The following is a 45,370-nucleotide window of genomic DNA, read 5'->3' as shown; positions in this document are numbered from 1 at the left end:
CTCGTTCTCCCGGCTACCGCCATCATAGAACGCCTATAAAAATAGGCCAACCAGAAATCTCTGGCTGACCTGATAATACGAAAAACGACCCCCTAAGGGTCGACGAGACGGTTGGTGAAGCCGAAACCGGGATTCTTAGATATTCATGGGTGCCCATTCCGGCATTCCAAAGATGAATCACATACCACCTGGAGCACATATTCATTCACCCGAATTGTGTAAAAAAGTTACATAAAAGCATCGCATTTTTGGGGTTTCGGCAGAGTTACATAAAAAAGTTACATAAAAGCATCGGGTTGACGGGATTTCGGCAGAGTTGTGTAAAAAAGTTACATAAAAGCATCGCGTTGACGGGATTTCGGCGAAGTTGTGTAAAAAAGTTACATAAAAGCGTCGCCTTGACGGGATATCGGCGGAGTTGTGTAAAAAAGTTACATAAAAGCATCGGGTTGACGGGATTTCGGTGGAGTTATGTAAAAAAGTTACATAAATGCATCGCGTCTATGGGATTTCGGTGGAGTTGTGTAAAAAAGTTACATAAAAGCATCGCGTTTACAGGATTTCGGCGGAGTTTTGTAAAAATGTTACAAAAAAGCGTCGCCGGATCATGATTCTGTTGGAAATCCCAAACCCATTCATTACGCCAGACGACCCCAAATTGGATTTAAGGATTTTCAACAAAAAACCGGCCCCAAAGGGCCGGCAACCAGTGCGAAATTGCTCTGCAGCATGTTCATTAGAAATCCGGGGTCCCCAAAAAAGAATCGGAATGCGCTTCGAAGGCACTCTAGACTTTCGGCGGTCTTAGTCCAGCTTGATCTTGAAATCGAGCAGTCCCGCCTTGCGGGCCGCCATGAACACGATAACGACGATCGGGCCGAGAAACACGCCGATCACGCCGACCAGCTCATAGCCCACGTAGAGGCTGACCAGCGCGGACAACGCGCCGATGCCGACGGCGTCGCCCAAAATTTTCGGCTCCACGATGCGCCGCACGACGGTAATGACGATGTACAGCAGCAAAAGGCCGATCCCTTCGACGATGCCTCCGGTCGCCATCTCGTAAGCGGCCCAAGGCACGATGACGGAGCCGGTGCCGAGGATCGGCAAAATGTCCACGGCGACGATCAGCAGCGAGATCGCCAGCGGATAGCCGGTTCCGATGATCATGAGGCCGAGGAAGCAGATGACGTAGGTAATGACGCTGAGCAGCAGCTGCGCCCGCAGGAAGCCGAAGACGGATTTGCGGAGGCTGACCAGCACCTGGTCCATCTGCCCGCGGGATTTCTCCTCGAACAGGGAAAGGAAAGACGATTTCATCTGCGGCAAGCTGAGCGAGAACAGATATACGGCGACGAGGAACACGATGAAGAAGACGAAAAAGTTCGGAATGCCTTTGGCGAAATTGAGCAAGGAGGAAGCCAGCGTATTGGACAGGTTGGACAGCGCGTCCGTCAGCTTGGAAACCCAGCTCTCCAACTGGCCGGGCACCGGGGCGGCCCCGCCGCTGGTATAGGACTGCGCGCGCTCCAGCAAAGTCTCCACGTAAGCGCTGGCGTCTTTCAGGTACCCCGGCACGTTCTGCATGAACGCCGTCAGTTCGGCGACCACTTTCATGCCGATAAGCGCGGCGGCTCCGAGCAGCAGCGCGGTGAAGATCGTGCTGGAAATGGTGGAGGCGGCGAGCCGGTTCATCCGGGCTTTGGACATGAGAAGCTGCGTCAGAGGCTCCAGGAAAATGGCGACGACGAGCGCCAACAGGAACGGAGCTCCGGCCGTGAACAGCAAATACAGAAATACGAGGGCAAAGACGATCAGCATGAATTGGCGCAGCGGCATGAACCAGCCCCCTTCCTTTTCGATCCGTTACTCTCCCGTCAATGGACGCCTTCGGGCGCGGCCTCGGACGCCTCGGCGGGCGTCTGGTCACGGTAAATATGCACCCTTTGAACGCGGAGCCTTTCGATTTGGGCAATCTCGAACACATAGCCGTACCGTGCGATTGTTTTGCCTTTGGCGATATTGCCTTCAAGCAGGTTGAACAGCCAGCCGCCGATCGTGTCGACTTCCTCGTCCTCGATCTCGAGACCGAACAGATCGTTGACGTCTTCGATCAGCATACGGCCTTCCACCGAGGTGATGTCGCCCTTCACCACGACGCTGGGCAGTTCGTCGTCGAACTCGTCCTGCATTTCCCCGACGAGCTCTTCCAGAATCGTCTCGGCCGTCATCATGCCGGCGGTGCCGCCGTATTCGTCGATGACGATCGCCAGCTGGGATTTGCGGCGCTGCATCAGCTTGAGCACCTTGCTGATTTCCATCGATTCCGGCACGCTTAAGATGGGACGCAGGAATTCCCGCAAATCGTGCTCTTTGTCCGGATCCGCGGTCAGCAAGTCGGTGATGTGCACGAACCCGATGATCTGGTCTTTGTCCTCCACGGCGACCGGGTATCGCGTATGCTTCGTCGCGTACACGACCTTCATGTTCTCCGCGAACGTCTCCGTCGTGAACAGGCAGTCCATGTCCGTGCGGGGCAGCATCACCTCGCGGGCGACGCGGTCCGCGAATTCGAACACGTTGTCGAACAGCGTCAGCTCGTCTTTGTCGATGATGCCGCTCTTGGCGCTCTCGTTCATGAGGATCCGGATTTCTTCTTCCGTGTGCGCCGCTTCGTGCTCGCCCGCCGGCTCGACGCCGATCAGCTTCAGGAACCCGTTCGCCGCCCCGTTCAGCGCCCAAATCACCGGGAGGAAAATGCGATGGAACAGCAGCAGCGGGCCGGAGAGCACCAGGGAAACGCCGACGGATTTCTGGATCGCCAAAGACTTTGGAGCAAGCTCTCCTAGTACGATATGCAGGAACGTGATCAAAGCGAACGCTACGATATACGAAATGGTGTGGATGACGGTTTCATCCGTGACGCCGAATTCGTGCAAGAGAGGAATAACGATCAAATCCGCGATCGCCGGCTCCCCGACCCAGCCGAGTCCCAGTGAGGCCAGCGTGATCCCGAGCTGCGTGGCGGACAGGTAGACGTCAAGCTGCGAGTTGACTTTCAGCGCGTACCGCGCCAATTTGTTCCCTTCGTGCTCCAGCTGGGTCAGCCTGGATTGGCGCACGCGCACCAGCGCGAATTCGGAAGCGACGAAAAAACCGTTTAATAATACGAGAACCAAGACCAGCAGCAGGTTGAGGACGATGCTGCCCCAATGGAAAGTTTCCAAGATGCTTTTCGCTCCTTCTCATGCCTTCCGCCCCCGATCCGGGGACGGAGGGCAATCGCCGGTCAGATCAAAGCCCGCCGGCTGGTGAAGTCTATGCTTGGATAGTACATGTCGGCAACGAGCAGATTGGGCCCGCAGCAAGCGGCTTCGGGACAATGGCATCCGACTCCTTGCTGAAGCGGATGCCGCTGCCAGCGCTCGAACACGTCGTCCAACTTCTCGGTCCGCACGTTGCCGAACGGGGGGATGGAGGCGAAATCCGTCACGTACACGTCTCCGCTGAACAAATTGACGTTGACCCGGTTGCGGCCGTCGGGGTCCCCGCGAACCGTCACCCCGGGCTCCGTCCGCAGCCGTTTCACGAGCCGCCGTTCTTCCGGATCGTCGCTGCAGGCGAAAAACGGCAGCGTCCCGAACAGCATCCAAACGCCGGGATCCCGGACGTCGAGCAGCGTTTCGATGGCTTCGCGCATTTGCTCTTTCGATAATCTAGGCAAATCCGAAGCGAAAGAGCTCGGATACATCGGATGCACCTCGTGGCGCCCGCAGCCCATTTCGACGATGAGCCGGTGGATTTCCCGCATTTTGCGCCAGGTCCGGAAGTTGATCATCGATTCGGCCGATACGAACAACCCGCCTTCGGACAGCCGGCGGGCGTTGTCCATCATCCTCCCGTACATTTTGCCGGCGGTCTCCGGAGAGACCTCGCGGCCCATACGGGCGAAGCCGACGCGGTGGAAATCCGACGCTTCCGTATAGTTGAACGAAATATGCATGACGTCCAGATAGGGAGCGATCCGCTCGTAGCGCCCGTAATCCAGCGTGACGTTGGAATTGAGCTGGGATCGGATCCCCCGGCTGCGGGCGTACTTCAGCAAGGGCAGCAAAACCCCGTTCACGGTTTCTTCCCGGAACGTAGGCTCTCCGCCCGTCAGGCTGATCGTTTCCAGGTGCTCCACTTCGTCGAGCCGGCGCAAAATAAGGTCGATCGGCAATTGCGGGGCTTCTTGCATCGTCAAGCTGTCTCCCACCGCGCAATGCTCGCATCTCATGTTGCACAGATGGGTAACGGTAAACTCCACGCTCGTCAGCCGGTGGCGACCCCAGCGGCGAAGCGAGCGGAGCGGATCCCATGGATCGTTGGAAGGGGATATAGGCGGAAAGTCCGCCGGCGGCGCGAAAGGAAGCCCGCCGGCGGACCGGAATGCGGCTTGCATGCGGCAATGCTCCTGTCTAGGCATGATTTTATTGTTAATTGTAATGTTCGGGCACGGACAAAGCAAACCCGGCAAGCAAACAGAAAGGGACCGTTTCCCGCCGGATGGTGCTGCGGCGGACGGTCCTCAATGACGCTTAGGCGAGCAGCACGCTGCCCTTGTTCTGTTCCTCGAAATCGATGCTGGTCACCATGACGGTCAAATTTTTGGACAAATCCATGTCGAAAGGCTCGCCCAAATCGCGGCCTTCTTCGTCCGTCAGCACGCGGACGACCGGGCGGTGGGCGCAGGCGGCGTTAATGTCCACGACGACGGCGCGGTGTCCGGTATTGAGCTTGACCCCGATCCCGATCGGATAGATCGCGACGCGATCCCGGAACAATTTGAGCATCGCCGTATCGTACAGCGTGCCGCTCCCGGAGTACAGCGCCTCCACCGCTTGATGCGGCAGCATCGCTTTGCGGTATACCCGATGGCTCGTCATCGCGTCATAGGAATCCACGATCCCGATCAGCTTGGCATAGTCGTGGATTTCGTCTCCTTTGAGTCCCCGAGGGTAACCGGTCCCGTTCAGCCGTTCATGATGCTGCAACGCGCAATGGGCGGCCAGCAGCGGAATGCCCGGTTCGTCCTTGAGCAAATAAAAGCCCCGCTCCGTGTGCCGTTTCATTTCGTCGAATTCGTACGAAGTCAGCATGCCCGGCTTGAGCAGCACCTGCATGGAAATTTGGGTTTTGCCGATATCGTGGAGCAGCGCTCCCAGCCCCAGGGTTAACAACTGGTCGGAATTGTATCCCATGGCGATGCCCAGCATGGTCGTGTAGACGCAGACGTTCAATGAATGCGCGAACAGATAATGGTCGACCGTCTGCATGTTCATGAGCATGATCATGGCGTCTTCGTTCCGGCCCAGATCTTCCATGATCATCTGGATGACCTGCCGGATGTTGCGCCCGATATAGGGGTACGTCGTCGATTTGCGCCTGCCGGGCTGTTCGGTGAACTCCCGGAACGCGTTGCGGATTTCCCCGATGGCCCGCCGTTGCGTCTCGTCGCTGAGCAGCTGGGGGATTTCGACGTCGCTCATTCTCGGATCCTGGATATACAGAAAACTGATTCCGCATTCTTCCAAACGGCGGATCAGGGTCGATGTCAATTCCACTCCTTCTGCGAGCAATACGATGCCGTCGTCTGAGAAGATCTTTTTGGCAAGCTTCATTCCCGGTTGACAGAGAGAAATCGGCATCATACGCATATCTTCAAGCACCCCTTTCCGGTTCCGAGCCGTCTGGCGGATCCTGATCTCGCTGCTTCGCAGCCATATTTTTAAATGTAAGAGATTTCCGTGATTCCGGCAATCTATTTTTCGATATTTTTCGGCAAAATCCTCCCTGGAAACGCAAAACCCCCGCTCCCTCCCCGCGTAAGCGGGAAGAGACGGGGGCGTTCGGATATAGGGAGCGGATTACCGCATGATGAACCAATAGAACAGCGCGGCCAGCACGAAGCGGTACCAGGCGAAGTATCTCAGTTTGATCTTCTGCAGCACCTTGAGGAATCCGACGACCACGATCCACGCGACCGCGAACGATACGATGAATCCCGTCACGAGGAATCCGACGTCTATGGCGCCGGAGCGGAATTGCTCGAGATTGTCGAGCAGCTCGTATCCGGTCGCGGCGGTCATGATCGGGATGGCGATGAAGAAGGAGAAGTCCGCGGATGCCCGGTAGCTCAGACCCGCCAGCATCCCCCCCGCGATCGTGGAGCCGGAACGGGAAAAGCCCGGCCATACCGACACGCATTGAATGAGGCCGATGATCAGCGCTTGCTTGTAGGTAATGTCGTCCAACGTCTCGGAGGTGCGTTTGATTTTGCCCGAATCGTACAGCGCTTCGGCGATCCACATGTAAATGCCGCCGACCACGAGCGCCCAGAGCACCGGCGCGGTCGAGAAGCCGAGGTCCTTGATCGGATGGCGGAACAGGAACGCCACCGCCAGCGGGGGAACGATGCCGAGCAGGACATGGATCAGATTCATTCTCCGTTTCGGCAGCGATTGGACGGAAAGCCCTTTGGCCGTTTCGATGCCCTTGAAACCGAGAACTTGGAGAATCCGCCGCCAGTATACGATGGCGATGGCCAGGATCGCGGCGAACTGGATGACCACTTCGAACGATTTCAGCTCGTCCGGCGTGCTTTGGCCGTATCCCAGAAGCTGATTCGTCAAAATCATGTGCCCCGTCGACGAGACGGGCAAAAACTCGGTTAATCCTTCTACAATCCCTAAAATGATGGAATCGTACCCGTGCAGCATGCCGTTACTCACTCTCCCGATAATTTCTTTACGACGGACGTTCGCCGGTCAGCCGAATCCGGCGCCAACGGGCGCCGCTCAGCAGTTCTTCGTCGCCCAGCCCTTCCCAAAGCAGCTCCCGGATGAATTCGGGCAGCACGTACTTCACGTTGCGTCCGTTCCGAAGCCCGGCGTAGCCCGCGCCGAAGGTGAACATGTCGAGCGTCCCGACCTTGTACGCCCGATCCGGATCCAGCCGTTCGCCGCCGACGCGGACTTCCAGCACCCGGTCATAGGGCATACGGGACAGATCCGCCGTTCCTTCCAAACCGTCGAAGCATAACGTCCCCAGCACGCGCCCCCGGAACCCGAACCCTTTGATTTCCAAGCCGGCGAATTCCGGCAGCAGGCTTTCTTCCATTGCCTGCAACAGCTCCCGGCCCGTCAACTCCATCAGGCAGCAGTTAATCGGGGAAGGACACAACGCGTGGACCCTCTCTTCGGTCACGGGGCCGGCCGGCAGCGCGCCCAGAAACTGACCCGCGTTGACCAGCCCGATCTCCGCGCCCGTCTTTCTGCGCACGATTTCCGCCAGCAGCACGGACAGCGGCGACTCCCGGTCCGGCGCCCAATCGAGCGGCTCCTTGAGCTCGGCGACGACCCGGCTCATCCGCCGTTTGGCCGATTCCCGCCCGGCCGCGATGATGGATTCCGCTTCCGCATCGCGGGGCCAGCCCTCCGTGGACAGGCACCCGCCCCGGATTTCCGCGCGGTCCCCGCCGGCGTCGCGGGAAATCTCCAAATGGCCGGCGTACATGCCGAATTTTCCGGCCGCGGACATCATCGTGCCGCCGACATCCAGCGGTTTCTCCAGCAAATGGTGCGTATGCGCCCCCAGGATCAGGTCGATTCCCCGAACGGACGCGGCCAGACGCTCGTCCTGGCGCAAGCCGAGATGGGACAGAACGATGACGATGTCGGCCTCGGAACGGATTTTGGCGACTTCGGCTTCCGCCGTCTCGATCGGATCGGCCGCGGACCAGCCGAGCAGGCGGTAATAATCGTTGAACGGCGCCGTAAGGCCGATCAGCCCGACGTTCCATCCCGCCTTGCGGATCAAAAGCGATGGCTGGAGCCACTGCACCTTCCGCTGAGGGTCCAGGGGACGGAAATTCGCGCAGACGACCGGGATCGGCAAGCCGCCGTAGAAGGCATCCAACTGCTCGAATGTCATCGTCAACCCTTCGTTGTTGCCCGGCAGCACCGCGTCGTATCCGATCGAGCAAAGCAAATTCCGGTTGACCTCGCCGCCGGTCCCTTCCGTCTCCGGGCGCGCGCGGTCCAGAAAATCGCCGCAGTCGACGACCAGAAGCTCGTCGGCCGGAACCCGGCTTCTCATCCGTTTGACGTATCCGGCGATCTGCGCGGCTTGTTCCAGATGACTATGGATGTCGTTCGTATGCAGCAACGTGAATCGGGCGCTCACTTCGGAATCCCTACCCTCGCCGGCGTTTCGGTCGCGCCGGATTTCTTTCCTAGCATAACACTTTCGGGGACGATATGGTATGCTTGCAAAAGGAAAAGCGGATCGATAGAAATCCGGATCGCGAAAGGAAGTGTCGACGTTGTCGAACGGTTGGAACCTCGCCTTGTTCGCCGGACTGGCAGAACGGTTCGGCTCCCGGTCCCTGCGGCTGGATTGGCCGGAGCGGGAACTGACGGCCGGCCGGCTCAAGGCGAAACTCATTGACTTATATCCCGAACACGCGGAGCTGATCGCCTCCTCGTTCGTAGCCCGGAACCAGGCGTATTCGCACGACGAAGAAACGATCGGCTGCGAGGACGAACTGGCGCTCCTTCCGCCGGTATCGGGCGGAATGGAAGACGCCGGGGGAACAGGCGGCGGCGTGACGCGGAACCGATTCGCCGTCGTGGAGCATGCGATCGACGTGAATGCCGTGGCGGCATCCGCTTCGCATCCCGATCACGGCGCCCTGATCGCTTTCGTCGGCACGACCCGGGAATGGACCGGCGGCAAACGCACGGTCACGCTGGAGTACGAGGCTTACGTCCCCATGGCGGAATCGGCGATGCGCGAGATCGGCGAAGAAATCGCCCGGCGATGGCCCGGCACCGTCACCGCCATCACCCACCGCATCGGCACCGTCGGCATCGGGGAGATCAGCGTCGTGATCGCGGTATCCTCCCCCCATCGGGCGGAAGCATATGAAGCGAGCCGATATGCCATCGAAAGCTTGAAACGCACGGTTCCCATCTGGAAGAAAGAAGTGTATGAAGACGGAACCGAATGGAAGGGGCACCAAATGGGGCCTTGGAATCCAATGAGCCGGGACGAATAACCGCAGCATCAGCCGATCGGCAGCTTGGAGCGGAGCGCTTCCAGGCTGCCGATTCTATTTTATGTTGCAAGACCTCCCAATCCTTGGTAGCATGAGGCTAGGAAATATTTCTCAAAAAAAGGCCGTCATTCGACCCATTTCGAGGTGTGAAATGAGAGTTCACATCAAAGACCTGCAGGCTGGAGACCGTTTGTCGGAGGACGTATTCACTCCGCACGGTCTGCACGTGCTGACTCAGGGAGCGACATTGGATGAGAGCGCTCTCACACGCCTACACCGGCATTCCATCGATTACGTGGAGATCGAAAGCAGGGTCCAAGCCGTTCCCGCACCCGTAGAAGACAACGCCGTCACGGCGCTTCAACTGCGGCCTCTGTATCAGGAAGCCGTGTCCGGATTCGAGTACATGTTCGAGAAGGCATTGGAAGAGGGGAAAGTCTACGAAGAGGATCTGAAAATGAGCTTTCAGCCTCTGGTCGACAATTGCAAGGCCGAAAAAGACGTCGTTTCCCTGCTTCTCCTGTTGAACAGCCAGGACGATTATACTTACCAGCATTCCGTCCAGGTCGGGATGCTCAGCTATTACATCGCCCGCTGGATGGGATGGGACGAGCCGGACGCCGTGCAAGCCGGGAAAGCCGGGTTCCTGCACGACATCGGCAAATGCCGGATCCCCGACGCCATTTTGAACAAACCGGCCCGATTGACCGACGAGGAATACGAGGAGATCAAGAAACATCCGGAATACGGCTACGAGATCCTGAGCGAATCCTACGTCGAGAACGAGCTGGCTTTGGCCGCCTTGCAGCACCACGAGAGGATCAACGGCACGGGCTACCCGAACCGCATCACGGGAGAGAGCATGCATCCCCTCTCCAAAATCGTGGCTGTCGCCGACACGTACAGCGCCATGATTTCGTCGCGGGTTTACCAAGAGAAGAGGGACTTGCTCGTCGTGCTGAAAGAGCTGTACCGGTGCAGCTTCGGCGAACTTGAACCCGAAGTGGTGCATACGTTCATCCGCCACATGCTGCCGAATTTCATCGGCAAAAAAGTGGAGTTGACCGGAGACGTCACGGGAACGATCGTTTTGAATCATCCGACCGACTTCTTCCATCCCTTGGTACAGACGGAGCAATCCTTTATCGACTTATCGACCAACCGAGACTACGAGATCTTGCGGATCTACTTGTAGAATCGCTGTCGAGATAAAAACGGTCCTTGCTCGCACCGAGCAGGGACCGTTTTGTTTAGATAACGCGTTTGGCGAACAGGAACGTTCTTTGGTAATACGGCTGGTTGATATTCGTGATTTGAACGCCCCGCCCGCCGGCCGGACTGGCATGCAGCATCTTCCCGCCGCCCATGTAAATGCCGACGTGGCCGACGGCCGTCTGGCTTTTGAACCTTCCCGGCACGTTGAAGAACAGCAAGTCGCCCGGCAGCAGCTCGTCGCGGGACACCGCGTCGCCTTCTCCGGACTGCTCGCCGGCCGAGCGGGGCATGTCGATCCCGACATGTCCCATGACCCGCTCTACGAACGAAGAACAGTCGAACGTTTTGCCCGTTTCGTACTTCGGCGCTCCGAATTGATAGGGAACACCCAAGTACCGTTTGCCATAAGCCAATAAATCCGCCGCTTTGGCGCCGGATGCCCCGGCGCTGCCGGCCGGCGCGTCGGCGAACGCTCCGCCCGCTGCGCTTGCCGCATGCAGGACCGGATGCGGAATGACGGTCATCCCGGCGGAGCTTGCGGAGAACGAAACTTCTTGTCCGAATACGCGTTCCAGCGCGGACGCGGGGATCCACAAACGCCCGCCTTCCCGCACGGCCGGGGCCGGGATGCGGTGGGTGCGGCCCGCCCGGATCACTTGGCTTTGCCCGGTCTTCCAGGTCCAAATCGGATCGTGATCGCCGATCGCGAACGTTTTGCCCTTATCCAGCCATTCCCCGTGGTACCCCATGGCCGTCGCTGCATCGGACAATGCCACGTACGGGGTGTTGTGGATCGTATGGAACGAAAGCGTTCGGCGGCCGTTCAAGCGGTTCGCGTCGGACTCCGCTTTCGTCCGGATGTTCGGTTCGTTCATCGATCCGTGTTGTTTGAGATTCCGGGTATCGCCGGGATTGAACACGGCGCAGCCCGCGAGCGCCGCGGCGATCGCGAAGACCGCTCCCCCTCGGATCATCGCTTTCCGGTATTCGGCGGTTATTAATTTTTCAATTGCCATTTCGGGGCCTCCGTATCGATCTTCGTTTTCCCGTAGTTTCCCCGGAAAACCAAAAAAAGAGTCACGCGAGGTGACTCTGAAGGAGGCAAAAAAAAAGGTTATGAAGAAAAGTTGCAAAAGACGATAGCGCCTCTTGCTATATTTCAGTATATCGGATTCTTGCCCTTTCTTCATTCGGAGGTTGTTGGAATCGCTGCCGCTTCCCCCCTTGCCTTAGTGGGGTTCAAGATTCCGCGACGGCGGACATTTTCCGGGACGTCGATAATAAGCTGGCCTTCTCCAGGACGTCCCGGAAAGAGAGCTTGGAAAAGTCCGATTCCCGGTGCACGTCGACATGGCCGACCGCCGACGAAACGGCGATGCCGCCCACGGCTACCGGCTGGGCGGCGTATCGGACCAGTTCCTCCGCTTCGGTCTCGTTCCCCAGCGTGATCATGACGAACTCGTCTCCCGCGTACCGGCTAAGGAAATCCCGTCCCTCCGCGACCGCCCCCGCCAGCCGGTCGGAAAATGCCCGTATGACGTCATCCCCGAAAGGATGGCCGTAACGTTTGTTGATGAGGCCGAATTCGTTCAGATCGATGAACAGCAGGTGGAACGGTTGTCCTCGCTTCAAAAACTTGGCCCCGATCGATTGGATATAGGGTGCGCGGTATAAACCGGTCAGCGGATCCGCGTATTGCGACAACTTTATCGCGATCTCTTCCCGGGTTACCAATCCGGCCAGTCGATCCCCGTCCATGACCACGACGCGTTCGATCCCATGCCGGTCCATGATCTTCACGGCATCCCACACGAATTGGTCGGAAGACACGGCAATCGGTTCCGGCGTCATCGCATCCGCGACGATCCGGTTGGGATGGGAAGCCCGGATATCGCGCGACGTGATGATCCCGCATACCGTTCCGTGGTCCATGACGACCAACGAACCGACTTTCCGCTCGTTCATTCGTTCCGACGCGTACGCGATGCTTTTGCCCGACGAAATGGTATGTACGGAAGTCGTCATCAACTCGGACACTTCCATTACAATTCGACCTCCCGCTCGACCGAAACCGTGATTTTCAATTCCGATCGCAGCACCATGGTGTCGTGGATCAAACGTTCCGCTTCTTCCAGCACGATTTTCATGAGAACGTCCCGGTCCAGCATTTGCAAAATCGAATTGCGGACGAGCACGGCTTCGATCCGCGGATGATCGAGTTTCAAAATCGTGAATTGCTCGGGAGACAGGGCTTCGGCCATCCGCCGGACGGCTTCGGGGCCGATCGGCGCCCTCTTTCCGATGATCAACAGGTCCTGCATGGGGGGAACTTCGAATTCGGAGATTTTCAGCGAGAGCGTCGCTCTTCGCGAATACAAACTTTTTTCACCCATCTTGCGTTCGGCCTCCAATATCAGTCCGCGGCGACGTTTTTTCCGAGTTGCGAAGGTTTCCCCAGCAAAAATCCTTGCCCCAAAGGCACGCCAAGGGAAGAGGAACAAATCAAATCCTCTTGCATTTCGATTCCTTCCAAAATCAGCAACGACTCATCCTTGCAGTATTCCGCGAAAAACCGGATCAGTTTTTGTTTGTTCGGATCATCGGATAATCCGCAAGCGAAAAACTTATCCAGCTTGATGAACTCCGGCAACAACTCCACGATTTTCCGGAAGGTCGTGGTCCCTTCCCCGACGTCGTCCAAGGCAATTCGGAACCCTTGCCGCCGCAGCTCCCGGATTCTGCGATAGAAGACGGGATCGCTCCAATAGCGCCCTTCCGCCACGGATTCGTTGAGCTCGAACACGATTCTGCGGCAGTAAGGCTTGAACTTGAGCATGAAGCCGTTCATGAATTCGGGGAAGGCGTTCCCGGTGACCGTCGAAGGATAAATGTTGACGAACAAAACCTCGTCTCCGAGCCGAATGTTCGGGTCGGCGAAAAAAACGGATGACGAGTGGTCGATCGACCACATATCCACTTTCGGCAACAAATTCCGATAACGGTATTGTTGCAGGATGAAGTCCGGACTTTCCCCCGTTTTACTGCGGATTAACGCCTCATATCCGAACGTTTTTCCGCCGGGGATTCGCTGAATCGGTTGGAATTCATGGTATAGGGAGTCGAATTCGATCTGTTCCGCAACGTTGTTCATCGGCTTTACCTTTCCGTTATTAGGCTAATGGAAAAAGCTACCCCGCAAAGGAGTAGCCCTGCAGCAACAATTTCGGTGACTAAGCCGCCATAGACGAAATGTCCTTAGGCCTTGAGTTTTGCGCCCCATCCTTTCGGATGGTTTGCCCTTTTCGATTGTTCGGTTTGCCCGCGTACCGCTAACGAAAAAGAAGAATCCGCGCCGACAGCGCCTCGCTCGTTTTGATTTAACCCTATCGTCCTATATATTCGGCAAAGTTCAACAAATTCCTTCCTGCAAGATGGATCAATTTACACATTACGACAATTCCCCCCGCCGGAAGTCCCGCGCACAGGGAACTACTCGGCTTCGTTTTTGGGTAAAAAGAAAGGAATCCGAAGATCGCTCTTCGGATTCCTCCGGGAGTAACGCGTTGGGGCATTAGCCGATGCTGCCTTCCATCTCGAGCTTGATGAGACGGTTCATTTCGACGGCGTACTCCATCGGCAGTTCCTTGGTGAACGGCTCGATGAAGCCCATGACGATCATCTGCGTCGCTTCCGCTTCCGAAAGGCCGCGGCTCATCAGGTAGAAGAGCTGATCCTCGGATACTTTGGAGACGGTCGCTTCATGCTCCAGCGTGATGTTGTCGTTCAGGATTTCATTGTACGGAATCGTATCGCTCGTCGACTGGTTGTCGAGGATGAGCGTATCGCATTTGATGTTCGCTTTGGCGCCTTCCGCGTTGCGTCCGAAAGAAGCGAGCCCGCGGTACGTCACTTTGCCGCCGTGCTTGGAAATCGATTTCGACACGATCGTCGAAGTCGTGTCCGGAGCCAGGTGCAGCATTTTGGCGCCCGCGTCCTGGTGCTGGCCTTTGCCGGCGACGGCGATGGAGAGTACCATGCCTTTGGCGCCGCGGCCCTTCAGGATGACGGCCGGGTATTTCATCGTCAGCTTGGAGCCGATGTTGCCGTCGACCCACTCCATCGTCGCGTTCTCTTCGGCAACCGCGCGTTTGGTGACGAGGTTGTAAATGTTCGGCGCCCAGTTCTGGATCGTCGTGTAGCGGACGCGAGCGTCCTTCTTCACGATGATCTCGACGACCGCGCTGTGCAGCGAGTTCGTGCTGTAGATCGGCGCCGTGCAGCCTTCGACGTAATGGACGAAGCTGCCTTCGTCGGCGATGATGAGCGTGCGCTCGAACTGGCCCATGTTCTCCGAGTTGATCCGGAAGTACGCCTGCAGCGGGATTTCGCATTTGACGCCTTTCGGAACGTAAATGAAGCTGCCGCCCGACCAAACCGCGCTGTTGAGCGCCGCGAACTTATTGTCCGCCGAGGGGACGACCGTGCCGAAATGCTCCTTGAAAATTTCCGGATGCTCGCGCAGGGCGCTGTCGGTATCCATGAAAATGACGCCTTGCTTCTCGAGGTCTTCCTGCATGTTGTGGTAGACGACCTCGGACTCGTACTGGGCGGAGACGCCGGCCAGGAACTTCTGCTCCGCTTCCGGAATGCCCAGCTTGTCGAACGTCGCCTTGATTTCTTCCGGCACTTCCTCCCACGTCTTGCCTTGCTTCTCGGAAGGCTTCACGTAGTACTGGATGTCGTTGAAATCCAGGTCGTCAAGGTTGCCGCCCCAACGCGGAAGCGCCATCTTGTTGAACTGCTCCAGAGATTTCAGGCGGAAGTTCAGCATCCACTCGGGCTCGCCCTTCATCTCGGAAATCGTGCGGACGATTTCCGGCGTCAGTCCCTTGCCGGATTGGAAGACCGCTTTGTGCTCGTCGCGGAACCCGTATTTGTACTCTTCGAATTCGATTTGCTTCGCCATGACGATATCCCTCCTCTTGTCCCCGTTTAATTTTCGGTGCCTTCGTGCTGCCCGTGTCCGTGCTCCACGCCTTTGCGCAAGGCGTTCCAGGCCAGCGTCGCGCACTTGATGCGGGCCGGGAACTTGTTCACGCCGGACAGGGCTTCGATATCTTCGTAATCGTCGAACGAAGCCTCTTCGCCCTTCATCAGGGACGAAAATTGGTCGGCCAGTTCGAGCGCTTGCTCCGTGCGTTTGCCTTTGACCGCTTCGGTCATCATCGAGGCCGAGGACATGCTGATGGAACAGCCTTCCCCGGTAAAGCGGGCGTCCTTCACGATGCCGTCCTCGATCTGCAGCTGCAGGCTGATGCGGTCGCCGCAAGTCGGGTTGTTGAGGTTGACCGTGACCGAGCCATCCTCCATCGTCCCGCGGTTGCGCGGATTTTTATAATGGTCCATGATGACGCGGCGGTACAAGTCGTCGAGATTACTCATGGCCGAAAAACTCCTTTGTTTTGACCAACGCGTCCGCGAGCCGGTCGACGTCCTGCTCCGTATTGTACAAATACATGCTGGCCCGGGCGGTCGAGCTTACTTGGAGCCACCGCATGAGCGGCTGGCAGCAATGGTGGCCGGCACGGACGGCGATGCCCTCGGTGTCGAGCACGGTCGCCACGTCGTGTGCATGGACGTCGCCGAGGTTGAAGGTGACGAGACCGGCGCGCTCTTGCTTCGGACCGTAGATCGTCAGTCCCTCGATGGCGCTGAGGCGCTCGATGGCGTAGGCGGCCAGCTTCTTTTCGTGGGCTTCGATCTGCGGCAAGCCGACCTGCTCGAGAAAATCGATCGCGGCCCCGAGTCCGACGGCGCCGGCAATGATCGGCGTTCCTCCTTCGAACTTCCACGGAAGTTCTTTCCAAGTCGATCCGTACAGCTCGACGAAATCGATCATCTCGCCGCCGAATTCGACCGGCTCCATCCTCTCCAGCAGCTGCGCTTTCCCGTACAGCACGCCGATGCCGGTCGGTCCGCACATTTTATGCCCCGAGAAGGCGTAAAAGTCGACATCCAGCGCGCGGACGTCGATTTTCATGTGCGGCGTGCTCTGCGCGCCGTCGACGACGAGAATCGCGCCGCTCTTGTGCGCGATCTTGGCCATCTCCGCGACCGGGTTGATCGTCCCGAGCACGTTCGATACATAGGCGACGGCGACGATTTTCGTCCGCTCCGTCACCGTGCTCTCGAAGTCGGCGAGGGAGATCGAACCGTCTTCCTGCAGCGGCAAATATTTCAGCGTCGCTCCGGTGGCTTTGGCGGCTTGCTGCCAAGGGATCAGGTTGCTGTGGTGCTCCGCCGGGGAGATGACGATTTCGTCGCCTTCCCGCAGCGTTTGGCGGGCGTAGCCGGAGGCGACGAGGTTCAGCGAAGCCGTCGTCCCCCGGGTAAACACGATTTCGCGCGTGCTCGCCGAGTTCAGGAACCTCGCCGCCTTCTCGCGGGCGCCCTCGTAGGCGTCCGTCGCCCGGGAGCCCAGCGTATGGACGCCCCGGTGGACGTTGGCGTTGTCCCATTCGTAATATTTGCGGATCGCCTCCAGCACGACCCTCGGTTTCTGGGTCGTCGCGGCGTTGTCCAGGTAAACGAGCGGGTGCCCGTTAACGTCTTGGTGCAAGATCGGAAACTCGGCTTTCAGCGCGATCGGGTCCATGTTACCCCAGCTTTCTCTCCAGAATTCGATGAAGTTGTTCGCGCAGGCCCGCGAGCGGAATTTCGGATACGACGGGATCCAGGAAGCCGTGGATGATCAGGCGCTCCGCTTCCTTGCGGCTGATGCCGCGGGACATCAGGTAGTGCACCTGGTCGGCATTCACTTGTCCGACGCTGGCGGCGTGGCCCGCCTTGACGTCGTCCTCGTCGATGAGCAGAATCGGGTTGGCGTCGCCCCGGGCTTTCGGGCTCAGCATCAGCACCTTCTCCGTCTGCTGTCCGTTCGCTTTGGTGGACCCGTGTTCGATTTTCGTAATGCCGTTGATGATGGACGTCGCTTCGTCTTTCATGACCGCGCGGGTCACCATGTCGCTCTCGGAAGATTTGCCGATGTGCTGGGCCCGCGTCGTCAGGCTGATCCGCTGGCTGCCCGTTCCGACGCAAATGATTTTCGAGTCGGAGGCGGAGCCGTTGCCTTGCAGCACCGAATTCGTGTCCGTCAGCGTATTGCCGTTATGCAGATCGCCGACGATCCATTCGACGCGGGCGTCATTGTCCAGTACCGCGCGGCGGTAAGAAACGTCGACGACGCCGGCATCCATATGATGCACGGCGGCATACCGCACATGCGCGCCGGATTTGGCGAAAATTTCTACGGCCGCGTTATGCAGCAGCGTCCGGCCTTCTCCGGCGTTCAGTTCGGCGGCTGCCTGCTCGACGAACGAGACGCGGCTGTTCGTGTCGGCGACGATCAGCACGTGCGGCATGAACGTCGCATCCGCGTCATCGGCGAACAGCAACGCTTGCACCGGGAATTCGATATCCACGTTGCGAGGCACGTACAGGAACACCCCGCCGTTCCACAGCGCCGCATGGACCGCGGCCAGCTTGTGCTCGTCTTTCTTGTATGCGGTCATGAGATGCTCGCGAACCAGCTTCTCGTGCGCGCGGGCCGCTTCTTCCAAGCTCGTCAGGACGACGCCTTTGGCTTTCAGTTCCTCGGACAGCCGCGTGAATACGACGGACGAGTTGTGCTGCACGATCAGCGCGCCCTGCGTGTCTTCGGGCAGCAGTTCCGCGATCGCGGCCGGCAGATCCGCCGCGGAGGAGACCGTCTTGCTCGGACGATCCGTTCCGTATTGGTCCAGCGTCCAACGGGTCAGCGGCATTTTCTCCGGTTTGGGCAATTCCAGCTTGGCGGCCAACTCTCCCGCTTCCTCCCGCCAGGCGATGAGCCATGCCGGCTCGTTCTTGCTGCGGGACAACGCGGCTGCTGCTTCCCGGCCGAAAGAGGTGGTCGGTGTGCTCATGTTCGTCTAACCTCCCTTGTCCTCTTACGCCTGCTGCACCGTCTCGTCGACGATGCCCAGCTCTTCTTTCACCCAATCGTAACCTTCGGCTTCGAGGCGCTCCGCCAGTTCCGGTCCGCCGGACTTGACGATGCGGCCTTGCATCATGACGTGCACGAAATCGGGCTTGATGTAGTTCAGCAAACGCTGGTAGTGCGTAATGACGAGGAATCCGCGTTCTTCGGAACGCATCGCGTTCACGCCGGCGGCCACGATCTTGAGCGCGTCGATGTCGAGGCCCGAGTCGATTTCGTCCAAAATGACGAGTTTCGGCTCCAGCATCATCATTTGCAGAATTTCGTTGCGTTTCTTCTCGCCGCCCGAGAATCCTTCGTTCAAATAACGGTGCATGAACTCGGGATCCATTTCAAGCTCCTTCATCTTGCCTTCCATCAGGCGGATGAACTTGATCAGCGAAATTTCGTTGCCTTCGCCGCGGCGGGCGTTGATGGCGCTGCGCAGGAAGTCCGCGTTCGTGACGCCCGTGATTTCGCTCGGATACTGCATGGCCAGGAACAGGCCGGCGCGGGCGCGCTCGTCGACTTCCATTTCCAGGACGTCTTCGCCGTTCAGCGTCACTTCTCCGTCGGTTACTTCATATTTGGGATGCCCCATCAGCGCGGAGGCCAAGGTGCTCTTGCCTGTGCCGTTCGGACCCATGATGGCGTGGATTTCTCCGCCTTGGATCTTCAGATCGATTCCTTTCAAGATTTCCTTGCCTTCGATGGTCGCTTTCAGACCGCGAATCTCGAATTCGGTGGACATTCTCTTAACCTCCATGTGTTCTCTCCGGTGCGCTTTCCGAAACTGAGGCAGCCTGCTTCGAAATTTGCCGAATAACCGGAACGGAATTGATCCTTATTTAGAATAATTATAAAGTGATTCTCACTGATTCTCAATCTAATTTTATGAAAACTCCTTGAAAAAAGCAAACCGGGCTTGGTTTCGCGGTTTTGCGCCTGCAAGCGGCGCGCGGCTTCTGTCCGTTCTTGCGGAAAACCCGTTCGAATCGGCGGTCAGTCCCGCGATTTCCGCGACGGATGACGGTGCGCGGATCGATTGATTTTTGTCCTTAGAATGCCGAATTTCCGGACGAAAAGCAATAACTCGTCCGGAAATTCATTGCGGCTATGCAATCGCCCGCCAAGTGCAAGAACACCATGGATGCGACTTAGTCAGCCGGAGATCCCCGGACGGCCCGAAACACCGCGTCCGTCAGTTCGGCGAACCGGCGGTCGTCCAGCACGGGAACCGGCAGGGGCGGCGGAAGCCCTTCCTCTACGCGCAGCCAGGACTTGCAGCCGGCATAAGCTTCGCGCAGCGGAACTTCAGCCGGCTCCGCCAAGCGGTACACCCGCAGCACGAGCACGTGCAGAGGTTTCGTCTTTTTCCATTTCAGCCGTTCCTCGGCATAGTCTTCCGTCCAGATATGCAGATCATTCAGCCGCCTGAGCGTCTCGGCGTCGGTGATTTCGATGTCTTCGGCGGCTTCCGCGAAGCACGTAATCCGCACCCGCCCCGGCAGGCTTTCCGCTTCCTGCCGCACCGCCTCCAAATCCCGCGCCGCTTCGGGCTTGATCAAATGCGGCTTCTGATGCTCATACGACGGGAACAAATAAAATCGGGGGCTTTCCAGCCGGAACTCCCGCGTCTCCTCCGCGATGCCGCCCTTGCGCAGCACGACCGCCTGCCGGCCTTGCTCCAGCGCCCGCACGGCGACCGCCCATTCCCGGAGCGCGATCGGGTTCTCGTTGTCCGTCATGCTCGTCGTTCCTTTCCTTTTCTCGTTGCTTCCATTATAACACGCGTTTCGAATCCGCCGCGCCGAATCTCATTCGGCCAACCGCCGTTCGCCCCCATCGTGCTGTCTTCTCCACAGCCGGGCATACAGACCTTCCGAAGCAAGCAATTCCTCATGGCGGCCTTGCTCCGCAATCCTCCCCTGATCCAGCACGACGATCTGGTCGGCATGCCGCACGGTCTTGAGCCGATGGGCGACGACGATGACGGTTCGGCCTCGGACGAGCCGGTCGATCGCTTGTTGAATTTCCGCTTCGTTCTCGGGATCGAGGGACGCCGTCGCTTCGTCGAGCAGGATGATCGGCGCGTTTTTCAGCATCGCCCTGGCGATGGAAATCCGCTGTTTCTCCCCGCCCGACAGCGTGTTGCCTCCTTCCCCGACCATGGTGTCGTACCCGTTCGGCAGCTTCATGATGAAATCGTGGCAGCAAGCCAGCTGCGCCGCCGCTTCGATTTCCTCGCGCGTGGCGCCTTCGCGTCCAAACCGGATATTGCCGGCGATCGTATCCTGAAAAAGGTACACGTCCTGAAACACCATCGATACGTTCTGCAGCAACGCTTCCGGGTCCATGGCGCGGAGATCCTCCCCGCCCATCGTAACCGTTCCCCGGTCCGGGTCGTAGAAACGGGCGATGAGCCGAAGGACGGTGCTTTTGCCGCTTCCCGACGGGCCGACCAAGGCGGTGAAGGTGCCCGCCGGCATGCGGAGGCTCACGTCCCGCAAGATCGGTTGATCCAGGTAGCCGAACGTCACGTGCTTAAGCTCGATATCGTGATGAGCGGGAGGCTTTCCCTCTCCTTGCATGACCGGCTCCCGCAACAGCTGCGCCATCCGTCCGCCCGCCTGCTCGATATAGCGAAACTCGGCGTAACCGGCAAGCGCGGTCGTCAGCGGATCGTAGATCCGGGTTCCGATGATGAGGAACGCCGCGAAGTCGACGAGATCCAGGCTTCCGCCGAGCAGCAGACGGACGCCGATCATGACCATCAAGGTCAGGCCGGCGCGGATCAACCCGATCGCGCTGAGCATGATCGGCCCCAGCATCCCTTCGAAGCGGATGCTCTGCCGCATCCATTCCCGCAATGACCGTTCCAGCCGGACAAAACGATCTCCGGTCATGTTATAGGCTTTGATGACCCGGATCCCGCTCAAGTATTCTTGCAGCCGGCCGCCGGCATCGATTTTGGCCCTCATATGCGACAAGCCGAGTTGGCGCTGGATTCCGGACGTCAGGGCCAGCAGCAGGATGGCCGCCGGCAGCGCCGCGAACAGGGACAGCCCCAGGCGCCAGTCGAATAAAGACAATCCGGCCAAGGCCAGTACCGGCATGACGACGCCCCCGATCATCTGGGGAATCACATGGGAGATCCCGTGTTCCACCATGGAAAAATCGCTCGTCATCATATGGGCCAGTTCGCCCGGATCGCGCTTATTCAGGTACCCCAGCGGCAGCTTGCGCAGGTGCTCGGCCAGCCGGGACCGTCCGTCTACCGCCGCGCCGTAAGCGTCGCGGTATTGGGCCCGGTAGGCAGGAACTTCGAAGGCGAACGAGAGCGCCATCGAAGCTGCCAGCTCGCCGCACACCCACCAGAGCCTTGCCGTATCGAGCGGAATTTCGGGATGGACGAACGGGGTGAAGATCAATCTCGCCGCCTCGACCAATAACGCGAATGGAATCATGCCTGCCAAATAGGCAACGGTCGTGAGGCATACCGGTTTGATCAACGAGCGCGGATTATCCGCCGTAACGTTGCGCAGCATGCGCATCATCCGCATCCGCCTCCCCTCTGATCGGAAGATTGACGGGGTCATGATCTCCCCGCTTGCCCATATGCCACTGAGCCGCCTGTCGGTAGGAATTCCACATGCGCCCGTACAAGCCTCCGGCCGAGAGGAGCGCTTCATGCTTGCCCCGCTCGACGATTCTGCCGCTCTCCATCACGAGAATCTGATCCGCGTCCCGGATGGTCGACAGGCGGTGCGCGATGACGAGAACCGTCTTGTTTTTCATCAAAGCTTTGAGCGCCTGCTGCATCTCGTGCTCGTTCTCCGGATCGGCGAATGCCGTCGCTTCGTCGAGCACGAGGATCGGGGCGTTTTTCAGGATCGCCCTGGCGACGTTGATTCGCTGTTCCTCCCCGCCGGACAAGTAGACGCCGCCTTCGCCGATGAGCGTGTCATATCCGAGCGGCAGGTTCTCGATGAACGCCTGGCACTGGGCCGCCCTCGCCGCGGCGTACACGGCTTCCGGCGGAGCGTCCGGCCGGCCGGCCGCGATATTGTTGTACACGGTATCGTGGAACAAAAACGAGTCTTGGAACACGAAAGCGACGGTGTCCATCAGATCGGCCGTCGACATCTCGCGGATATCCACGCCTCCGATGCGGATCGCTCCCATGTTCGCGTTCCAGAAACGGGGCACCAGATGGGCGACGGTCGATTTGCCGGCTCCAGACGGGCCGACGAGCGCCGTCACCTCCCCTTGGCGGGCGGTGAAGGAAACGTCCGCAAGCGCGTCGGTATCCGAAGGCTCCGTTCCGTAAGAGAAGAAAACCCGGTCGAACGCAATATCGAAAGAGGTCGGCTTCCTCGGCCGCTCGGGTTCCGGCAAAGGCTTCTCCTCCAAGATCCGGTCGAACCGCTCCACGCCCTCGCTAATGAATCGGATCGACTCCGCCAGGTACATGAATTTGAACATCGGCGCGGCGATGCCCGGCGCCATGACCAGGAAAAACAGCAAGGCGGACGCGGCGGTGACGCTGCCCGGATCGCGGTTCAACAAGAAAACGCCGACCGGCAAAATAAACGCGGCTAACGAGTTCAGAAGCACTTTGAAGGTCAAATTGCCGTTTTGGAACAGCTCCGTGATTTTCACGCCGTGGTCGCGGTAGCGAACCATGTCCTGATAAAACTGCCGGAACGATCGGACGGTTTGCCCGAACACTTTGACGGCCGGCATCCCCCGCACGTACTGGACGGCGGAAGCATTCATCCGCTCCAGCGCGTCGAAGGCTTTCCCCAGCGTTTCCTTCGTCTTGGACCCGACCATGAGCGAGGCCATTGCCGCGAGGCCGATGGCCATCGGCACGAGGCACGCGATCGCCAGCCAAACGTCGAACGCGAACATGACGGCGATCATCAGGATCGTCGTGACCGCCGCATGAACGAGATCGGGCAATTGGTGGGCAATGAACGTTTCCACTTTATCCACGTTTTCCACCAGCGTTTTCTTGACGGCTCCCGTCGACTGGCCGTTCAACCAGCCGAGCGGCAGCTTGCCGATATGGCCGGTAAGTTTGATCCGGAGTCCGTACAGGATCCGGAAAGCGGCGATATGCGCCGTGAGTCCCCCCGCGTACATCGCGACCAAGCCGGCAACGAACCCGACAAGGGCGGTAACGCCCCAACGGATCATCTTCGCTCCGTCGGCCGAAGCCGGGGACGCCGCATGCTCCAGCAGCTCTTTCAGAATGAAATAGACGGACACGTAGGGCACCAGCAAACAGACGGCGCTAAGCGCGGAGAACAGTCCGGATGCGATGAGCAGCTTGCGCCTCTCCCCGGCGATTTCCAGCAGCCGCGCGATCCCCTTTTTCCGAGTCATTCAACCTCTCCCCCAATCGCGTTCGGAGACGGAACGGCCGCCTTTTTCCCGTTGAACGCCATAAGAAAAGATAAACCGATGAGCACCGCGAAAACCGTATACGGAGCCGACATATGCGCCGTATAAAGCGCGGTCCCGGCAACCGGTCCCAGGAAGGCGCCGCTTCCCTGCAAAGCCGCGACGTATGCCGCGACACCCCGTTGTTCATGATCTTGCACCGCAACCGAAGCGCTCGCGCCATATCCGAGCAATGCAAACCCGAAGCCGATTCCCAGTACGACGAAATTCACGTAGGTCAACCGAAGGAAAACCAGCAGCCCCAACAGCCCCAAGGCGACGATCGACAATCCGAGACGCAGCATCCGCTCCGGGCGCCGCTTCCAATATTTGCTGGCGACGATTTGCGCGGCCACGACCGTGACGCCCGCTACGGCCAGTCCATACCCGATCAATTGCGTCGTGGCTTGGGCATCATATCCGAGCGAATCTTGCACGTAGAAACCGATGGTCACCTGAAGGATATTGAGCGTGACGGACAGAAGAAGCCCGACCCCTAAATAAAACCGGATTCGCGGATCGAGCGGCGACAGCGAAGCGGCCGGCCGTTCTGGCTTGCGACCCGCTTCTTCCGGAATCAAAACCCCCAGCACGAGGATCATGACGAAAAGCAGGGTGGCAGCGGCATACATCGGAGCGGTCAACCCCATCGCGGCCATGACGCCGCTCATGGCCGGACCCAAAACGAAGCCGAGCCCGTTGGCGGTGCTGAATAAAGCCATCCCCTGCGTCCTCGTCTCCGGCGTCGTCCAACTCATCACGTAAGCTTGCGCTTTGGCCGGGATGCCTCCGAAGAAAAATCCCGATACCGCGCGAAGCAGCAGAAAGATCCAAAAAAAGCCCGGAGAGGCAGGGGTTCGGTTCCCCGCAAAATCGGCAAGCCAAGCGAAAACGACCACCGTCGCCAAATAGACGAACATGACGAAAGCGAGCATCCGTTTGCTGCTCAGAAAGGTCATTTTTTCCCAAAAATAGCCGCCGAGCAGCCAGAATAGCCCCGTCACGGACACCAGGCATCCCGATTGAAACTCGCTCAGCCCCAGATGGCGGGAGAGCGGGCCGATGATCGGATTGAACACCGCGATCGAGATCGTGCCGCACAGGACGATCAAAAACATCGTAACGAACCTGGTTTTCAAAGTTGTCTCCCCCTATCGCAGATCGTTATCCTCACTCCGGCAGGTTGACGGTCGCGCTGCCGATTTCATACGGGGAATAGACGCCTTCGTAGACAAGGTGCGCGGACATCCCGACGGCGGCGTGGTCGAGGTTGTGGCAGTGATCCATCCAGATGCCGGGATTGTCGGCCGCGAAAGCCACCTCGTACGTGTCCCCGGGTCCTACGTTCAGCGTATCGGCGATCCATGGACTGCCGGCGACGGCCTTGCCGTTGCGGCTGAGCACTTGGACATGGTGGCCGTGCAAATGCATCGGATGATCTTCGAAGCCGCGGTTCGCGAACGTCATTTTGACAAGATCGCCTTCGCGGACCGTGAACATCGGCGCATCCGGGAACACGCGGCCGTTGATCGTCTGCACGAACGTAAACCGCCCGTTGTAAAAGCCGAGCCGATTATCGAAGACAAGCTTGTAACTCCGGTCATACCGCGTATCGGGACCGAACTCCGTCTTTGCGGGCGTTCCGTAAGAAGCGGGATCAAAGACGGGGACTTTAACGGCGTCCGGCGGCATCCCCTCGTTCGACGGGCTGATCACGAGAACGTTGCCTTCTTGGGAGAACGGCCCGGTCTGCCGCGAAATGCCGACCGCCGCATCCGGCATCATGAACGTTACGTCGTATCTTCCTCCGGCCGCCAAATCCAGACGGGTATTCGTGAGTTCCGCGGGGTCATGAATGTCGGTGCCGTCGATAGCCGCCACTTGAAACGGAGTGCCCGTGACGTAAATCGGGGCCGGAAGGTTACCCGCATTCACGAATCTCAGCCGCACGAGCGATCCGGGATCCGCCGTTTTGCGCTGCAGCCGGTTCAGTCCGCCCAACGTCACGGACGTTCCGTTCTCCGTCTGCCAGTCATGCAAGACGACCGCCAGATCCGCCGATTTCCGCGGCGGCGCCGCGTCCGGCTCCACGACGAAGACGCCGTACAATCCCATCCGCACTTGCTTGGACGACTGCTGATGGGAATGGTACCAATACGTTCCCGCTTGATCGGCGATGAAGCGGTAGACGTGCTTCTGCCGCGGCATGACGGCATCTTGCGTCAAACCCGCGACCCCGTCTTCGGCGTTCGGAACGTCCACGCCGTGCCAATGGACGGTGACACCGGCGTCGACGTCTTCGTTAATCAAGGTGACCTCGACCAAATCTCCTTGCTTCACGCGCAATTCCGGTCCCGGCAGTTGTCCGTTGAAGGTCCACGCTTCTTTCCTCTCCCCCGAGGGCAGCGTAACCGTCGTTTTTTTCGCTTCCAAGGTAAAAGACCGATCCGGCTTCCCGGTCCGGGGTCCGGTCAACCCGGCGAAGCTGACCGACGGCGTGGTCGCGGCGGCGTCGATCGCGTGCCCGTGCGCGTGCTCATGGCCGGCCATGCTCATCCGATCCGGCACGCGGCTCGCCTGCGCTCCGAGCATGAACCATAAGGCGGCAGCGAGCACGACCGCCAGGACGACCCCGCCTTTCCGGGACAGCCGCAAGGCCCGATTCCCTTGCGGCGTTCCGGTCTCGTTGAAGCGGCGGTAACGGCTTTTCGCGCGAATCCATAACAGATAGACGGCCGCCGCGTATACTAACCACACCTCGAGGACCGTTCCGATTCGGAGCGGCCATTCGGCGATGAAGAGCTGCTGGAGCACCGACAGCAGCGAGCCGGTGAACCATGCCTGGACCGGCCATACCCAGCGCGGCGCGGCCGCCGCCAGCCGATCCTGGGATGCCGTCGGTTCCTTCGACTTTACGGCCGCTGCCGCCCGAATCGCCCTGGCCGCCGGAACCGAGAACCAGACGATCGCCGCGGCGGGGATCGCCAGCATCGGCAGCTGCATCGTCCATTTGTCTTCGGTAAACACTTCATCGGAAGCCGTCAGGACGACAACCGCCGTCAGTTTCACGACGAAAACCAGTCCACCGATTCCCATCCAAACGAGCGACGACCGCAGACGGGAATACGATTTTCCTTTCGTTGGCGCATGGTAGACTCGACTTGCGCATAGGGCGGCGATTCCCGAAACGACGGCCAATGCGATCGTCGACGCAAACTGAACGAATACCCAGATCATATACCCTTTCCTCCTCGTGGAATTCCGATCTCGCAACCGATCCTAACCATGCTAAATGAACGTAATTTGAACTAATTGGAATTAAATGTAAAAAAGGCGGACGGATCGTCCACCTTTTCGTTCGATCGGATATTCGATTTGTTGGGGAATTACACGGCCGGCAGAAAGACGGTGACAGCCGTCCCTTTTCCGACGGCGCTGTCGATCTCGACCGAGCCGCTGTGCAATTCGACGACGAGTTTCACGATCGCGAGACCAAGCCCGCTCCCCCCGGCTTCGCGGTTGCGTGATTTATCGGCCATGTAAAACCGTTCGAAGACGCGTTTGCGGTCTTCTTCGGCGATGCCGATTCCCGTATCCCGGAAGACGACTCCGATTCGGCCGATTCCAGGCTGAAGCTCGATCGTAATGTCGCCGCCCTCCGGCGTGAATTTAATGCTGTTGCCGAAAATATTCAGCCATACCTGGCTCAGCAGGTCTTCGTCCGCATGAACCGACGTTTTGGGCAGCTCGAGGCGAATATTCAAGCGTTTGGCCGCCCATTGCGGCTCCGAGGCCACGACGATGCGGCGCAGCTGCCGGTCAAGCCGAACGGTCGACGGGTGGAAGGGATAACGGCTCGAATCGATCGAGGCCAGCCTGAGCATGTTCTCGCTGAGCCGGGACAGCCGGATGCTTTCCTGGCGGATAATGTCCAGGCAACGCAGCTGCTCCGCTTCATCGAGGCCTTCTTTTTGCAGGATGGAGACAAAGCCCGAGATGGACGCCAGCGGGGTTTGGATTTCGTGGGACACGTTGGATACGAACTCCTGCCGCATTCTTTCGACCTGGCTGATCTCGCGGGCCATTTGCTGAAATTGCTCCGACAAGATGCCCAGTTCATCCTTGCTTTTCGTCTGGAGAACGATATTATAGTCGCCTTTGGCCACTTTCCGGGTCGCGGCCGTCAAGGCTTTCAAGGGTTTCACCACGACTCTCGTAAAAATAATGAACTTGAAGCTGCCGATGACGAGCGCAATGAGAATGAACGCGCCGATAACGGCGAGTACGAGATCGGTATCGGAGCTCTCCGGATGGATGACGAGCGCCAGCTGCCCATCCGCCGTTCGTAAAGGAAATCCTAAGTCCAAGCTCGTCGGCAAGGGCAGGACGGAGGTTCGCTTCGCGACTTCGGTTCCCTGCTGAATGCGGTGGATATCCTCGTCGGTAAGGTTAGGCTTCGTTGCTCGGCCATACGCGTAGCGCAAACCGTTCCGATCGTAGATCCATAGGGAAACGTTCTGTTTCTCGGACCATTGTTTCAGATAGGGGCCGCGCTCCGTCGGCGACAACCGGGCATACACATCCTCCAACAACCCGCTTCGAATCCCGTACTCGTTCTGAATGGATTGCGTGATGGGGTTGTTGAACAAATACACGGTAATCGGAACGGAGATCGCGAACCCGATCGTTAAAGCTAGGATAAAGATCAGTAAAATTTTCAAATTCAAGCTTTTAATCATCGCATTCCATCTCCAATCGGTAACCGAGACCGCGAACCGTAACGATGCGAAACAGATGGGCATAGGCGGCGAACCGCTCCCGCAGCCGCTTGACATGCACGTCGACCGTCCGCTCGTCCCCTTCGTGATCGAACCCCCACACCGCTTCGATTAGCTGCTCCCGCAGGAAGATCTGCCCGGGATAACTCGCGAGCTGATAGAGCAGCTCGAATTCCTTGAGCGGTAAATTCCAATTGTCGCTCCCGACCGAGACGGTTCCCCGCAGCCGGTCCAGCTTGAGACTGCCCAAGTCGACTCTCTTGTCGGCCGCGATCCGGTACCGGCGCAGCACCGCTTTGATTCGGACCACCAGCTCCTGCGGATCGAATGGCTTGACCAGGTAATCGTCGGCGCCCAAGCCGAATCCTTTCACCTTCTGGCTCGTCTCGTGCTTGGCCGTGATCATGATGATCGGCAGCTCGGGGTTGAGGAGCCTCAGCTCGCGGCACAAATCCCACCCGTCCATCACGGGCATCATGACGTCCAGCACGACCAAGTCCGCAGGCGATCTTTCCATTTCTTCCAGCGCCTCTTGACCGTTCACGGCTCCGTTAACCCGATATCCTTCGCGGCTTAATACGAATAAAATCATTTCCAGCATATTCGCGTCATCTTCAACGACAAGCACGTTCGTCATGGCTATCCCTCCGCCCGCAAAACCCTGCATTGCCATAAGAATCGATCAATTATTGGCTTATTTTCCAACCCTATTATACGTCGAATGGGGGTGCAAACGCTAAGCCGGAATTCGCGATTTCCGCTTTTCTCCCAGACCCGAATCTAATATAATGAAAGTACAATTTGAAGGCCATGCTGTCCTGACCTTGAAGAAGGCAGGCACAACCTCGGAGCGTTTCGCGCGGGGTTGTGCCTTTTTTGCTGCCCGCGGCGCCTCCGTTCATACCGGAAAGGGGATTCGATGCATGTTCGAAGAAGCGGTATACCATCGTCCGAAAAACAATTGGTCTTACGCGTACGATCGGGAGACGGTGCACGTCCGGATCCGCACGAAACGGGACGACGTCGAACGCGTGGCATTGATCCACGGCGACAAGTACGAATGGCATGACAAAGGGCACGCCGTAACGGAGATGCGCGTTTTCGCGCGCGACGGGCTGTTCGATTATTGGCAGGCGGCCGTCCGGCCGAAATACCGCAGGCTCAAATACGGATTCCGCCTGATATCCGCCGGAGAGTCCTGCTGGCTGAACGAACAGGGGTTCCACGCCGCGGAGCCCGCGAGCCCCAACCTGTATTTCGAATTTCCGTTCCTCAATCCGGCCGACGTATTCGAGCCGCCCTCCTGGGTGAAGGACGCCGTGTTCTATCAAATTTTTCCCGAGCGTTTCGCCAACGGCGACCCTTCCAACGATCCGGAGGGCACGCTGCCTTGGGGCGGGGAGCCGACGCCGGCGAACTTTTTCGGCGGAGACCTGCAGGGCGTCATCGACCATCTCGACCATCTCGAACGGCTCGGTGTGAACGCGATTTATTTCAACCCGCTGTTCGAAGCGGAGACCAATCACAAATACGATACGCGCGATTATCTGAAGGTCGACCCTCAATTCGGGACGAACGAAAAGTTGAAAGAGCTGGTCGCCGCCTGCCACGCGCGCGGGATCCGCGTGCTGCTCGACGCCGTGTTCAACCACAGCGGGCGGACGTTCGCGCCGTTCTTGGACGTATTGGAAAAGGGGGCGGCGTCCGCGTACGCGGATTGGTTCCATGTGAAGTCGTTTCCGCTCGAAGTGAGGGATGGCGTCCCGACCTACGACGCCTTCGCCTTCGAGCCTCACATGCCGAAGCTGAATACGGAAAACCCCGACGTTCAGGCGTATTTGCTCGAAGTCGCGCGGTACTGGATCGAGGAGATCGGCGTGGACGGCTGGCGGCTGGACGTGGCCAACGAGGTGGATCACCTGTTCTGGCGGAAATTCCGCGACGTCGTGAAAGCCGCGAAGCCGGACGCCTACATCCTGGGGGAAATCTGGCACGATTCGCTGCCCTGGCTGGGCGGCGACCAATTCGACGCGGTCATGAATTATCCGCTGACGGAAGCGATTCTCGATTACGCGGTACGGGGGACCCGCGACAGCCGACGGTTCGCCGATCTGGCCGGCTCCTTGCTGGCGGCTTACCCTCAGCAGGCGACGGAAGTTTCGTTCAACCTGCTGGGCAGCCATGACACCCCCCGGTTGCTGACCCTGAGCCAGGGGGATAAGCGCAAAGTGCGGCTGGCATCCGTGATCCAGTTCACGATGCCGGGCGCCCCTTGCATCTACTACGGCGACGAAATCGGCATGGACGGCGGGCAGGATCCGGGCTGCCGCAAATGCATGGAGTGGGACGAGACGAAGCAGGATCGGGAGCTGTTCGGCTTCTTCGCGGGGTTGACGCGGCTGCGGCGCTCCCATCGGGCGCTGCGGGACGGAAGCTTCGAATGGCTGAGCGCCGAGGAAGGCCGGACCGCCGCCGCTTACCTTCGGGAAGCCGACGGCGAACGTTTCGTCATCGCTTTGAACGCGGGCAAACGGAAGGTTTCGCTGGAGTTGGCGTTGCCGGACGGCGGGAAGCCGGCGGAGGCACGCACGATTTTCGGCGACGGAGCCGCCGTTCAGCTTCGCGGGCGCAAGCTTCACGTTACGATGCCGCCGCTGGGGTATGCGATCGTGCGGCTTGGTTAAGACGGCTTTCCTTGTCCTACGACGCCATATGATCAAAGTGCACTTCATATCCCTCGGTAATCAAGAAAATGGGTTTTTCCCTTAAAATAAGGTGCATTATGGCACCTGAAGAGCCGGAAAGCCGGAGTTCGCAACATCTCAAGTGCACCTTGGTACCTCATCCAGCTGAAGAAGGTCGCCCGAGCCAGCAGGCAGCGCGCGCCGCGCGCAATCGAAAACCCCGCAAGCCGGAAACATTTCCGGTTTGCGGGGTTTTTCGCGGCGATAAAGTCGCTGCTTACGGCATTAGCACGACGCTTGTATATGGAGGGAGTTCAAGCATTCCGCCCTTGAGCCTGGCCGACTCGTCCGTCGTAAACAGAACTTTCGCGAACGCGGTCGGCTCCGCTTTCGTCGCGGCGATCTCCACCGATTGCGGCTTGCCCGAAAGGTTGTGCAGGACCAGCCGTTTTTCCTCGCCGGAGCCGCGCGTGTAAGCCATGACGGACTTGTTCCCGACTTCGTATTCGCCGATCGCGTTGCCGCGGAGCGCCGCGTCCTTCTGCCTCCAGCCGATCAGCGCCCGATATCGGTTCAGCAAGGAATCGGCAGCCCCGTCCTCCGCTTCCACCGAAACCGAGCCGTCTCCGCGCCCGGTCGCCGGCTCCCACGTCGTTTCCTCCGGAGCGCCGGGGGCCCGCTTCCAGGGGAACGGCTCGCGGATCCGCTCGTCCGGCTTCGCGCCGGTCATGCCGAGTTCCTCGCCGTAATACACGAACGCGTTGCCGGGCATCGTGAGCAGCAGGGACGCCGCCATTTTCGCATGGTCCGCGTTGCCTTGCAGCGCCGTCATCACCCGCGTCTGGTCATGGTTGGACAGGAACGGCGCTTCCACGAACTTGCCGTCCGAATGTTTCCCGTAAAACTCATGGATCCGCGACAGCGTGAAGCCCACGTTCGAAGCGCTCTCGTTCCGGGCCGCCCCGATCAGGTTCGCCGCCAGGTCGAAGTTGAAAGCCGAATCCATCCCTTTCAGGAACGGTCCCACCCGGGCGGTGGAATCCCAGACTTCGCCGACGATGTAGACGTCCGGCTTGACCTTCTGCATCGCCTGGCGGAACTCCTGCCACCATGCGACGTTCCGGTTCAGCGTCTTCTGGTTTTTGTCGGTGTTCAAGTTCTCGTAAACGTGCTTGGCGGCGTCGATGCGGAAGCCGTCGATGCCCGACTCCAGCCAGAACTTGCCTGCGTCGATCACGGCCTGCCGAACGGCGGGCTCGTCGAAGTTCAAATCCGGCATCCCGTCCCAGAAGATCCCGAGGTAATGGCTGCCTTTCTTCAGGTGCCACGCCTCGGAAGCCCCTGCGGCGCTCGACCCCGAAGGCTCCCGGCCGGCGTCTTCCGCCCAGACGTACCAGTTCCGAAACGCGCTATCCTTGCCGGAAGCCGAATCGACGAACCAAGGATGCTGCGAACTGGTATGGTTGACGACCAGGTCCATGATCACCTTGATCCCGCGTTTGTGCGCTTCCGATACCAGCTTCTTCAGATCCTCCATCGTGCCGTAATCCGGATTCACGTTCTCGTAATCCGTGACGTCGTAGCCATGGTAGGAAGGCGACGGGTTGATCGGCATCAGCCAAATGCCGTCCACGCCGAGGTCGTTGCCGGTACCCGGCTTGCCGTCGTTCAGGTAATCCAGCTTGGCCGTGATGCCGTTCAGATCGCCGATGCCGTCTCCGTTGGAGTCGGCGAAGGAACGCACGAAGATTTCATAGTATACGTGCGACTCGGAAGAAGCTTGCCCATCCCCGCCGTTCGCCCCCGAACAGGACGCCAGCGCCCCGCCCAGCAGCGCCGCCGCCAAACCAGCGGCCGCCCGTCTCCGCCGCGACCGGCTCATCCTTTGCTCGCGCCCGCCGTCAAACCGTCGACGAGGAACCGCTGCGTGTACATGAACAGGGTCGTGATCGGAATGGCGACCAGCACGCAGCCCGCGGCGAACAACGTGAATTCCGTGCTGTTATAGGCGTCGATGATGTTCCAAAGCCCGACCGCCAGCGTCCATTTTTCCGGCGTCCGCAGGATCATCCGGGCGAAAATGAAGTCCACCCACGCGCCGGCGAACGTCGTCAGCGAAATATAGGTAATGATCGGACGCGACAGCGGCAGGATGATGTTCGTGAAAATCCGCATATGGCTGGCCCCGTCGATCCGGGCCGCCTCTTCCAGGCTGCGCGGGATCGTGTCGAAGAAGCCTTTGGCCACGAACATGCCCAGCGCCGCGCCGGCGGAATACACGATGATCAGCGCCCATTGGGTGTCGAGCAGATTCAGCGTGTTGAAGATGACGAACAACGCCATGATGCTGAGGAACCCGGGAAACATGCCGAGAATCAGCGTCACCGTCATGAGCGATTTACGGCCATTGAAGCGGAAACGGGAGAACGCGTACGCGGTCAGCAGCTGGATCAGCGTTCCCAGCACCATGCTTACCGTCGACACCTTGAGCGTGTTCAGGTACCAGGTAGCGTACGGAATGCTGCGGGTATCGCGGTCCCGGAACAAGTCCCGGTAATGGTCCAGCGTCCACTTGGTCGGTATGAAATGGTCGCTGAACAGCGAGTTCCCGACCCGGAAGGAGGACAGCACCGTCCACAGCGCCGGATACAGGCAAGCGCATCCGATCAGAACGAGCAGCGCGTAGCTGAGCACCAACCTGGGCTTCATTGGATCATGTCCTCCTCTCGGAACGACCTTGTTCTCCGGTACATCACGATGGCCAGCGTAGCGATGAACAGGAAGATCAGGATCGAAACGGCCGCCGCGATGTTGTATTGGTTGAAGTCGAGCGTCAGCTTATACAGCCAGGTCACGAGCAGGTCCGTCTCTCCCGCGTTGTTGTAAGCCATCGTCGCGGGATTCCCGCCGGTCAGCAGGAAAATGACGTTGAAGTTGTTGATGTTGCCCGCGAACTGCGTGATCAGGATCGGCGCGGTCGCGAACAGCACGTACGGCAGGGTGATGTTGCGGAACTTCATCCAGGGAGACGCCCCGTCCACGTCCGCGGCTTCGTACAGATCCTTCGGGATGTTCGTCAGAATCCCCATGACGAGCACCATCGACACCGGGATCCCGATCCACATGTTGACCACGATAACCGAAACTTTGGCCCAGATCGGATCGTTCAGCCAAGGCAGCCCCTCGAGCCCGAACGCGCGGAAATATTGGTTGATCGGTCCGAACTTCTCGTTGAGCATGTTCCGCATGATCAAGAGGGACACGAATTGCGGAATCGCGTACGGGATAATGAACAGCATTCTCCAGAAGCCTTTGAAGCGGACTCCTTGCTGGTTGATCAGCAAGGCGACCAGGATGCCGCCGAAATAGCAAGTGACGGTCGCGAGCACCGCCCAAATGAAAGTCCAGGTCATCACGCCGAAAAACGTGTTGCTCCAGACGTTCAGGTTGAACAGCTTGTGGAACGTGGCGAAGCCGACCCAGTCGACCAGGTTTTTCGGCGGAATATGATTGGGCGAAGCGTAGTTGGTGAAGGCGATCAGCGACGTGAACACGATCGGCATGATCGTGAAAAACACGACGCCGATGATCGGCAGCGCGAGCAGCATCCAGGGAAACACGGAGCTGTTCAGGCTTCTCGGGTCCTTCTCCAGCTCGCGTCTGCGGCCGACCGCCACGGCATCGCGGATATTCAGAATGTAGATAACGACGAAAAGCACCGCCACGAGCGCCGCCATGACGCCGTGGATCATCATGAAAATGGAATGGTCCCCGGGAACCATCTTGCTGATTTTCCCGACCTTCTCCAGGTGCTGCCCCTTCGTCCCAAGCGTGTAGAGGCCTTTCAAATATGGGGACAGCTTGGCCGCGATCAGGTAAATGCCCGCCGCATGGATCAGGACCAGCAGCAATCCTTTGGCGTATTGCCGGTTGTACCATTGTCCCAAGCCCGCGCATAACGCCGATAGCCAACCTGCCGCCGCTGCGTGTCGCTTCAAGCGGACCCGTCTCCTTCCTGAAACCGTTCACCCGCCGTCGGCCGGCGGGTGAAGGTTGGGATTGCCGTATCGAAATCGATTATTTGCTGCTGGCGATGGCGTCGGACATTTTCTTCGCCCACTCGTCCATCGTCTTCTGCGGATCCGTTTGGTCGTTCCAGAGGGAGCTGAGCGCCGCTTCGTGCGTGGACCAGAAAGCGTTCATTTCCGCGATTTTCGGCATCGGGGTGGAATTGTCGAACTGCTTCAGGAATACGCTCGCGAACGGATCGCTCGTCACTTTGTCGCTTGCCGCCACGTTCTTGTTGGACGGCAGGCTTCCGAACAGCTCGAAGTTTTTCTGCTGGAATTGTTCGGACGATACCAGCTCGGCGAACAGTTTCGCCGCGATCGGGTATTTCGTGTAGGCGTTGACCAGGAAACCTTTCACGCCGGAGAACGGCATCATCGGCTTGCCGTTCGGCAGCGTCGGGTATTCCGCTACGCCGACTTTGTCGCCCATGGCTTTGATGAACTCTTGCGTCTGCCAAGGTCCGCTGACGTTCATGGCCAGTTTGCCTTCGGTGAACAGGCTCGTTTTGATGTCGGCTTTGATGTCCGCGGCCTTGATCGGCAGGATGTCGTGCAGGCTCTCGAAGAATTTGGCCGCTTCCACGCCTTCCGGCTTGTTCAGGCCGATGTCGGAACCGTCGCTGCCGTCTTTGCCGAATACGTAAGCGCCGTATCCTCCGAAATAGCCCCAGCTCCAGTAACCGTTGCCGACTTCCCACATGTAGGCGTATTTTTTCGCATTCGCGTCATTGTACGTTTTCGCGAAATGGATGACTTCGTCCCACGTTTTCGGGGCCGCGCCGTTCGGCACGAGGTCTTTGTTGTAGAAGACCGCCGTCGTCTCGACCGACATCGGGTAGCCGTACAGCTGGCCGTCGATCGTCCAAGCGTCTACCGCTTTTTGCGAGTTGTTCGCTTTCGATTCTTCTTCGTGCAGGTCGTTCGGGAGAACGACGCCTGCCTGAACGGCGGAGCCAAGCCGGTCGTGCACGGCCAGGAACACATCGGCGCCTACGCCCGCGGGGCCGTCCGTGATGATTTTTTCGATCGATTTGTCCGGACCTACGTCCTGGTATTCGACATCGATGCCGTACTTCTCTTTGAATGCTTTAGCGGCTTCGTCGATCAGCGCTTTCTCGCTGGCGGAGTACCATACGACCAGCTTCGCGCCCTCTTCCGGCTTCACTTCGTCTTCGGACGCCGCCGCTGTGGATGCCGGCGCGCTCTCGCTGGGCGCGGCAGCGCTGGCGCTCGGGGAAGCGGAAGCTCCCTCGTCGGATTTGTTGGATCCGCATGCCGACATCACCGACGCGAGCGCGAATACCAAGGTCACCGTAAGCCATTTCGATCTTTTCATAAAACTTGAGTACCCCTCTCCGGTTCCATAATGGTGTTTCCTCTCTTCCTAAGCGCATACGGCAACCTCCGCTTTTCCAAAACGGCTTCCCGGGTGATGCAAACGTTTGTACCAATTTCGCGAAAAACCTCGAAATCGTCCCGTTTTCCCCCGAATCCGCCGTTTCGAATCTGGAACAAGCCAATTGAAAGCGCTTTTGGATACAGCCATATCATACGCCATTTCGCCAAATAGTAAAACGTTTGCACTAACCTAAATTGATCATAAATCCCCCCTATATCACGCGAAATCTCTTCGTTTCTCGATTTTTCTAATGAATGATGAAGTTGTGGCGGTGTGCAACGTGTGGCACAATCAGGGAAACGTATGCGTTTACTTCCCATGCGGCTTGCGTTACGATGGCGATATCAATTGACAAAAAAAGGACGAATCCGCAGCATGCCGATCACCATTAAAGATGTGGCCAAAAAAGCGGGGGTCTCCCCCTCCACCGTGTCCCGCGTCTTATCGAACCACCCGAGGATCAGCAAGGAAACGGCCCGGAAGGTCAAGACCATCATGGAAGAACTCGGCTATCATCAGAACGTCATGGCCCGCAGTCTCGTATCCAACAAGACGTACACGCTCGGCATGGTGCTGCCGCGGCCGGCGGAAGAACTGTTCCAGAACCATTTTTTCGCCGAGAACATCCGCGGGATCACGACGCAAGCTTCCCGCAACGGTTACGATCTGCTCATGACCGCCGGGCATTCCGAAGCGGAAGAATTGACCGCGGTCACCCGCCTTGTAAAGGGAAGGCGCGTGGACGGCATCATCCTGCTGCAATCCCGGCGCAACGATCCGATCATCGCCTTCCTCCGGAACGAAGGTTTTCCGTTCGTCCTGATCGGCCATTCCGAAGAGGAGATATTGTGCGTCGACAATGACAACGTACAGGCGGCATTCGACGCGACCCAGCATTTGATCGCGCAAGGACACGAGCGCATCGGCTTCGTGAGCGGCCCTCCCCATTTGACGGTGTCGATCGACCGGCTGGAAGGATACCGCAAAGCGATGAACGGCCACTGGCTGCCGATGCAGCCGGAATGGATCGTGGAAGGCGAATTCCTGCAGGAAAGCGGCTATCGCGCGATGTCTTATCTGATGAACCTGCCTGAACGGCCAACCGCCCTCGTCGTCATCGACGACATCGTCACGTTCGGCATTTTGCGCGGTCTGAATGAGCTCGGTTACCGCGTGCCCGATGATCTCAGCCTTGTCAGCTTCAACAACATCGCGCTGGCCGAGCTTTCATCTCCGCCGCTCAGCAGCGTCGACATCGGCATTTACCAACTCGGTTACATGGCCTCCCAGCAGTTGATTCGGGCCATCCAGGACGATCATCCCCTGCCGCTCAGGACGATCGTGCCGCACCGGTTGATCGTTCGGGAATCTTCCCTTAATCTAAAACGCAATTGGAGCTGACAACATGAAACCAGACTTGGTCAACAAGCCTTACTTGGTCGACGCCGTGATCGGCAACTCCCGTTTTCTCGCATCCGTGCTGGACACGGGACGAATCGTCCGCTTCTGGTGGCCGCACGTCGATTACCCCCAGCATGCGGACCGGATCCGAAGCGGTCTGCGATTGGCCGGCGGTGACGGGCGCGCCACTTGGTTCGACGGCGCCGAGGACGGGTGGCGCCATGAATCTTCCTACGTGCCGGGAACGAATATATTCGCCGCGCGCGCGGAGTCCCCTCGCGTGCCGATCCGCGCGGAATGGGAACTGTACGCGGTTCCCGGCGAAGACGCGCTCGTATTCGATTACCGGTTTACGAACACGGGAACCGAGCCGGCGTCCTTTCAGTTCGTTTTTTATTCTTCGATCAAGGCCGCGGAAATGTCGACCTACCAAACGACCGAATTCCGACCGGCCGACGACGCCCTCGTCCATTTCCACCGGGATTATTTTTTTTCGGTCTCGAGTGCAAACGTATGCACTGCTTACCAATCCGGATACGCGTGGGAGCAGGCGAACGCCGGCGGCTTAAACGGATCCGACATCAACATGGCGCCTGACGGCGCGATGGAGTGGGCTTTCGAAGACGTGGCGCCCGGCGGTGCGGCGCGTTTGACCGTCTACCTGGCGGCGGGCCGGAGCCTGGAAGATTCGCTGGCCGCGTTGCGGAAAGCCAAATCGGCGGGCCCGGATACGCTCCGGGAACGCACGGCGGGCTATTGGAAGGCTTTCGTGGATTCGGCCGCTCCGTGCCCGTCCGACCGGGCCGACCTGCGCGAACTATACGAGCGTTCGCTGCTGGCGATCAAGCTGATGGCCGACGAGTTGACCGGCAGCATCATCGCCGCGCCGGAATTCGACGAATTCTACACCCGCTGCGGCGGGTACGGCTACTGCTGGGGGCGGGACGCCGCTTTCATCACGACGGCCCTGGACAAAGCGGGACTTCACGGGTTGTCCACCCGGTTCTACGAGTGGACGCTGACCGCTCAAGATGAAGACGGGGCCTGGCAGCAGCGCCACTACCACGACGGGCGGCTTGCGCCTTCCTGGGGGCTGCAGATCGACGAAGGCGCCTCCATCCTTTGGGGCATGCTCCAGCATTACCGGGCGCTTCCGGACGCGGGAGGGAAAGAGCGTTTTCTTCGCGCGGCGTGGCCGGCCGTCCGCAAAGGCGCGGATTATTTGACGCGCGAAATCGACGCCTCGAACGGGCTTCCGAACGCCAGCCGGGATTTATGGGAGGAACGGTTCGGCCAGCACACGTATTCTTCCGCAGCGGTCTACGCCGGATTGAAGGCGGCGACCGAGATGGCCGCGCTTGCGGGCGAACCTTCACTCGGCGAAGGTTGGAACCGCGCGGCGGATCGCATCGGGGAAACCGTGCGGACGCTCTGCTGGAACGAAGAGAACGGCGTCTACTACCGGGGCCTTCAGCTCGCCGTAGATAGGGACAGTTACGAACGGGCGAGGGCCGAAGGCAAGGAAGCGTCGGAGACCAGGGACGCCAAAGGGTACCCGCGTTTCCGGCTTGCCTTCGATCCGGTCGTGGACGTCAGCCTGCTCGGCGTATCCGTTCCGTTCGGGGTCGTCCCGCCCGATCATCCGCAAGCTTGGCGCACGGCGGACGCGGTCGAACGCGCGCTTACCGTTCCCGGCGTCGGCGGCATCAAGCGGTACGAGGACGATCCCTACATCGGCGGCAATCCATGGATTCTTACGACGCTATGGCTCGCCCAGTTCCGGGCGTTGGCTGGACAGCCGGAAGAAGCCGAGAAACTGGTCGATTGGGCGGCGAACCACCGCACCAAGACCGGCCTGCTGCCCGAACAGGTCGACAAGGCGAGCGGCGGCACCGCCTGGGTCGTTCCGCTCACTTGGTCGCACGCGATGTTCATTCTTGCCGTCCACCTGACGGCGGAAGCGCGCTCCGCGCCGACCGGCCGCCCGCGCGCGGCGAATGCCTGAAGTCTCCATCCAACGGCCCGCGCCACGCGCGGGCTTCTTTCCGATTCAGGGGGACTTGGGACGCGCCCCGCGCCCTTTCCACGTACCGGGAATTGCTTTATACTATCGGAAGAACAAAAACTTATCCGAGCGATAAGGTATGAATAAACGGGGATCCCCCGGCGAAAGGCGGTTGCATATGAGCCAGTATCATCCTCTAACGGTGGAGGAAGCGATCGAAATCGCCAAATCCGTGCCGAACGTCCTGCAAGCGGACAAGCCGGTCGAATGCCGGGAAATCGGCGACGGCAACCTGAACCTCGTGTTCCACGTCAAGCAGCCGGCGACGGGAGCCAGCCTCATTCTCAAGCAGGCGCTGCCCTACGCCAAGGTGGTCGGGGAGTCCTGGCCGCTCACGCTGGACCGTTCCCGGATCGAAAGCGAAGCGCTGATCCTCGAGGGGAAGCTGGCGCCGGGCTTGACGCCGACGGTCTACCGGTACGACGCCGATCTGGCGCTGACCGTCATGGAGGACCTGAGCGACCACGTCATCATGCGCAAAGGGCTGATCGAAGGCGGCGTTTATCCGAAATTCGCGGAGCACATTTCCGAGTTTCTGGCCCGCACGCTGTTCTTCACTTCCGACCTGGGCATGAACCAGCAGGAAAAGAAGAACCTCGTGAAATCCTTCATCAATCCGGAGCTGTGCAAAATCACCGAAGACCTCATTTTCGACGATCCGTACACGAACTCCCCGAACAACAGCTTCGACGCGCATTTGCAGGCGGACGCCGAAGCGCTGTGGAACGACGGGGAACTTCATTTGGAGGTCGCGCTGCTCCGCGAGAAGTTCCTGACGCACGCGCAGGCGCTGCTTCACGGGGATTTGCATACCGGAAGCATCTTCATTACCCCGGAATCGACGAAAGTCATCGACCCCGAATTCGCCTACTTCGGCCCGATGGGCTTCGATATCGGCGCGGTGATCGGCAACCTGCTGCTGAACTATTCCGCGCAAATCCATTGGTCCCAGGACGAATCGGCGCGCCGGCTGCGTCGGAAGTATTTGCTGGACACCGTCCGTGACGTCTTGACTTCGTTCGACCGCAAATTCCGCGAGCTGTGGGAGGCTCACGGCGTGGATCGCTTGGCGCGCACTCCCGGCTACCGAGACGACTACATGCGGCGGCTGCTTCAAGACACGTTCGGCTTCGCGGGCTGCAAAATGGTCCGCAGAATCGTGGGCTTGGCCCACGTGGCCGACATCGACACGATCCCGGATGCGCAAGTGCGCCATGTCGCGCAGAGAACGGCGCTGGCCATCGGCACGGGACTCATCAAGACAAACCGCCGGGCCGCCGGCATCGGCGAACTGATCGAGATCGCGGAATCCGCAGCGGCTCAAGGCTAAGGAAGGACAGGTGCAAGGCAACATGAACGAAACGCAGCCGCAGCAGCACGAAGTGCTGCAGCCCGTGATTTGGTCGGACGGAGCGGTGAAGCTGCTGGATCAAAGGCAGCTTCCCGAGCATATCGTCTACCTGACCCTGAACTCGCCGCAGGAGGTGTGGGAGGCGATCCGCGAATTGAAGGTTCGGGGAGCGCCCGCGATCGGCATCGCCGCCGCCTATGGCATCGTGCTCGGCATCCAGCATTTCGAGGGGAGCGCCGAGGAACTCGCGGAAGAGGTCCGGCGGCACGCCGAGTATCTGGCCACGTCCCGCCCCACCGCGGTGAACCTGTTCTGGGCGCTGGACCGGATGAAAGCGCTGGCCGCTTCGTTGGCCGAAGCGGGCAGGACCACGGACGAAGCCGCCGCCGCATTGCTGGCGGAAGCCCGCCGCATCCAGGCCGAAGACGAAGAAACGAATCGCCGGATCGGGGAACACGCGCTGAGCCTGTTCCAGGACGGCATGGGCGTGCTGACCCATTGCAACGCGGGCGGGCTGGCCACGTCCAAGTACGGGACCGCCCTTGCCCCCTTCTACCTGGCGCTCGAGAAAGGCATGCGGCTGAAAGTGTATGCGGACGAAACCCGTCCCGTGCTCCAGGGCGCGCGGTTGACGGCTTTCGAACTGCACCGCGCGGGAGTCGACGTCACCTTGATCACCGACAACATGGCCGGCCACGTCATGTCGAAGGGCTGGGTGCAAGCCGTCATCGTCGGAACGGACCGGGTCGCCGCCAACGGAGACGTCGCCAACAAAATCGGCACGTACAGCGTCGCCGTGCTGGCGAAAGCCCACGGGATCCCGTTCTACGTGGCTTGTCCGCTTTCCACCATCGACCTGTCGACGCCTTCCGGCGCCGACATTCCGATCGAGGAACGCCACCCGGACGAAGTGACCGCCGGCTTCGGCAAACGCACCGCCCCGCAAGGCGTCGCCGTCTATAACCCGGCGTTCGACGTAACGCCGCACGAGCTGGTCACGGCGATCGTCACGGAGAAAGGGATCGTCCGGGCTCCTTACGGCGAAAATCTTCGCCGGTTGTTCCAACCGGGCTGAGCCGGGAATCGAAACGGTTACGTGCCAGAAGCGGCAGCGGCCATTCTCCGCACCGCTTCTTCGCCTTTCATGCCCGCGTGGATGCCGATTTTTTCGGCCGATTCGGTCACCGATTCGAGCGGAGCCTCCAGCAGCTGCTCTAACGTACGCACGCCGACCGCCCGTCCTGCGACGATTTGGCGGTCCCGCAGCTGCGTGTTGAGCAGCCCGACGTCAAGCGCGCCGCACATGATATAGCCGCCGCCTGCCGTAACGGCAAGCAAAGTCGTCTTGGGAAGCTGGACTTCGACGCCAACCGCCGTCCACTCACCCAAGCGGATCGGTTCGATTCGCACCATCTTTACCACCTCCGGAGCGACACGTTGTGGACTTTAACAAGATATGCGCCGGGGGACTGCGTAATTTGGACGAATATCCTGGATTTCCTATTTTTCCAGCCCAAAAATCATGATATAGTAGGCATGAAGACACGGGAAATATGAACTATCGGAAGGAGCAAGACCGCATGACACGCGATAAATCCGAACGCCTCCCGCGCTCCTTCTTGTTTCAGGTCGACATTCTGATTCAAGCCGATTCGAACGGAGAGGCTTTGGAACGGTTGCTCCACGTCCTGAACGAAGGACATTTCGCCGACTATCGGATCGGTTCCGGGATACAGCTCGGACAAGCCATCGAGGAAGCCCTCCAAGCGAACAAGAAAAAAACGGAAGCCGCGCCCGCCGAAGCGGTGCCGGAGACGGACGCGTTGAAAGCCAAACACGCCTCGTCCCCGTCCAAACCCGGAACGACCGCGGCGCCCGCCGCGAAGACGCAAGCGGCATTGACTCCGTCCGGCGCACTGGATGACCGAATCCGGCAGTATATCGAAAGCAACAAGCTGATCCGGCTGAACGTCAACAAAGGAAGAGGCATCAAGCTCAGCATCCCTTGCCGGATCGTCGGCTATGACGCAGCCGTCCAAATGCTGACCGTGTACCATGTCGACGAGAAGCAGGTACACACCTTCAAGCTGAACGAGATCGACGATTTCCTTGATTGAAATGAAAGGCTAAAGAAGCCTCCGCCCGCATCGATCGCGGGCGGAGGCTTCTCCTATGTATGGACGGTCCTACTCTTCCGAACTCGCGGCCGCCGCTTCCGAAATCGAAGGCAGCGCGTAACGGTTCAACTTCTCCCCGAGCAGCCGGCAAGCCTCATGAGGCGGCAAAGGCGGACTTCCGAAAAATCCTTGCATCTCGTCGCAGCGGTGCCTGCGAAGAAACAGCATCTGCTCCTCGGTCTCCACGCCTTCCGCGATCACCTGAAGCTGCAGATTATGCGCCATGGCGATAATCGCCGCCACGATCGCGGCATCGCCGGGATCCTGCTGGATGTCCCGTACGAAAGACCGGTCGATCTTCAGCCGTCCGATCGGCAGCCGCTTCAAGTAATGGAACGAGCTGTAGCCCGTTCCGAAATCGTCGATGCTCACCTGAACCCCGAGTTCCATCAGTTCGCTCAGGCACTGGGAGGCTCGCTCGACGTCCATCGTCATGCTTTCGGTGATCTCGAGCTCCAAATACTGCGGTTCCAGCCCCGTCTGGGCGAGCACCTCCGTCACTTTGGCCGTCAGATCCCTCCGCAAAAACTGGCGCATCGACAAGTTGACGGAGACCGGGATTTTCGGCAAGCCTTCATCCTGCCATCGCTTGTTTTGCCGACAAGCCTCCTCCAGCACCCAATCGCCGAGCGGCACGATCAGCCCGCTCTCTTCCGCGGCCGGAATGAACGCCCCCGGGCTGATGAATCCGCGCTCGGGATGATTCCAGCGGATCAGCGCCTCCATGCCGACGATCTGTCCGCTGGCCAAATCGTACTGAGGCTGATAGTAAAGCTGGAATTCGCGCTGCGACAGCGCCTGGCGCATCTCATGCTGGAAGGTCAGCTTATGCATGGCGGCCGGGTCCATCTCTTCCTGGTGAAGCTGGTAATCGTTACGTCCGTTTTCCTTGGCCCTCTGCAGCGCCGTATCGGCTTTGCGGAGCAGCGCTCCGGCATCGTCTCCGGGCGTGCACACCGCCACGCCGATGCTCGCGGATAAATGGATCGGAACCCCGTTCAACTCGAACGGTTCCTCCAGCAGCTTCATCAAGGGCTCCACCCTGCCGAGCGCTTCTTCCGGTTCCGCCACTTCCCCCAGGTAACCCGCGAATTCGTCTCCTTCCATCCGGGCCAGATCGCCATGGAGGTTCAGTCTTCTGCTGAGGCGTTCCGCCACCTGAAGCAGCAGCATATCCCCGAAGTCGCGCCCGAAAGACGTGTTGACCAGCTTGAACCCGTCGAGGTCCAAATAGCAAATGGCGGGATTCAGCGAACCTCCGGCGAACTTTCCGATTTTCTCGTTCAGATGGTTCAAGAAATGGCGGCGGTTCGGCAAACCGGTCATGTCGTCGTAATACGCCATGTAATGGTTGCGTTCCAACGCCCGCTTGCGCTCGCTGATATCCTGGATGAACACGAGGATCGCTACGGTTTTGCCCCGCCGGATCAGCGGAGAAGTCGCGATGTTGAGGTCGATCGCGTGCCCGGCTTTGCTCCGGATCCGGATATCGCGGGAGCCCTTTTCCCCGTTCAGCGTCTTGCGGAAAACGTCCAGCGTACCGTCGCGCGAATCCTCATGCAGCAATCCTACGAAAGGCTGGCCCGCCATCTCTTCCTTGGAATAGCCGAACAGCTCGTCCGAGTTTTGGCGGTTGATGTCCAAAAAACGTCCTTGCCGGTCGAT

36 protein-coding genes and 1 riboswitch (1 of these 37 cut by a window edge) are annotated in these 45,370 nt (G+C 59.2%); of the genes, 8 read left to right on the top strand and 28 right to left on the bottom strand.

Annotation, left to right across the window (positions count from 1 at the left end; translation table 11 throughout):
• Positions 1–804: 804 nt before the first annotated feature.
• The 6 genes from ytvI to PTZ19_RS20980 form a co-directional block, all read right to left on the bottom strand.
• Positions 805–1,839: a sporulation integral membrane protein YtvI gene (gene ytvI / locus PTZ19_RS21005; RefSeq protein ID WP_276357560.1), complete on the bottom strand. Its 1,035-nt coding sequence runs from the start codon at positions 1,837–1,839 to the stop codon at positions 805–807.
• A 38-nt stretch (positions 1,840–1,877) separates the two neighbouring features.
• Positions 1,878–3,227, bottom strand: coding sequence for a hemolysin family protein (locus PTZ19_RS21000; RefSeq protein WP_276357555.1), 1,350 nt, complete (start codon positions 3,225–3,227; stop codon positions 1,878–1,880).
• A gap of 62 nt (positions 3,228–3,289) precedes the next feature.
• A complete protein-coding gene (yfkAB, locus tag PTZ19_RS20995) occupies positions 3,290–4,444 on the bottom strand; it encodes a radical SAM/CxCxxxxC motif protein YfkAB (protein WP_276357551.1) in 1,155 nt (384 codons plus the stop codon).
• A gap of 136 nt (positions 4,445–4,580) precedes the next feature.
• On the bottom strand, positions 4,581–5,606 hold the full coding sequence (locus PTZ19_RS20990) for an HD-GYP domain-containing protein (protein WP_339329348.1): 1,026 nt from the start codon (positions 5,604–5,606) through the stop codon (positions 4,581–4,583).
• Positions 5,607–5,909: 303 nt separating this feature from the next.
• Positions 5,910–6,761 (bottom strand): undecaprenyl-diphosphate phosphatase, encoded by an 852-nt coding sequence (locus PTZ19_RS20985; protein WP_276357546.1) that lies wholly within the window; start codon positions 6,759–6,761, stop codon positions 5,910–5,912.
• A 28-nt stretch (positions 6,762–6,789) separates the two neighbouring features.
• Positions 6,790–8,226 (bottom strand): bifunctional metallophosphatase/5'-nucleotidase, encoded by a 1,437-nt coding sequence (locus PTZ19_RS20980; protein ID WP_276357542.1) that lies wholly within the window; start codon positions 8,224–8,226, stop codon positions 6,790–6,792.
• A gap of 139 nt (positions 8,227–8,365) precedes the next feature.
• On the opposite strand from PTZ19_RS20980, the gene PTZ19_RS20975 reads away from it, so the two are divergent.
• Both PTZ19_RS20975 and PTZ19_RS20970 read left to right on the top strand, forming a co-directional pair.
• Positions 8,366–9,100: a molybdenum cofactor biosynthesis protein gene (locus PTZ19_RS20975; protein WP_276357538.1), complete on the top strand. Its 735-nt coding sequence runs from the start codon at positions 8,366–8,368 to the stop codon at positions 9,098–9,100.
• 151 nt (positions 9,101–9,251) lie between these two features.
• The gene (locus tag PTZ19_RS20970) at positions 9,252–10,295 is read left to right on the top strand and encodes an HD-GYP domain-containing protein (RefSeq protein ID WP_276357535.1); all 1,044 of its coding nucleotides are present in this window, start codon (positions 9,252–9,254) and stop codon (positions 10,293–10,295) included.
• Between the two features lie 55 nt (positions 10,296–10,350).
• Here PTZ19_RS20970 and PTZ19_RS20965 read toward each other — a convergent pair whose 3' ends face one another.
• The 16 genes from PTZ19_RS20965 to PTZ19_RS20890 form a co-directional block, all read right to left on the bottom strand.
• Complete coding sequence (locus PTZ19_RS20965) at positions 10,351–11,331, bottom strand: C40 family peptidase (RefSeq protein WP_276357532.1); 981 nt, start codon at positions 11,329–11,331, stop codon at positions 10,351–10,353.
• A gap of 223 nt (positions 11,332–11,554) precedes the next feature.
• Positions 11,555–12,358: a GGDEF domain-containing protein gene (locus tag PTZ19_RS20960; RefSeq protein WP_276357529.1), complete on the bottom strand. Its 804-nt coding sequence runs from the start codon at positions 12,356–12,358 to the stop codon at positions 11,555–11,557.
• Positions 12,358–12,708, bottom strand: coding sequence for a hypothetical protein (locus PTZ19_RS20955; RefSeq protein WP_276357525.1), 351 nt, complete (start codon positions 12,706–12,708; stop codon positions 12,358–12,360). The genes PTZ19_RS20960 and PTZ19_RS20955 overlap by 1 nt, the downstream gene beginning before the upstream one ends.
• 20 nt (positions 12,709–12,728) lie before the next feature.
• Complete coding sequence (locus tag PTZ19_RS20950; protein ID WP_276357523.1) at positions 12,729–13,466, bottom strand: EAL domain-containing protein; 738 nt, start codon at positions 13,464–13,466, stop codon at positions 12,729–12,731.
• 71 nt (positions 13,467–13,537) lie between these two features.
• A riboswitch (cyclic di-GMP riboswitch) is annotated at positions 13,538–13,623 on the bottom strand.
• Between the two features lie 263 nt (positions 13,624–13,886).
• Positions 13,887–15,281 (bottom strand): Fe-S cluster assembly protein SufB, encoded by a 1,395-nt coding sequence (gene sufB, locus PTZ19_RS20945; protein ID WP_276357521.1) that lies wholly within the window; start codon positions 15,279–15,281, stop codon positions 13,887–13,889.
• A 26-nt stretch (positions 15,282–15,307) separates the two neighbouring features.
• Complete coding sequence (sufU, locus tag PTZ19_RS20940; protein WP_276357518.1) at positions 15,308–15,757, bottom strand: Fe-S cluster assembly sulfur transfer protein SufU; 450 nt, start codon at positions 15,755–15,757, stop codon at positions 15,308–15,310.
• Positions 15,750–16,970, bottom strand: a complete 1,221-nt coding sequence (locus PTZ19_RS20935) for a cysteine desulfurase (RefSeq protein ID WP_276357516.1) — start codon at positions 16,968–16,970, stop codon at positions 15,750–15,752. Before PTZ19_RS20935 ends, sufU begins: the two co-directional genes overlap by 8 nt.
• A 1-nt stretch (position 16,971) precedes the next feature.
• Positions 16,972–18,279 (bottom strand): Fe-S cluster assembly protein SufD, encoded by a 1,308-nt coding sequence (sufD, locus tag PTZ19_RS20930; protein ID WP_276357513.1) that lies wholly within the window; start codon positions 18,277–18,279, stop codon positions 16,972–16,974.
• A 24-nt stretch (positions 18,280–18,303) separates the two neighbouring features.
• On the bottom strand, positions 18,304–19,083 hold the full coding sequence (sufC, locus tag PTZ19_RS20925) for a Fe-S cluster assembly ATPase SufC (protein ID WP_276357510.1): 780 nt from the start codon (positions 19,081–19,083) through the stop codon (positions 18,304–18,306).
• Positions 19,084–19,489: 406 nt separating this feature from the next.
• Complete coding sequence (locus PTZ19_RS20920) at positions 19,490–20,080, bottom strand: DUF1802 family protein (RefSeq protein ID WP_276357507.1); 591 nt, start codon at positions 20,078–20,080, stop codon at positions 19,490–19,492.
• 69 nt (positions 20,081–20,149) lie between these two features.
• Positions 20,150–21,886, bottom strand: coding sequence for an ABC transporter ATP-binding protein (locus tag PTZ19_RS20915; protein ID WP_276357581.1), 1,737 nt, complete (start codon positions 21,884–21,886; stop codon positions 20,150–20,152).
• On the bottom strand, positions 21,855–23,723 hold the full coding sequence (locus PTZ19_RS20910; protein WP_276357504.1) for an ABC transporter ATP-binding protein: 1,869 nt from the start codon (positions 23,721–23,723) through the stop codon (positions 21,855–21,857). The genes PTZ19_RS20915 and PTZ19_RS20910 overlap by 32 nt, the downstream gene beginning before the upstream one ends.
• Complete coding sequence (locus PTZ19_RS20905) at positions 23,720–24,919, bottom strand: MFS transporter (protein WP_276357501.1); 1,200 nt, start codon at positions 24,917–24,919, stop codon at positions 23,720–23,722. The genes PTZ19_RS20910 and PTZ19_RS20905 overlap by 4 nt, the downstream gene beginning before the upstream one ends.
• Before the next feature lie 31 nt (positions 24,920–24,950).
• Positions 24,951–27,017 (bottom strand): multicopper oxidase family protein, encoded by a 2,067-nt coding sequence (locus PTZ19_RS20900; protein WP_276357499.1) that lies wholly within the window; start codon positions 27,015–27,017, stop codon positions 24,951–24,953.
• A gap of 149 nt (positions 27,018–27,166) precedes the next feature.
• Positions 27,167–28,519: a sensor histidine kinase gene (locus PTZ19_RS20895; protein WP_276357495.1), complete on the bottom strand. Its 1,353-nt coding sequence runs from the start codon at positions 28,517–28,519 to the stop codon at positions 27,167–27,169.
• The gene (locus tag PTZ19_RS20890) at positions 28,512–29,195 is read right to left on the bottom strand and encodes a response regulator transcription factor (protein ID WP_276357492.1); all 684 of its coding nucleotides are present in this window, start codon (positions 29,193–29,195) and stop codon (positions 28,512–28,514) included. Before PTZ19_RS20890 ends, PTZ19_RS20895 begins: the two co-directional genes overlap by 8 nt.
• 286 nt (positions 29,196–29,481) lie before the next feature.
• On the opposite strand from PTZ19_RS20890, the gene PTZ19_RS20885 reads away from it, so the two are divergent.
• Positions 29,482–31,242 (top strand): alpha-glycosidase, encoded by a 1,761-nt coding sequence (locus PTZ19_RS20885; RefSeq protein WP_276357490.1) that lies wholly within the window; start codon positions 29,482–29,484, stop codon positions 31,240–31,242.
• Positions 31,243–31,519: 277 nt separating this feature from the next.
• On the opposite strand, the gene PTZ19_RS20880 is transcribed toward PTZ19_RS20885, so the two are convergent.
• The 4 genes from PTZ19_RS20880 to PTZ19_RS20865 all read right to left on the bottom strand — a co-directional run bounded on the left by PTZ19_RS20880 (position 31,520) and on the right by PTZ19_RS20865 (position 36,648).
• Complete coding sequence (locus tag PTZ19_RS20880; protein WP_276357487.1) at positions 31,520–33,124, bottom strand: alpha-amylase family glycosyl hydrolase; 1,605 nt, start codon at positions 33,122–33,124, stop codon at positions 31,520–31,522.
• Complete coding sequence (locus PTZ19_RS20875; protein WP_276357485.1) at positions 33,121–33,951, bottom strand: sugar ABC transporter permease; 831 nt, start codon at positions 33,949–33,951, stop codon at positions 33,121–33,123. Before PTZ19_RS20875 ends, PTZ19_RS20880 begins: the two co-directional genes overlap by 4 nt.
• Positions 33,948–35,240 (bottom strand): carbohydrate ABC transporter permease, encoded by a 1,293-nt coding sequence (locus tag PTZ19_RS20870; protein WP_276357483.1) that lies wholly within the window; start codon positions 35,238–35,240, stop codon positions 33,948–33,950. The genes PTZ19_RS20875 and PTZ19_RS20870 overlap by 4 nt, the downstream gene beginning before the upstream one ends.
• Positions 35,241–35,319: 79 nt before the next feature.
• Positions 35,320–36,648 (bottom strand): sugar ABC transporter substrate-binding protein, encoded by a 1,329-nt coding sequence (locus tag PTZ19_RS20865; protein ID WP_276357479.1) that lies wholly within the window; start codon positions 36,646–36,648, stop codon positions 35,320–35,322.
• 438 nt (positions 36,649–37,086) lie between these two features.
• Here PTZ19_RS20865 and PTZ19_RS20860 point away from each other — a divergent pair, with 438 nt between their 5' ends.
• The 4 genes from PTZ19_RS20860 (at position 37,087) to mtnA (ending at position 42,603) form a co-directional block, all read left to right on the top strand.
• Positions 37,087–38,112: a LacI family DNA-binding transcriptional regulator gene (locus tag PTZ19_RS20860; RefSeq protein ID WP_276357476.1), complete on the top strand. Its 1,026-nt coding sequence runs from the start codon at positions 37,087–37,089 to the stop codon at positions 38,110–38,112.
• Between the two features lie 4 nt (positions 38,113–38,116).
• A complete protein-coding gene (locus PTZ19_RS20855) occupies positions 38,117–40,117 on the top strand; it encodes a glycoside hydrolase family 15 protein (RefSeq protein ID WP_276357473.1) in 2,001 nt (666 codons plus the stop codon).
• Positions 40,118–40,295: 178 nt separating this feature from the next.
• Complete coding sequence (gene mtnK / locus PTZ19_RS20850; protein WP_276357470.1) at positions 40,296–41,507, top strand: S-methyl-5-thioribose kinase; 1,212 nt, start codon at positions 40,296–40,298, stop codon at positions 41,505–41,507.
• 22 nt (positions 41,508–41,529) lie between these two features.
• A complete protein-coding gene (mtnA, locus tag PTZ19_RS20845) occupies positions 41,530–42,603 on the top strand; it encodes an S-methyl-5-thioribose-1-phosphate isomerase (RefSeq protein ID WP_276357467.1) in 1,074 nt (357 codons plus the stop codon).
• A gap of 17 nt (positions 42,604–42,620) precedes the next feature.
• Here mtnA and PTZ19_RS20840 read toward each other — a convergent pair whose 3' ends face one another.
• A complete protein-coding gene (locus tag PTZ19_RS20840; protein WP_276357464.1) occupies positions 42,621–42,941 on the bottom strand; it encodes a YunC family protein in 321 nt (106 codons plus the stop codon).
• A 167-nt stretch (positions 42,942–43,108) separates the two neighbouring features.
• Here PTZ19_RS20840 and PTZ19_RS20835 point away from each other — a divergent pair, with 167 nt between their 5' ends.
• Positions 43,109–43,645, top strand: a complete 537-nt coding sequence (locus PTZ19_RS20835) for a hypothetical protein (RefSeq protein WP_276357461.1) — start codon at positions 43,109–43,111, stop codon at positions 43,643–43,645.
• 69 nt (positions 43,646–43,714) lie between these two features.
• Here PTZ19_RS20835 and PTZ19_RS20830 read toward each other — a convergent pair whose 3' ends face one another.
• Positions 43,715–45,370, bottom strand: the 3' portion of a protein-coding gene (locus tag PTZ19_RS20830) for a putative bifunctional diguanylate cyclase/phosphodiesterase (protein WP_276357460.1). 186 nt of this gene lie beyond the right edge of the window; the window shows 1,656 of its 1,842 coding nt (coding positions 187–1,842); the start codon falls outside the window, past its right edge; the stop codon is at positions 43,715–43,717.

This window comes from Cohnella caldifontis, from assembly GCF_029360585.1.
GTDB lineage: Bacteria > Bacillota > Bacilli > Paenibacillales > Paenibacillaceae > Cohnella > Cohnella caldifontis.
The sequence above is the reverse complement of the archived record's forward strand: the minus strand, read 5'-3'. Positions and strand labels throughout refer to the sequence as shown.

Bases quoted from the DNA above. Each gene is read 5' to 3' on its own strand.
- ytvI (WP_276357560.1), bottom strand. From the start codon at position 1,839: ATGCCGCTGCGCCAATTCATGCTGATCGTCTTTGCCCTCGTATTTCTG.
- yfkAB (WP_276357551.1), bottom strand. From the start codon at position 4,444: ATGCAAGCCGCATTCCGGTCCGCCGGCGGGCTTCCTTTCGCGCCGCCG.
- PTZ19_RS20985 (WP_276357546.1), bottom strand. From the start codon at position 6,761: ATGCTGCACGGGTACGATTCCATCATTTTAGGGATTGTAGAAGGATTA.
- PTZ19_RS20970 (WP_276357535.1), top strand. From the start codon at position 9,252: ATGAGAGTTCACATCAAAGACCTGCAGGCTGGAGACCGTTTGTCGGAG.
- PTZ19_RS20965 (WP_276357532.1), bottom strand. From the start codon at position 11,331: ATGGCAATTGAAAAATTAATAACCGCCGAATACCGGAAAGCGATGATC.
- PTZ19_RS20960 (WP_276357529.1), bottom strand. From the start codon at position 12,358: ATGGAAGTGTCCGAGTTGATGACGACTTCCGTACATACCATTTCGTCG.
- PTZ19_RS20955 (WP_276357525.1), bottom strand. From the start codon at position 12,708: ATGGGTGAAAAAAGTTTGTATTCGCGAAGAGCGACGCTCTCGCTGAAA.
- PTZ19_RS20950 (WP_276357523.1), bottom strand. From the start codon at position 13,466: ATGAACAACGTTGCGGAACAGATCGAATTCGACTCCCTATACCATGAA.
- sufB (WP_276357521.1), bottom strand. From the start codon at position 15,281: ATGGCGAAGCAAATCGAATTCGAAGAGTACAAATACGGGTTCCGCGAC.
- sufU (WP_276357518.1), bottom strand. From the start codon at position 15,757: ATGAGTAATCTCGACGACTTGTACCGCCGCGTCATCATGGACCATTAT.
- PTZ19_RS20935 (WP_276357516.1), bottom strand. From the start codon at position 16,970: ATGGACCCGATCGCGCTGAAAGCCGAGTTTCCGATCTTGCACCAAGAC.
- sufD (WP_276357513.1), bottom strand. From the start codon at position 18,279: ATGAGCACACCGACCACCTCTTTCGGCCGGGAAGCAGCAGCCGCGTTG.
- sufC (WP_276357510.1), bottom strand. From the start codon at position 19,083: ATGTCCACCGAATTCGAGATTCGCGGTCTGAAAGCGACCATCGAAGGC.
- PTZ19_RS20920 (WP_276357507.1), bottom strand. From the start codon at position 20,080: ATGACGGACAACGAGAACCCGATCGCGCTCCGGGAATGGGCGGTCGCC.
- PTZ19_RS20915 (WP_276357581.1), bottom strand. From the start codon at position 21,886: ATGCGCATGCTGCGCAACGTTACGGCGGATAATCCGCGCTCGTTGATC.
- PTZ19_RS20910 (WP_276357504.1), bottom strand. From the start codon at position 23,723: ATGACTCGGAAAAAGGGGATCGCGCGGCTGCTGGAAATCGCCGGGGAG.
- PTZ19_RS20900 (WP_276357499.1), bottom strand. From the start codon at position 27,017: ATGATCTGGGTATTCGTTCAGTTTGCGTCGACGATCGCATTGGCCGTC.
- PTZ19_RS20895 (WP_276357495.1), bottom strand. From the start codon at position 28,519: ATGATTAAAAGCTTGAATTTGAAAATTTTACTGATCTTTATCCTAGCT.
- PTZ19_RS20890 (WP_276357492.1), bottom strand. From the start codon at position 29,195: ATGACGAACGTGCTTGTCGTTGAAGATGACGCGAATATGCTGGAAATG.
- PTZ19_RS20885 (WP_276357490.1), top strand. From the start codon at position 29,482: ATGTTCGAAGAAGCGGTATACCATCGTCCGAAAAACAATTGGTCTTAC.
- PTZ19_RS20880 (WP_276357487.1), bottom strand. From the start codon at position 33,124: ATGAGCCGGTCGCGGCGGAGACGGGCGGCCGCTGGTTTGGCGGCGGCG.
- PTZ19_RS20875 (WP_276357485.1), bottom strand. From the start codon at position 33,951: ATGAAGCCCAGGTTGGTGCTCAGCTACGCGCTGCTCGTTCTGATCGGA.
- PTZ19_RS20865 (WP_276357479.1), bottom strand. From the start codon at position 36,648: ATGAAAAGATCGAAATGGCTTACGGTGACCTTGGTATTCGCGCTCGCG.
- PTZ19_RS20860 (WP_276357476.1), top strand. From the start codon at position 37,087: ATGCCGATCACCATTAAAGATGTGGCCAAAAAAGCGGGGGTCTCCCCC.
- PTZ19_RS20855 (WP_276357473.1), top strand. From the start codon at position 38,117: ATGAAACCAGACTTGGTCAACAAGCCTTACTTGGTCGACGCCGTGATC.
- mtnK (WP_276357470.1), top strand. From the start codon at position 40,296: ATGAGCCAGTATCATCCTCTAACGGTGGAGGAAGCGATCGAAATCGCC.
- mtnA (WP_276357467.1), top strand. From the start codon at position 41,530: ATGAACGAAACGCAGCCGCAGCAGCACGAAGTGCTGCAGCCCGTGATT.
- PTZ19_RS20840 (WP_276357464.1), bottom strand. From the start codon at position 42,941: ATGGTGCGAATCGAACCGATCCGCTTGGGTGAGTGGACGGCGGTTGGC.
- PTZ19_RS20835 (WP_276357461.1), top strand. From the start codon at position 43,109: ATGACACGCGATAAATCCGAACGCCTCCCGCGCTCCTTCTTGTTTCAG.